Source organism: Salinicoccus albus DSM 19776 (assembly GCF_000385175.1).
GTDB classification, from domain to species: domain Bacteria; phylum Bacillota; class Bacilli; order Staphylococcales; family Salinicoccaceae; genus Salinicoccus; species Salinicoccus albus.
The window spans coordinates 57,672-115,342 of the sequence record NZ_ARQJ01000029.1 but is presented as its reverse complement, the minus strand read 5'-3'; the positions used below and the strand labels follow the sequence as shown (position 1 = coordinate 115,342).

At 47.5% G+C, this 57,671-nt stretch carries 58 protein-coding genes and 1 other annotated feature (2 of these 59 cut by a window edge); of the genes, 39 read left to right on the top strand and 19 right to left on the bottom strand.

What is annotated here, in order from left to right; all coding sequences use genetic code 11:
• From G343_RS0109120 to G343_RS0109110, 3 genes are all read left to right on the top strand, one after another.
• Positions 1-34 carry the final stretch of a TIGR01457 family HAD-type hydrolase gene (locus tag G343_RS0109120; protein WP_020007833.1) on the top strand. The gene continues 731 nt to the left of window position 1, outside the view, so only the last 34 of its 765 coding nucleotides appear in the window; its start codon lies beyond the left edge, outside the window; its stop codon occupies positions 32-34.
• A complete protein-coding gene (locus tag G343_RS0109115; RefSeq protein ID WP_020007832.1) occupies positions 35-991 on the top strand; it encodes a 2-hydroxyacid dehydrogenase in 957 nt (318 codons plus the stop codon).
• A 168-nt stretch (positions 992-1,159) separates the two neighbouring features.
• The gene (locus tag G343_RS0109110) at positions 1,160-1,738 is read left to right on the top strand and encodes a biotin transporter BioY (protein ID WP_083931378.1); all 579 of its coding nucleotides are present in this window, start codon (positions 1,160-1,162) and stop codon (positions 1,736-1,738) included.
• A 50-nt stretch (positions 1,739-1,788) separates the two neighbouring features.
• Here G343_RS0109110 and G343_RS0109105 read toward each other — a convergent pair whose 3' ends face one another.
• A complete protein-coding gene (locus G343_RS0109105; RefSeq protein WP_020007830.1) occupies positions 1,789-2,100 on the bottom strand; it encodes a YuzD family protein in 312 nt (103 codons plus the stop codon).
• 96 nt (positions 2,101-2,196) lie between these two features.
• Between G343_RS0109105 and G343_RS0109100 the strand changes: the two genes are divergently transcribed.
• The gene (locus G343_RS0109100) at positions 2,197-2,439 is read left to right on the top strand and encodes a NifU family protein (RefSeq protein ID WP_020007829.1); all 243 of its coding nucleotides are present in this window, start codon (positions 2,197-2,199) and stop codon (positions 2,437-2,439) included.
• Between the two features lie 68 nt (positions 2,440-2,507).
• On the opposite strand, the gene G343_RS0109095 is transcribed toward G343_RS0109100, so the two are convergent.
• The gene (locus G343_RS0109095; protein ID WP_020007828.1) at positions 2,508-3,569 is read right to left on the bottom strand and encodes an NAD(P)/FAD-dependent oxidoreductase; all 1,062 of its coding nucleotides are present in this window, start codon (positions 3,567-3,569) and stop codon (positions 2,508-2,510) included.
• A gap of 102 nt (positions 3,570-3,671) precedes the next feature.
• Here G343_RS0109095 and G343_RS0109090 point away from each other — a divergent pair, with 102 nt between their 5' ends.
• The 13 genes from G343_RS0109090 to mnhG (G343_RS0109030) all read left to right on the top strand — a co-directional run bounded on the left by G343_RS0109090 (position 3,672) and on the right by mnhG (G343_RS0109030) (position 13,997).
• The gene (locus tag G343_RS0109090; RefSeq protein WP_020007827.1) at positions 3,672-3,935 is read left to right on the top strand and encodes a YuzB family protein; all 264 of its coding nucleotides are present in this window, start codon (positions 3,672-3,674) and stop codon (positions 3,933-3,935) included.
• A gap of 43 nt (positions 3,936-3,978) precedes the next feature.
• Positions 3,979-4,338, top strand: coding sequence for a HesB/IscA family protein (locus G343_RS0109085; RefSeq protein ID WP_026366341.1), 360 nt, complete (start codon positions 3,979-3,981; stop codon positions 4,336-4,338).
• A 128-nt stretch (positions 4,339-4,466) separates the two neighbouring features.
• Entirely contained in the window at positions 4,467-5,678 is a 1,212-nt protein-coding gene (locus G343_RS0109080) for an NAD(P)/FAD-dependent oxidoreductase (RefSeq protein ID WP_020007825.1), read from the top strand.
• 72 nt (positions 5,679-5,750) lie between these two features.
• On the top strand, positions 5,751-6,068 hold the full coding sequence (locus G343_RS0109075) for a YuiB family protein (RefSeq protein ID WP_020007824.1): 318 nt from the start codon (positions 5,751-5,753) through the stop codon (positions 6,066-6,068).
• Between the two features lie 12 nt (positions 6,069-6,080).
• Positions 6,081-7,568: a leucyl aminopeptidase family protein gene (locus G343_RS0109070; RefSeq protein WP_020007823.1), complete on the top strand. Its 1,488-nt coding sequence runs from the start codon at positions 6,081-6,083 to the stop codon at positions 7,566-7,568.
• The gene (locus G343_RS0109065; protein WP_020007822.1) at positions 7,561-7,947 is read left to right on the top strand and encodes a PaaI family thioesterase; all 387 of its coding nucleotides are present in this window, start codon (positions 7,561-7,563) and stop codon (positions 7,945-7,947) included. Before G343_RS0109070 ends, G343_RS0109065 begins: the two co-directional genes overlap by 8 nt.
• 298 nt (positions 7,948-8,245) lie before the next feature.
• The gene (locus G343_RS0109060; protein WP_020007821.1) at positions 8,246-10,663 is read left to right on the top strand and encodes a Na+/H+ antiporter subunit A; all 2,418 of its coding nucleotides are present in this window, start codon (positions 8,246-8,248) and stop codon (positions 10,661-10,663) included.
• A complete protein-coding gene (locus G343_RS0109055; RefSeq protein ID WP_020007820.1) occupies positions 10,660-11,094 on the top strand; it encodes a Na(+)/H(+) antiporter subunit B in 435 nt (144 codons plus the stop codon). The genes G343_RS0109060 and G343_RS0109055 overlap by 4 nt, the downstream gene beginning before the upstream one ends.
• Complete coding sequence (locus tag G343_RS0109050; protein WP_020007819.1) at positions 11,094-11,432, top strand: Na(+)/H(+) antiporter subunit C; 339 nt, start codon at positions 11,094-11,096, stop codon at positions 11,430-11,432. The genes G343_RS0109055 and G343_RS0109050 overlap by 1 nt, the downstream gene beginning before the upstream one ends.
• The gene (locus G343_RS0109045) at positions 11,425-12,909 is read left to right on the top strand and encodes a Na+/H+ antiporter subunit D (RefSeq protein WP_020007818.1); all 1,485 of its coding nucleotides are present in this window, start codon (positions 11,425-11,427) and stop codon (positions 12,907-12,909) included. Before G343_RS0109050 ends, G343_RS0109045 begins: the two co-directional genes overlap by 8 nt.
• A 5-nt stretch (positions 12,910-12,914) precedes the next feature.
• Positions 12,915-13,391 (top strand): Na+/H+ antiporter subunit E, encoded by a 477-nt coding sequence (locus G343_RS0109040; protein ID WP_020007817.1) that lies wholly within the window; start codon positions 12,915-12,917, stop codon positions 13,389-13,391.
• Positions 13,391-13,666 carry a Na(+)/H(+) antiporter subunit F1 gene (locus tag G343_RS0109035; RefSeq protein WP_020007816.1) on the top strand — a complete coding sequence of 92 codons (276 nt, stop codon included), beginning with the start codon at positions 13,391-13,393 and terminating at the stop codon, positions 13,664-13,666. The genes G343_RS0109040 and G343_RS0109035 overlap by 1 nt, the downstream gene beginning before the upstream one ends.
• Positions 13,653-13,997: a monovalent cation/H(+) antiporter subunit G gene (gene mnhG / locus G343_RS0109030; RefSeq protein WP_020007815.1), complete on the top strand. Its 345-nt coding sequence runs from the start codon at positions 13,653-13,655 to the stop codon at positions 13,995-13,997. The genes G343_RS0109035 and mnhG (G343_RS0109030) overlap by 14 nt, the downstream gene beginning before the upstream one ends.
• Before the next feature lie 70 nt (positions 13,998-14,067).
• Here mnhG (G343_RS0109030) and mnhG (G343_RS14505) read toward each other — a convergent pair whose 3' ends face one another.
• From mnhG (G343_RS14505) to G343_RS0108995, 7 genes are read right to left on the bottom strand one after another with little or no spacing between them, the layout of a single operon-like run.
• Positions 14,068-14,484, bottom strand: a complete 417-nt coding sequence (gene mnhG, locus G343_RS14505) for a monovalent cation/H(+) antiporter subunit G (protein WP_020007814.1) — start codon at positions 14,482-14,484, stop codon at positions 14,068-14,070.
• Positions 14,462-14,761 (bottom strand): Na(+)/H(+) antiporter subunit F1, encoded by a 300-nt coding sequence (locus G343_RS0109020; protein WP_020007813.1) that lies wholly within the window; start codon positions 14,759-14,761, stop codon positions 14,462-14,464. The genes mnhG (G343_RS14505) and G343_RS0109020 overlap by 23 nt, the downstream gene beginning before the upstream one ends.
• A complete protein-coding gene (locus tag G343_RS0109015; protein WP_020007812.1) occupies positions 14,758-15,237 on the bottom strand; it encodes a Na+/H+ antiporter subunit E in 480 nt (159 codons plus the stop codon). Before G343_RS0109015 ends, G343_RS0109020 begins: the two co-directional genes overlap by 4 nt.
• Positions 15,238-16,731, bottom strand: coding sequence for a Na+/H+ antiporter subunit D (locus G343_RS0109010; RefSeq protein WP_020007811.1), 1,494 nt, complete (start codon positions 16,729-16,731; stop codon positions 15,238-15,240).
• Entirely contained in the window at positions 16,721-17,062 is a 342-nt protein-coding gene (locus G343_RS0109005; RefSeq protein ID WP_020007810.1) for a Na(+)/H(+) antiporter subunit C, read from the bottom strand. The genes G343_RS0109010 and G343_RS0109005 overlap by 11 nt, the downstream gene beginning before the upstream one ends.
• Positions 17,062-17,529: a Na(+)/H(+) antiporter subunit B gene (locus tag G343_RS0109000; RefSeq protein ID WP_020007809.1), complete on the bottom strand. Its 468-nt coding sequence runs from the start codon at positions 17,527-17,529 to the stop codon at positions 17,062-17,064. Before G343_RS0109000 ends, G343_RS0109005 begins: the two co-directional genes overlap by 1 nt.
• On the bottom strand, positions 17,498-19,912 hold the full coding sequence (locus G343_RS0108995; RefSeq protein ID WP_020007808.1) for a Na+/H+ antiporter subunit A: 2,415 nt from the start codon (positions 19,910-19,912) through the stop codon (positions 17,498-17,500). Before G343_RS0108995 ends, G343_RS0109000 begins: the two co-directional genes overlap by 32 nt.
• A 199-nt stretch (positions 19,913-20,111) precedes the next feature.
• Between G343_RS0108995 and G343_RS0108990 the strand changes: the two genes are divergently transcribed.
• From G343_RS0108990 to G343_RS0108890, 20 genes are all read left to right on the top strand, one after another.
• Positions 20,112-20,699: a peptidylprolyl isomerase gene (locus G343_RS0108990; protein ID WP_020007807.1), complete on the top strand. Its 588-nt coding sequence runs from the start codon at positions 20,112-20,114 to the stop codon at positions 20,697-20,699.
• A gap of 136 nt (positions 20,700-20,835) precedes the next feature.
• Complete coding sequence (locus G343_RS0108985; protein ID WP_020007806.1) at positions 20,836-21,039, top strand: hypothetical protein; 204 nt, start codon at positions 20,836-20,838, stop codon at positions 21,037-21,039.
• Positions 21,040-21,244: 205 nt separating this feature from the next.
• The gene (gene ygs / locus G343_RS0108980) at positions 21,245-21,619 is read left to right on the top strand and encodes a S1 domain-containing post-transcriptional regulator Ygs (protein ID WP_020007805.1); all 375 of its coding nucleotides are present in this window, start codon (positions 21,245-21,247) and stop codon (positions 21,617-21,619) included.
• A 314-nt stretch (positions 21,620-21,933) separates the two neighbouring features.
• Positions 21,934-23,127, top strand: a complete 1,194-nt coding sequence (locus G343_RS0108970) for an ornithine--oxo-acid transaminase (protein ID WP_026366338.1) — start codon at positions 21,934-21,936, stop codon at positions 23,125-23,127.
• Between the two features lie 70 nt (positions 23,128-23,197).
• Positions 23,198-24,442 carry a Glu/Leu/Phe/Val family dehydrogenase gene (locus G343_RS0108965; protein ID WP_020007803.1) on the top strand — a complete coding sequence of 415 codons (1,245 nt, stop codon included), beginning with the start codon at positions 23,198-23,200 and terminating at the stop codon, positions 24,440-24,442.
• Positions 24,443-24,654: 212 nt separating this feature from the next.
• The gene (locus G343_RS0108960) at positions 24,655-25,899 is read left to right on the top strand and encodes a Glu/Leu/Phe/Val family dehydrogenase (protein WP_020007802.1); all 1,245 of its coding nucleotides are present in this window, start codon (positions 24,655-24,657) and stop codon (positions 25,897-25,899) included.
• A gap of 92 nt (positions 25,900-25,991) precedes the next feature.
• Positions 25,992-26,235 (top strand) — a binding site (T-box leader).
• 267 nt (positions 26,236-26,502) lie between these two features.
• Complete coding sequence (gene trpD, locus G343_RS14500) at positions 26,503-27,591, top strand: anthranilate phosphoribosyltransferase (RefSeq protein ID WP_020007801.1); 1,089 nt, start codon at positions 26,503-26,505, stop codon at positions 27,589-27,591.
• Positions 27,588-28,364 carry an indole-3-glycerol phosphate synthase TrpC gene (gene trpC, locus G343_RS0108950; protein ID WP_020007800.1) on the top strand — a complete coding sequence of 259 codons (777 nt, stop codon included), beginning with the start codon at positions 27,588-27,590 and terminating at the stop codon, positions 28,362-28,364. The genes trpD and trpC overlap by 4 nt, the downstream gene beginning before the upstream one ends.
• Positions 28,354-28,992, top strand: a complete 639-nt coding sequence (locus tag G343_RS0108945) for a phosphoribosylanthranilate isomerase (protein WP_020007799.1) — start codon at positions 28,354-28,356, stop codon at positions 28,990-28,992. Before trpC ends, G343_RS0108945 begins: the two co-directional genes overlap by 11 nt.
• Entirely contained in the window at positions 28,964-30,175 is a 1,212-nt protein-coding gene (gene trpB, locus G343_RS0108940; RefSeq protein ID WP_020007798.1) for a tryptophan synthase subunit beta, read from the top strand. The genes G343_RS0108945 and trpB overlap by 29 nt, the downstream gene beginning before the upstream one ends.
• Positions 30,168-30,953, top strand: a complete 786-nt coding sequence (trpA, locus tag G343_RS0108935) for a tryptophan synthase subunit alpha (protein WP_020007797.1) — start codon at positions 30,168-30,170, stop codon at positions 30,951-30,953. The genes trpB and trpA overlap by 8 nt, the downstream gene beginning before the upstream one ends.
• A gap of 74 nt (positions 30,954-31,027) precedes the next feature.
• Positions 31,028-32,344 (top strand): glucose-6-phosphate isomerase, encoded by a 1,317-nt coding sequence (locus G343_RS0108930; RefSeq protein WP_020007796.1) that lies wholly within the window; start codon positions 31,028-31,030, stop codon positions 32,342-32,344.
• Between the two features lie 79 nt (positions 32,345-32,423).
• The gene (locus tag G343_RS0108925) at positions 32,424-33,032 is read left to right on the top strand and encodes a TVP38/TMEM64 family protein (RefSeq protein WP_026366337.1); all 609 of its coding nucleotides are present in this window, start codon (positions 32,424-32,426) and stop codon (positions 33,030-33,032) included.
• Positions 33,033-33,044: 12 nt separating this feature from the next.
• Entirely contained in the window at positions 33,045-33,578 is a 534-nt protein-coding gene (gene lepB, locus G343_RS0108920) for a signal peptidase I (protein WP_020007794.1), read from the top strand.
• Between the two features lie 58 nt (positions 33,579-33,636).
• Entirely contained in the window at positions 33,637-37,152 is a 3,516-nt protein-coding gene (locus G343_RS0108915) for a PD-(D/E)XK nuclease family protein (RefSeq protein ID WP_020007793.1), read from the top strand.
• The gene (addA, locus tag G343_RS0108910) at positions 37,133-40,579 is read left to right on the top strand and encodes a helicase-exonuclease AddAB subunit AddA (RefSeq protein ID WP_020007792.1); all 3,447 of its coding nucleotides are present in this window, start codon (positions 37,133-37,135) and stop codon (positions 40,577-40,579) included. Before G343_RS0108915 ends, addA begins: the two co-directional genes overlap by 20 nt.
• Positions 40,569-41,672 (top strand): DUF418 domain-containing protein, encoded by a 1,104-nt coding sequence (locus G343_RS0108905; protein ID WP_020007791.1) that lies wholly within the window; start codon positions 40,569-40,571, stop codon positions 41,670-41,672. Before addA ends, G343_RS0108905 begins: the two co-directional genes overlap by 11 nt.
• Before the next feature lie 51 nt (positions 41,673-41,723).
• Entirely contained in the window at positions 41,724-42,626 is a 903-nt protein-coding gene (locus G343_RS0108900; RefSeq protein ID WP_020007790.1) for a fumarylacetoacetate hydrolase family protein, read from the top strand.
• A 58-nt stretch (positions 42,627-42,684) separates the two neighbouring features.
• On the top strand, positions 42,685-43,068 hold the full coding sequence (locus G343_RS0108895) for a YisL family protein (protein ID WP_020007789.1): 384 nt from the start codon (positions 42,685-42,687) through the stop codon (positions 43,066-43,068).
• 139 nt (positions 43,069-43,207) lie between these two features.
• Entirely contained in the window at positions 43,208-44,647 is a 1,440-nt protein-coding gene (locus tag G343_RS0108890) for an alpha-amylase family glycosyl hydrolase (RefSeq protein WP_020007788.1), read from the top strand.
• Positions 44,648-44,800: 153 nt separating this feature from the next.
• On the opposite strand, the gene G343_RS0108885 is transcribed toward G343_RS0108890, so the two are convergent.
• Genes G343_RS0108885 through G343_RS0108875 form a run of 3 tightly spaced genes read right to left on the bottom strand, consistent with a single transcriptional unit; the run spans position 44,801 to position 47,826 of the window.
• Positions 44,801-46,144 (bottom strand): CoA-disulfide reductase, encoded by a 1,344-nt coding sequence (locus G343_RS0108885; RefSeq protein ID WP_020007787.1) that lies wholly within the window; start codon positions 46,142-46,144, stop codon positions 44,801-44,803.
• A gap of 2 nt (positions 46,145-46,146) precedes the next feature.
• Positions 46,147-46,989 carry a DegV family protein gene (locus G343_RS0108880; protein WP_020007786.1) on the bottom strand — a complete coding sequence of 281 codons (843 nt, stop codon included), beginning with the start codon at positions 46,987-46,989 and terminating at the stop codon, positions 46,147-46,149.
• Positions 46,990-47,013: 24 nt separating this feature from the next.
• Positions 47,014-47,826 carry a Cof-type HAD-IIB family hydrolase gene (locus G343_RS0108875; RefSeq protein WP_020007785.1) on the bottom strand — a complete coding sequence of 271 codons (813 nt, stop codon included), beginning with the start codon at positions 47,824-47,826 and terminating at the stop codon, positions 47,014-47,016.
• A 110-nt stretch (positions 47,827-47,936) separates the two neighbouring features.
• On the opposite strand from G343_RS0108875, the gene G343_RS0108870 reads away from it, so the two are divergent.
• Positions 47,937-48,245 (top strand): metal-sulfur cluster assembly factor, encoded by a 309-nt coding sequence (locus G343_RS0108870; protein ID WP_020007784.1) that lies wholly within the window; start codon positions 47,937-47,939, stop codon positions 48,243-48,245.
• Positions 48,246-48,365: 120 nt separating this feature from the next.
• On the opposite strand, the gene G343_RS0108865 is transcribed toward G343_RS0108870, so the two are convergent.
• On the bottom strand, positions 48,366-49,187 hold the full coding sequence (locus G343_RS0108865; protein ID WP_020007783.1) for an undecaprenyl-diphosphate phosphatase: 822 nt from the start codon (positions 49,185-49,187) through the stop codon (positions 48,366-48,368).
• A 189-nt stretch (positions 49,188-49,376) separates the two neighbouring features.
• Here G343_RS0108865 and clpB point away from each other — a divergent pair, with 189 nt between their 5' ends.
• Positions 49,377-51,980 carry an ATP-dependent chaperone ClpB gene (gene clpB, locus G343_RS0108860; protein ID WP_020007782.1) on the top strand — a complete coding sequence of 868 codons (2,604 nt, stop codon included), beginning with the start codon at positions 49,377-49,379 and terminating at the stop codon, positions 51,978-51,980.
• Between the two features lie 83 nt (positions 51,981-52,063).
• Here clpB and G343_RS0108855 read toward each other — a convergent pair whose 3' ends face one another.
• The 6 genes from G343_RS0108855 to G343_RS0108825 form a co-directional block, all read right to left on the bottom strand.
• On the bottom strand, positions 52,064-52,846 hold the full coding sequence (locus G343_RS0108855; protein WP_026366336.1) for an amino acid ABC transporter ATP-binding protein: 783 nt from the start codon (positions 52,844-52,846) through the stop codon (positions 52,064-52,066).
• On the bottom strand, positions 52,843-53,538 hold the full coding sequence (gene ehuD, locus G343_RS0108850) for an ectoine/hydroxyectoine ABC transporter permease subunit EhuD (RefSeq protein ID WP_020007780.1): 696 nt from the start codon (positions 53,536-53,538) through the stop codon (positions 52,843-52,845). Before ehuD ends, G343_RS0108855 begins: the two co-directional genes overlap by 4 nt.
• Positions 53,538-54,197: an ectoine/hydroxyectoine ABC transporter permease subunit EhuC gene (gene ehuC / locus G343_RS0108845; protein WP_020007779.1), complete on the bottom strand. Its 660-nt coding sequence runs from the start codon at positions 54,195-54,197 to the stop codon at positions 53,538-53,540. Before ehuC ends, ehuD begins: the two co-directional genes overlap by 1 nt.
• Positions 54,198-54,271: 74 nt before the next feature.
• Entirely contained in the window at positions 54,272-55,189 is a 918-nt protein-coding gene (ehuB, locus tag G343_RS0108840) for an ectoine/hydroxyectoine ABC transporter substrate-binding protein EhuB (protein WP_020007778.1), read from the bottom strand.
• Positions 55,190-55,691: 502 nt separating this feature from the next.
• Positions 55,692-56,672, bottom strand: a complete 981-nt coding sequence (locus G343_RS0108835; RefSeq protein WP_020007777.1) for a nuclease-related domain-containing protein — start codon at positions 56,670-56,672, stop codon at positions 55,692-55,694.
• 217 nt (positions 56,673-56,889) lie between these two features.
• Positions 56,890-57,671: the end of a glycerol-3-phosphate dehydrogenase/oxidase gene (locus tag G343_RS0108825; protein ID WP_026366335.1), read on the bottom strand. Its footprint extends 886 nt past the window's final position; the window shows 782 of its 1,668 coding nt (coding positions 887-1,668); its start codon lies off the right edge, out of view; its stop codon occupies positions 56,890-56,892.

Below are 57,671 nucleotides of genomic sequence, written 5' to 3'. Positions count from 1 at the left end.
GATAAACAACCTAACAGAATGGAGTGTCGATTAATTGAAAAAGGTCGTTATAACCCGCAATATTAATCCGGATATGCTGCAGAAACTGCGAAAGGATTTTGAAGTCATTGTCTGGGAAGCGGATGAACAGCCGATGCCGCGCGAGAAATTTCTGGCAGAGACCCGGGATGCTCATGCAGTATTAACGATGCTGAGTGATAAAGTGGATGAGGAAATGCTTCAGAATGCACCGGAGTTGAAAGTGGTTGCAAATCTGGCTGTCGGCTTTGACAATATTGATCTGGCAGCAGCGGAACGTCGTGAGGTTGTAATCGCAAACACACCTGATGTGTTGACGGAAACAACAGCAGAACTCGCCTTCACTTTAATGCTGACATCCGCACGCAGAGTCCTTGAAGCCAATCAGGAACTCATGGACGGCGAGTGGTCCGGCTGGAGTCCGTATCATATGGCGGGTACAGATGTGTTCGGCAAAACCATCGGCATCTTCGGCATGGGATCCATCGGTGTCTCATTTGCAAGACGGTTGAAAGGGTTCAACTGCAATGTGCTTTATCACAACAGAAGTGAATCAGAAGAGGCCAGAGCACTCGGCGCTAAACTCACAAGTTTCGAATCCATGCTGGAAAGATCCGATTTTGTCTTATGTTCAGCCCCCCTGACGAATCAGACCAAGCATACATTTGATAAAAAAGCGTTCTCCCTCATGAAAAACTCCGCACATTTTATCAATATTGGACGCGGTGCCCATGTTGTAGAAGCGGACCTGGCCGAAGCGGTAAAATCAGGAGAAATCGGCGGTGCAGCACTGGACGTCTATGAGAACGAACCCATCGGGGCCGATCACCCATTCGTCGGACTGAATAACATGACACTGCTGCCGCATATCGGCAGCGCCTCCGTTGCTACCCGCAATAACATGATGAATCTGTGTGTGAACAATATCATGGAAGTGTTGAATGGCGGCCAGGCCATCACTCCGGTCCAATAATTTTTAATACGATTGATTTAGAGGCAGCCCCGGCACTGAGTCCGGGGTTTTCTTTTGCTGAAACTAAAGTGGTGCGCATGGCGATGACCGTAATATTATGGGGCGAAGGACATTTCTCATACAAATTGTTAACCGGAATAAATTAATGGTTAACAATGACCCGTGACAATGCTACTATGTATATATCAATACATAAGGAGACCTGATATGAAAACAAAGCATCTTATATATGCTGCATTGTTTGCTGCATTAATAGCGATAGGTGCGCAGATCAGAATACCGGTCGGGCCGGTGCCGGTGACCTTCCAGCTGCCGATGGCATTGCTGACCGGTTTTCTTCTGGGACCCAGACTCGGGGTGCTGAGCACTTTTGTGTATATGTGTATCGGATTGGCCGGTGTGCCTGTTTTTGCAGGAAGCGGGGGGATTGGCGCTCTGGTTTCGCCGACGTTCGGATTTATACTCGGGCTGATGCCCGCAGCGTTCTTTGCAGGGCTCGTCACCGGGGAGGATAAGAATTTCATCGCTGCCGCGGCAGCGGGAATCATTGGATTACTGGTGTCTTTTACCCTCGGGTGTTTGTACTTCATGCTGATTTTCAACGTTGTTCTCGGTACTCCGACGGGGATTGCAGAGGCGCTTCGGATTGCGGTGCTGCCGTTCATCATTAAAGATGCGATTATTGCTGTGCTGACCGCCGCATTTGCCCGCAAACTCCAGGCCCGCGGATTCAGGCCGGCGGTATAACGGCCTATAAAAATCCCCCTGTGACTGACACGGGGGATTGAATCAATGATTTAAGCGCCTTTTTCTTCGAACCATCTTTTGATCGGTTTCAGCTGTACGTGTCCATCCTGCACAATCTCATCATTGATGGCGACCAATGGGTAGAAGAGTTCATCATCATCAATGCGTTCTATGATATCCTGATCATAATCAGTAAGATTTTCTTCACGGTCCATATCTATATAATTGTAGTTGATATCACGTTCCGGGTATTTCCGGTCAAGGATAGCCTGCAGCCATTCATATGTCTCTTTTGACCCGGGCGCGTTCACACAGCTGGCGCATAATACATCACGTCCATAGACGTTGACGACATATTTCATACAAACATACTCCTTTCAGACGATGGATTTTTTCTTCTATATCTATTATAATATAAATAGACAAAAAAGAGTACGAATTAATAGGGAGTGAATTTTATGACGACAAGCCAGGAAACAATGTACGAACAAGTTGATGAGGTACTTGATAAATTGCGCCCATTCCTATTGAGAGATGGCGGGGACTGTGAGCTCGTAGATGTAGAGGATGGTGTTGTCAACCTCCGTCTGCTTGGCGCCTGCGGCACCTGCCCAAGTTCAACGATCACACTGAAGGCGGGCATAGAGCGTGCGTTACTTGAAGAGGTTCCAGGGTTCGTAGAAATTGAACAGGTGTTTTAAGCGATATAGGACAAAACATACAAGCAGCCCCTGACAGTGATGACTGGACAGGGGCTGTCTTACTTACATCAATTATTGCCAAGTTTGTACATCCAGAGGACGCCGCTTTTCAGCATGCGGGCGATGCGCCCTGTGACGGTGCGTTCTTTTAAGTAGGCAAAGCCTTCTTTTGAACCGAGGGAACCCAGGATGCCCTGCATTTTAATATCAGGCATTTCACCGGGCAGTTCCCTGCCTGCAACGATGTCCGACATCACTTCAGCAATCTGTTCCGCCTGACCTTCTGCAACCTGTGCGGAGGGTGCATGCTGCAGTGCTGCGCAGTCGCCGACAACATAGACGTTTTGATACCCCGGCACCTGATGGTACTGATTGAGTACCACGCGGCCGCCCGGGCCAAATTCCACAGGCATGCGGCGCACAACTTCGGCCGGCTGTACTCCGGCTGTCCAAATGCATATATCGAGTGCATGGGACTCGTTGTTGTTATAGACATGGTCGGATTCCACTTTGACGATATTTGAATTTGGAATGACATCGACGTTATTTTCGTCAAACCATCTTTTCACGTAATCGCTCAGACGGACAGGATACATCGGGAGGATCCGTTCCCCGCGGTCAAAGAGTTTGATATATAAATCATTTCTGGCTTCGCGGAGTTCACTGGCAATTTCAATGCCGCTCAGTCCGGCACCGACAATGCCGACAGTATCATTTGGTGTCAAATCACCGATGGCTTCGAATGTTGCCCGTGACTCTCTCAGCGTCTGGATACTGCAGGTGTGCGCTTTGGCACCGGGCACGCCGTGGTGCTTGTCCTCGCATCCCAGTCCGACGACGAGTTTGTCATATTCGAGGGCGTTATTTTCAGTAATGACTCTGCCGTTGTCGATATCAATTTCTGTGACCGTGTCATAAATGATATCCACCTGTGTATCTTCCGGAAAACCCATGCGCACTTTCTTTTCGCTTTTGGTGCCGGCAGCAAGTGCATAATACTCAGTTTTCAGCCCGTGATATGGATTTTTATCGACGAGCGTAATCTTATAGTCGGAGGGCAGCTTCGGAAGCATTCTCTGTATAAAACGCATGTTCCCATAGCCGCCGCCAAGACAAACAATATTCTTCATGTTAGTACCGCCTTGTTTTATAATACTCTAATGTACATTATAATAGTTAACACGATAAACTACAATGGAAGCCCGTAAGAATGATGACCGGAGGTGACTGTAATGTTCACTTTAATAGAATTTTGTTCCTCTAATATGCTGAAAGGCACAGAGGATTTATATAATACGCTGGATGCAGATCCGGAAATCGATGTCCTGGACTATGGTTGTCTTTACAACTGTGGGCTCTGCAGCAAAGCATACTACGTTCTGGTAGATGGTAAAATCGTCAGCGCGACGACACCGGATAAACTGCTTGAGAAAATCTATCAGAGAATAGACAAAAATAAGCAGGAAGAAGAAGCATTGTTCGAAGATTTGAAGTAAGGGATGAAAATGATATAATAGGTATAAATGGAGGAGTGATATGATGTCCAGTGTTACATTAACAGAAGGCGCTGCATACGAAGTGAAAGATATGTTGCAAAAGAACGATCTGCCGGACGGATTCCTCAGATTCAAAGTACAGGGCGGCGGGTGCTCAGGTTTGACATACGGCATGGCTGCTGAAGTAGAAAAACAGGATCGTGACGAGGAATACGAATTTCACGGTGTTAAGGTTCTTGTAGATAAAAATGACCTTCCGGTGGTTGACGGCACAGTGATTGATTTCAAAGAATCATTGATGGGCGGCGGCTTTACCATTGATAATCCAAATGCCTCACTGGCGTGCGGCTGCGGATCGTCCTTCCGTACAAAAGAAGTCTCCGGAAAGCCTGAAGATTGTTAAAAAAGCTTGAATAGCTTGAAATTTGTGAAGAAAATCGCTAATATTAAAAGTGTTATATTAGCGATTTTTTATTTTATCTGTTTACATTAAAAAAACTATAAATTTTTGGAGAGAAAAGGTGACAGTAAATGAGTTTTGAGAGACAGAAAATTCTCGTGCTGGGTGGCGGATATGCCGGTCTTCAGACAATCTCAAATTTGCAGAAGAAATTGTCATTCCAGGATGCGGATATCACACTCATCAACAGGGATGAATATCATTATGAATCAACCTGGCTTCACGAAACAGCTGCAGGGACAATCGATTGGGAACGCGGCACTTATCCGATCAACAAAGTCGTGGATACACAGAAGGTCAAGTTTGTTCCGGCAGCTGTGACCGCGATCCACAAGGATGAGCAGCGGGTGGAGACCAATCAGGGAGACTTCGAATATGATATTCTTGTCGTAGCCTTAGGGTTTGAAAGTGAATCGTTCGGTATTGACGGCATGGATGAGCATGCACATACAATTGTTGATCCGGAGACAGCGATTGCGGCGCGTCAGGAAATTGAAAAGAACTTTGCGAACTACAGAAGTTCAGGTGATGAAAAAGACCTTTCAATTCTTGTCGGCGGGGGCGGATTTACGGGTGTCGAGTTCCTTGGGGAACTGACTGTGAGTATTCCTGAGCTGTGTGAGAGATATGCAATCGATAAGAATAAAGTGAAGATTACATGCGTAGAAGCTATGCCGAATATGCTGCCGATGTTCCCTGAAAATCTTGTCGACTATGCAGTGAACTATCTGGAAGACCGCGGGGTTGAATTCAAAGTCGGCACACCGATTATCTCAGCGAATGAAGATGGATTTGTGGTTAAAGCTGATGATGAAGAACAGCAGATTGAAGCGAACAATGTGATCTGGACTGCGGGTGTGCGCGGCAACAGCCTGATGGAAGCATCGTTCGACGGTGTTAAACGCGGACGCATTGTGGTCACCCCTGATCTGACAATTGAAGGCTATGACAATATTTATGCGATCGGCGACGTGGCCGCTGTGATGAACGGCGAAGGTGAGGACGCCCGTCCGTATCCGACAACGGCACAAATTGCAATGCAGCTGGGTCAGCATACAGCGAAAAATATTGCCCTGACCTTAAATAAGGAGAGACGGGTCCCATTTGAATATGATGACAAAGGAACCGTATGCTCCCTGGGGCCAAATGATGGCATCGGACTTGTATTTGGACGTGAAATTAAAGGCAGGAAAGCAGCCTTTATGAAGCGCGTCATCGATTCCAGGGCTATCCTTCAAGTCGGCGGGCCGATGCTTGCATACTCCAAAGGCAAACTATTATAATTTAATTGATCAGTCTGGCATGGGCATTCTTTCAATGCCCGTGCCATTTTTTAATGTGGAGGTTATTTATCAATGTCGATCATCCAATTGCTGCTGTCCATGCTGCTCTTCTTTGTTCTGTTTTACGGCATCAGTTTTATACTTAATATGATATTGAAAACGACATGGCTGATGGTTCTGGTCTATCCGGTGATCGTGGTGCTGATCGTGGACGGAATCTCAAGCGCAGAATACTTTACAAATACATCCGAGGCATTTTCGACACTCGGAAATAATCTGACTAACCTGTATCTGGCTGACATCATTATGCTTGGCGGCGGACTCGTCGGTATTATTCTTGCAGGTATGACGATCCGCTACTTAAGGAATGCAGGCTACCAGATGTTCTAGGAGGTAGGAATTTTGAATATTAGCTATCGTGATAAATACGCAGCGACAGATGAAGCGATCGTTATCGGTCTGCCTTCCAATTTAAACGAAATGAAGAACCGCGATGAAGTGGATTCTCTGTTAAATGGCATGCTTGCAGACAGTATAAAAGAGGAAGTGCTCTCTTCAGAAATGGGTGATATCACCACAACCGGCGTGACGATACAAAGAGATTACCGCAAAGTGATTGCGGTGGGTCTGGGAGATACAAATATACTTGAGCAGACAGATTTACAGCACATATTCGGTAAATTATTCCAATTTTTAAAAGAAACGGATACACAGCGTGTGCAGGTTTTATTCGAGACATTCAAGTATGCCCCGATAAGACCTGCAGAAGCATTCGGGCTGATGTCTGTCATCAGTGTCCATGAGTTCGAATCGTATAAAACGGACAGAAAATCGCTGTTCACCAACGAAGCGGCCGTCACAGTGACCGGTGCCAAAGACGCAGAAGCGGAAATTGAACGCTATCAGAAGCTGGGCAGAAGTATTGCCATGGCGCGCGATTTCAGTGAAACCCCGCCGAATATAATGACACCGCAACATATGGCCGATAAAATTGCAGCGATATTCACAGACAACGAATATGTTTCCGGTGAAGTGAAAGATGACGAGACATTGGAAGCGGAAGGCTATGGCCTGATTACTGCAGCAGGGAAAGCATCACAAGCAAAGCCGCGGCTTGTCACCATAAAATATGCCCACCCGGATGCTGCACACTGCAAACCGATTGCACTGGTCGGTAAGGGCATCACTTACGATACCGGCGGATATTCCATTAAAACGAAAACAGGAATGCCCGGGATGAAATATGATATGAGCGGTGCGGCAAACGTTATTGGCATGCTCAATGCAATATGTGAAATGGAACTGCCGGTGCACGTCGTTGCGGTGGTTGCACTGGCGGAGAATATGGTGGACGGTAACGGTATGCGCCCGGATGATGTCTATACATCCTACAGCAGACAGACGGTTGAAGTGAAGAACACGGACGCGGAAGGCCGGCTGGTACTCGGGGATGCTGTATTCCATGCCTCCCAGTATTCGCCAAGTCTGATCATGGATTTTGCGACATTGACCGGGGCTGTAGTCGCAGCCCTCGGCACAGAACGCACAGGCGTATTTACGAATAAATCGCCGGATTTCCTGGATGATATCCTCAGACTGAGCAGAGAGACAGGGGAAACGATGTGGCCTCTGCCGATTACAGAGATCGAGGAAGCGAATGTCAGGTCTTCAGAAGTCGCTGACATTGTCAATCATGTGGAAAAGCCCGGCCGGGCCTCGTTTGCGGCAGGATTCATCAAACAGTTCACTAATGGCACGCCGTGGATCCATTTTGATATTGCAGGTACTGGAACAAAAACAAAACAGACGCCGTACGGCCCCCAAGGGGCGACGGGTGTTATGATTCATACCATCGTCAAATATATGGAAGGAGACCGTGTTCATGAGTAATTTCAAAGGATTGATCGATCTTCTCGACATCGAGATTGTCAGGGAAGAAAAAGGAATTATGGTCATGCAGATGCCTGTGTCGGAAAAAGTGCTGCAGACTCACGGGTACCTTCATGGCGGTGCGAATGTCGTCCTGGCAGAAACTGCAGCGAGCATTGGGGCATCCAGACTGATCGAAGATGATGAGATCACATTCGGCATGGAGATCAACGCCAACCATGTGAAAACAAAGCGTGACGGCATGCTTACTGCCAAAGCTGAATGCCGGCATCCCGGCGGCAGTACCCAGATCTGGGAGATTGAAATCACAGATGAGAAAGAAGCATTGGTATGTCTTTCAAGATGCACCATGGCGGTAAAGAAAAACAGACAGGAATGAATGTAATCCTTTTCGCTTTCAGTTGACACCGATGGGTAATTCCTTTAAAATATCTCTTGTCCAGACTTTTCAGAAGTTTTGAACGATATGATATTTATGAAAGTTTGAGTTTTTCATCTGATAAAAAAAATAAATCATTACCTGGAGGAGCCTGTCACAAAAGGGGCATACGTATGCCTGTTTGGACAGGTTTATTTTTATTTGATAGAAAAGTCTATGTTATAGTTAAATGTGTTAAATTATTTGAAAAATAAGTTGAAAATTTTGTCATTTGTCATTTATCGGAGGAGGAAATCACTTGTCTGCGTTGCACTTTGCTACACTTACGCCTTTTTTGCTTGCCATCTTGATACCGTTTCTATTCAAATATATAAAACGTATACATACCGGATGGTTTGTGCTTTTTATACCATTGATTTTGTTTATATATTTCCTGACTTTCATACCGGTGACTGCTGCAGGCGAAACGCTGATGAGTTCGATGGCCTGGGTGCCGTCACTCGGCATAAATTTTGATTTGTATATCGATGGACTGAGTCTGTTATTCGCGCTCCTCATTACCGGCATCGGCACGTTGATCATACTGTACTCAGTCTATTATCTGGATAAACGCACCGAAAAACTCAATAATTTCTATGTCTATATGCTGCTCTTCATGGGGGCGATGCTCGGTGTCGTCCTATCAGACAACCTCATTGTACTCTATGTATTCTGGGAGATGACCAGCATTTCCTCGTCGCTTTTGATCAGCTACTGGTACTATCGGGATAAGTCCATTTACGGTGCCCAGAAGTCCATGTATATCACAGTGTTCGGCGGACTCTCCATGCTTGCGGGTTTCTCCCTGATCTACATAATGGCAGGGACTTTCAGCATCCAGGGCATCGTAGCAAATTTGGAGCCGGTGGTTAACAGCCCATTATTGCTGCCAGCCATGATTCTGGTACTGCTCGGCGCATTTACTAAATCTGCGCAGTTCCCGTTCCATATCTGGCTGCCGGATGCGATGGAAGCACCGACGCCGGTCAGTGCGTATCTGCATTCTGCAACGATGGTTAAAGCAGGTATCTATCTGGTCGCACGGATGACCCCGGTGTTCGGCGGCAATGCAGAGTGGTTCTGGATTGTGACGGCTGCCGGACTGACCACCATGATATGGGGGGCAGTGTCAGCGGTCAGACAGAAAGATCTTAAGGCTATTCTGGCATTTTCCACGGTTTCCCAGCTGGGTATGATCATGAGTCTGCTCGGTGCCGGTTCTGCCGCCTATTATTTCGGAGATGGTGATAATGCGCTTTACGTTACTGCAATCATCGCGGCAGTTTTCCATCTGATTAACCATGCGACCTTTAAAGGGGCGCTGTTTATGGCAGCAGGTATCATCGATCATGAAACAGGGACGCGGGATATCCGTAATCTCGGCGGTCTGTTGACAATTATGCCGATTACCGCAACGCTTTCGTTTATCGGTCTGGCTTCCATGGCGGGCCTGCCGCCGCTCAACGGCTTTTTAAGTAAGGAAATGTTTTTCAATGCGATGACATATATTACGGAATACGGCATATTCGGCATTGAGACATGGACGGTGATATTGCCGGTTGTTGCGTGGATTGCAAGTATCTTTACTTTTCTTTATTGTGCGATTATTTTCTTCCGGACATTCACCGGCAAATTCCGGCCTGAAAAACTGGAAACCCGACATGTGCATGAAGCGCCGATTGGGATGCTGGTGAGTCCTGCCATCCTGATTCTGCTCGTTGTGGTTATCGGCCTGTTCCCGAATATTCTTGCATACTCATTGATTGAACCCGCAATGCGCGGAATACTGCCCGGTATGATCGGTGCGGGTGAATTCTTCGAAGTGGATATCTATCACTGGCACGGCTTCAATATCGAGTTGATGATGACCATCGGTGTTGTATTATTTGGGTCACTCCTCTATATGACAATGCAAAAATGGTCTAAGCTGCCTTTCTATCACAGGGAAAATGATGTTTTCAACACGGTCTACGACACCGGTTATGAAGGGCTGATCAAAGGTTCACAGTTCCTGACACGCATTCAGATGACCGGCAGGTTAAGAGATTATCTGATGTATATCTGTGCCTTTGCCATCCTGTTGTTCATATACACGATGCTCCGTTTCGATGCATTTGTCATTAGCACAGAAAACCTTTCTGGTATCGATCCTTACATGTGGGGGCTCATGTTATTATTAGTTGCTTCAGTGATTGCGGTGCCATTTATCAATAACAGGATTACAGCAATCATCGTTACCGGTTTTGCGGGATTCCTTGTGGCACTCATGTTTACTGTTTTCCGTGCACCTGACCTGGCTTTGACCCAGCTGTTGATCGAGACGGTCTCAGTTATAATGCTCGTCCTTGCATTTAAACATCTGCCGAAGCTATGGAAAGAAAAGACTCGTCCGATGATAAAAGCACCGCGGCTGATCATTTCAATCGGTGTCGGGGTGATGGTTACACTGGGATCGATCAGTGCATTTACTCTGGGCGGACAGGCAGGCTATACGGGCATCTCGGAATTTTTCACAGAAAATGCAAAATCACTGGCCGGCGGATATAATATCGTCAATGTCATTCTGGTTGATTTCCGTGGTCTGGATACATTAATGGAAGTTCTGGTGCTCGGTCTCGCTGCCATCGGTGTCGTGTCGATGATCAAACTGAGATTCAAAGGGAGTGAGGATGTATGAAGCCCATCAGGCCAAATGATATGATGCTTCAGGTAACGATCCGTATCGTGGCGATCATTATATTCGCCTTTTCATTCTATCTGCTGCTCGCCGGGCATAACAGCCCCGGCGGCGGGTTTATCGGAGGGCTGATGACGGCAAGTGCGATTCTGGTACTGTACCTTGCTTTCGATGTGAAAAGTATTTCAAAAGCACTGCCCATCAATTTTGAAATGGTGATCGGTCTCGGACTGCTCCTGGCTCTGGGGACAGGCATTGTATCGATGATTCTCGGTTTTCCTTTTCTGACACAGTTTTTTGATTATTTTCAGTTCCCGGTCTACGGTGAGGTTGAGCTCACGACGGCATTACCATTTGATATAGGTATATATATGGTTGTTGTGGGCGCTGTAATGGCGATAATATTAAGGATTGAGGAGGACGACATATAATGGAAATAGCAATGTCGATTGTCATAGGCATCGTATTCAGCGTGGCTGTATATATGCTTTTGTCAAGGAATATTATCCGTGTCGTTCTGGGCACATTGATACTGTCCCATGGCAACCATCTGCTGCTGATCACGATGTCGGGACTGCAGCGCGGCGCACCGCCGCTTTTAAACTTTAATGAAGAAAGCTATACAGATCCGCTGCCGCAGGCGCTGGTTTTGACAGCGATTGTGATTGCTTTTGGAGTAACGGCATTCTTGATCGTGTTGGTCTATAGAATGTATAAAGAACATGAGTTAGATGACTTAGAAGATTTGAGGGGCAGTATAGATGAGTAACTTGATTTTCATGCCAATAATCGTTCCATTTTTTATCGGCGCGCTATTGATGCTGTTTGCTAAAAGACACAGACTTCAGCGGATTATAAGCGGCGCTGCGTCTATTGTGGTATTGGCCATTTCAATATATCTGGCAGCGGCAGCTTTTCAGAATGGCGTGATTACTGCAGAAGCCGGTGATTGGGCTGCACCTTTCGGCATTGTGCTGGTGGCGGATAGTTTTGCCACGTTAATGGTATTGCTGAGCAGTATCCTCAGTGTGGCCTGTCTGTTCTTTGCATTTACAACCATTTCACCCGAAAGGGAAAAATCTTATTTCTATCCGTTCTACCTTTTCCTTATGGTGGGCGTGAACGGCGCTTTCTTAACTGGCGACATCTTCAACCTGTTTGTATTTTTCGAAGTGCTGCTGCTTGCTTCATATGGATTGATTGTCCATGGCGGTACGAAATACCAGCTTAGAGAATCATTCAAATATATCGTTATAAATGTGTTTTCATCTGCTTTATTCATAGTGGCGATTGCCTGGATATATTCTGTGACTGGAACGCTGAATATGGCACAGATATCAGAGCGTGTGGCAGCGATGGACCAGACGGGTGCCATTAATATTATCGCTGTCATGTTCTTTATCGTTTTTGCATTGAAAGGCGGACTGTTCCCTCTATACTTCTGGCTGCCAAACTCCTATTGGGGACCGCCGGCAGCAATCGCAGCACTTTTTGGCGGTCTGCTGACCAAGGTGGGAATCTATGCAATCATCCGTATGTTCACACTGATCTTTTATCATGAGCCTTTATTCACCCACAAAGGTCTGATTACGGTCATCGCCGGACTTACAATGCTTTTCGGGGTACTTGGTGCTGTATCCCAATTTGATTTTAAACGCATATTGTCGTATCACATCATTTCCCAGGTCGGCTACATGGTCATGGGTCTCGGTATATTCACGCCGCTGGCTGTTGCCGGTGCAATATTCTACATCGCCCATCACATGGTTGTAAAAACCGGGTTATTCCTGTTTGCGGGGGCTGCCGAAAAAATCACAGGTACGAGCGACATCAAGCAAATGGGCGGATTGTTTAAGACGCATCCGGCACTTGCATGGATGTTTTTCATCACTGCAATATCGCTTGCCGGTATTCCGCCGCTCAGTGGTTTTTTCAGTAAATTCCCGATCATCCTTTCAGGTTTCCAGGAAGGTCAGCATATAATATCAGCCGTTGCGCTGCTGGTCGGACTCTTAACACTCATATCTATGATGAAGATATTCGGCTACGCATTCTGGGGCGAGCAGAAACATGGTGAAGCGGCGGCGAAATTGTCCATCGGTAAAATGCTGCTGCCAGCTGCACCGCTTGTAGTTTTAACGATTGTAATGGGTATTGTCGCTGAACCTGTATTCAATTATTCATTACAGATCGCTGAACAAATAATGGATCCATCAATTTACATTGAATCTGTGCTTAAGGAGTAGTTGTTATGGCTTTCCAACTTTTAGTAAATATACTCATTGCCATCATCTGGCAATTTTTACAGAACAGCTTCACACTCAGCAGTTTCATCACCGGTTTTCTAATGGGTATCATTATCCTGGTCATATTAAGACGGGCATTGACTTTTAATCTGTATCTTGTCAAAGTGTGGGCCGCAATTAAATTGCTTCTGATATTCCTGACAGAATTGATAAAGGCGAATATTGACGTGATTAAAATTGTGCTCAGCCCGAAGATGACGCATCAGCCGGGGATCATTGCGCTTGAGACAGAGCTCAAAACGGACGTGGAAGTCACTTTGCTGGCTTCACTCATATCACTGACTCCCGGCACAGTATCGATGGATTTCTCCAAAGATAACAGGACAATATATATCCATACTCTGGATTGTGAAAATAAAGAAAAAGTACTTGCCGGAATTCACAATAACTTTGAGCGCGCAATCATGGAGGTGACCGAATAATGTTTCATCTGATAATACAGGGGGCACTGATTCTATTAACCATTTCTTTAGTCATCTTTCTGATAAGGGCATTTATAGGGCCTTCATTGAGCGACAGAGTGCTGGGGCTGGATACACTGGGGATGAATCTGATCGCTTTTGTAGGCTTGCTCATGCTTTTACAGGACACCGTTGCGTATTCAGATATCGCACTGGTATTGAGTATTCTGGCATTTGTCGGCACTGTTGTCCTGTCGAAATTTATCGAGAGAGGTGATCTGTTTGAGCGTCATTGAGGTCATTACCAGCATATTCGTCATAACGGGTGCATTGCTGATTTTCGTCAGTTCGATTGGTGTTTTACGTTTAAGGGATGTCTACAGCCGGATGCACTCTGCAGGAAAAACATCGACACTGGGAGTCATGTTTCTGATGCTGGGTGTACTGATCTATTTCATTCCTGAAGGTTTCAATGCAAAGATATTGCTGGCAATACTCTTCGTGTTTATGACAGCACCGCTATCGGCATTGATGGTCAATCGTTCAGCATACAGAAGCGATGTGCCTCTCGAGAAAAATTCGATTCGGGATGAATTGAAGGAAGATATTGAAAATGAAAAAGTCTGATGATATAGATAAAACCTCTGCAGGGCGCAGCTATTAGCCGCGCCCTGCAGAGGTTTTTTAGTGATATATATCAGCTTTCGTCTTCATCTTTCTTTCGCTGGACCTGAACGCGCTGAGTGTCACCGATTATCTGGTCTTCAGGATTGGTCTCATCCCGTTTCAATTCGTTTAATATGGTTAGTTTATAAGGCTCAACATCAGCGTGGAATGCACTTCTGGCAATCATATGTGCACCGAGGGGCGCGGTGGTGAAAATGAAGAGTACTGCCAGAAATAATTGAGTATCAATCAGCCCCTCCGTATACCAGAAGTAGAAAAAGGCGCCCAGCATTGTCATCATGACACCGAGCGTGGCACTCTTTGTAGTGGCTTGCAGCCGTGTATAAATATCCGGCAGGCGGATGACACCGACAGCGCCGACAAACGAGAAAAAAGCACCGCCCAATATGAAAAAGGCAATCAGACTAGTCATCAGAATCTCTGTCATTTTCAATAATCACACCTTTCTCCAGATATTTTGCCAAAGCGATTGTTGCGATAAAGGCGAGGATGCCGACCAGCAGCACCACGACCAGCAGATAGGCTGAATTGAGGGATATGGCGACCAGGGCGATCATCGCCATCAGCATAATACCTAAAGTATCCAAAGCAACGATCTTATCGTGAAGTGTCGGGCCGCTGATCATCCGGTAGACCATCCCGAGCATTGAAAAAGAAAGAACGATCAGTGAGAAAATAATGACGACGTCGAGAAAGGTATTCATGCTCTGCTCACCTCTTTTATCAGGTATTCAAAACGGGTCTTAACACGGTTGATTTCTGCTTCAGCACTTTGCAGATGCAGCCCGTGTATATAGATCGTCGAGTGGTCATCGGAAATAGCCACGACTACTGTGCCGGGGGTCAGTGTGACCAGTGCAGTAAGCAGGGAAACTTCCCATTCTTCCTCCAGATCGCAGGGGTAAGCATAGAAACCGGGGTGAATATCAATTTTAGGTTTCAATACAATTCTCGCCACATCGATGTTGGATTTGCTCAGCTCCCATAGGAACGTGAATGAAAGTTTAATAATCGCCCACACTCTTCTGATGTAGAATGACCCCGGCAGGAACCGGCGCATTATAAACACCGTTGCAAGCCCCAGCAGATATCCATTTAAGAAGGAGATGAAAGAGAACTCAGAGCTCATGAACATCCAAAGGAATGCCAGAGATAAATTGATCAGTATTTGTAAGGGCATCTACTCCACCTCCGTTAAATAACTGGCATAGGACGCGGGATCATGGAAGGCTTCGGCAGCCATCTCAAAAAGCGGATAAAGCAGATCCGCGCCAAGACCGAAAGCAACTGAGACAATGACCAGGCCAATGGAAGAAACCAGAAGTTTATCATACTTGACAGGCTTTAGTTTACTGAAGTCCATATCTTCGCCCCAGAAGACATTAATAAATATTTTGATCAGAGAATACAGGACAACAAGACTGGAAAGCAGAAGGATAATCGCAGCAATGTAATGGTTATTTTCAAAAGCGGACTGAACGATGAACAGCTTGCCGTAAAAACCGGATAAAGGCGGGACGCCGGCCAGTGAGAGCGCGGCGATGAAAAACGCCCACCCGGCTAACGGATGCTGTCCGATCAGACCGCCGAGACGTTCGGAATCGACTTTCCCGGTTCTGTAAATAATGAAACCGACGAGCAGGAACAATGCCGCTTTAATGATTATATCGTGGATCAGATAATACATTGCGCCGACTGTGGCGGTCTGATCCATGATCGAGAAGCCGGTCAGTATGATTCCCACAGCAATCAGGATATTGTATATGATCACTTTCTTCATATCCGTATAAGCGAGTGCACCGATCGCTCCGACAATTATTGTGAGAATGGCGAGAAACAGGAGCATCTGATGTGTAAATGCACTGTTACCGATGAAGAACAGGCTGTAAGTACGGGCGATGGCATACACCCCAACTTTTGTCAGCAATGCACCGAAGAGTGCGATGACAGGCATCGGCGGCGCATAATAGGAACCCGGCAGCCAGAAATAGAATGGCACCACTCCCGCTTTTGTGGCGAACACGAATAGAAACACGACAGCGACGATCGTCATGATGATGATATTGCCGTCATAATTATCAAGCTTCAGATAGATGTCCGCAAAATTGAGCGTGCCGGTGACAGAATACAGGTAGGCGATGCCAAGGACAAAAAAGTTTGAGGCAACAATATTCACGACGATATATTTAAAACCTTCCTGCAGCTGAATCTTTGTACCGCCCAACGTGATCAATACGTAACTTGCAATTAGAAAGACTTCAAAGAAGACGAACATATTGAATATGTCCCCCGTTGAGAATGCACCGTTAATGCCTGTAAGCATGAACAGGATCAATGGGTAATAGTAGAATTTCTCCCTTTCCATACCGATTGACTGGAATGAATAGACGACAATGGCAAAAGTAACAATTGTTGTACTCAGCAACAGCAGGGCGGCTGCCATGTCTATGACAACACTGATGCCAAAAGGCGCCGCCCAATCGCCGATGAATGTCACCATCGTCCCTGAATTGTAAACCCGTATAATAACCCAGAGTGTGATGATCAGCATTAGGAGTCCCGTCAGGGCCGCACCCACTCTGTGTGCCATCGGGCGCCGGCCGATGAACAGCATGATGAGGCCGGCAAACATCGGGATGATGATCGGTAATAAAACCAGTATGTCAGTCGTCATGAGGCACCCCTTTCATCTCTTCTACATTATCAGTGCCCAGTTCTCTGTAAGTTTTTATAGCAACAGCAAGGAGGAATGCTGTGAGTGCGAATGAAATCACGATTGCAGTAAGCATCAGCGCCTGCGGCAGCGGATCTGCATAGGAAGAGACTTCGGCATCGAGAACAGGGACATTGCCGCGCTTTAATTCCCCCATGGTAAGGAGCATCAGATGTACCCCGTGGGCAAGTGTCGAAGTACCGATAATAATACGGAGGACACTCTTCGAAAGTATGAGATACACAGAAGCGCCGATCAGGATTCCACTAAGAATGATTATAATCAGTTCCATCAGCTCTCTTCCCCCTCAATCAGCGCAATCATAAGAAGCGTTGTTCCTGCAACCGTCAAAAAGACACCAAGATCGAACAGTAATGCGGAATGTAACGGGATTTCACCCAGGACCGGCAGCTGCAGATACGTGTGCTGATGGGTGAGGAACGGTGTGCCAAACAGGAATGACAGTGTCGGAACGGCCAGGGACAGGAACAGGCCGGTGGTAATGATCAGCCGGTAATCTATCGGGATCATCTTAAACAGTGTTTTTCTGTCATATGCGATGAGCAGCAGGATCAGTGCGGAAGCAGCCAGCAGTCCGCCGACAAAGCCGCCGCCCGGCGTATAGTGACCGGCAAAAAACAGGTTGAAAGCGAACATGATGATGATAAAGAATACAACTTTTGAAGTGAACTGCAGGAAAACATCATGCATTTGCTTCTGAACCCTGCTATACCCTGCTTTCTTCAGTGTGCTCTTCATCCTTATTCCCCCTTCTGTTCAAGTTCAGTTTCATCAGTGTAAATATACCGATCCCGGCGATGCCGAATACCAGCGTTTCAAACAATGTATCAAAACCGCGGAAGTCCACAAGGATGACATTGACCATGTTTCCGCCGGCAGTGAGGTCATACACGTTTTCGATATGGAATTGACTGATCGATTCGAAGAGCCGTTCAGAATATGCTGCGAGTCCAATGAATATAGTCAATACCCCGACGCCGAGGGAGACCAGGAAGTTAGTCAGTTTAAATCTTATGCGTTCTTCATGTCTGCTGTGCCTGGGCAGATAAAAGAAACATACCAGGAACAAAGCAGTGATGATCGTCTCTATCGCGAGCTGGGCAAGTGCCAGGTCAGGCGCCCTGAAGAATACAAAGAGCATGGAAACAGCGAACCCGACAGCGCCGAGCATGATGATGGAAACCATCCGGGACTTTGTGATCAGGATGACCGCTAAAGTCACGATAGTAATGAGCACCATGATGATCTCGCCGATACTGACGGGGGAAAGATTATTGAAATCAATACTCATTCCGGCGCTTATGACGCTGAGACAGCCGAATATTACGAAAGTGCCGAATATATATAAGAGATACGAACGGATGGAACCGTTCATCAGATTATCAGTCAGTTTCTGGGAGCCAAACCGGCTGTACAGAAGCAGCTGGTCGTAGGCGAAGTCAAGTGTGAATCTTTCTTTATGGTAGTTGTATATGAACATCCATCTGTCTCTTGAAATGAACAATAATGTACCGATGATGACAATGGACACTGTCGCCCACAGCGCCGGACTGTCAAATCCATGCCAATGTGAAATGGATGTTTCAGGTGAGGTCGAGCTGTCCATGATACCCATGACAGCCGGATCTATGATTGTCCCGGACAGAAGGTTCGGAAAGAAGCCGAACACCAGGACCAGAAACGTCAGGATTGCCGGTGAGACCAGCATGATTGCAGATCCTTCGCGGGGCGCTTTCGGCAAGTGATATGTCCGTTTTCCGAAAAACACATCATAGATGAGTCTGATGGAATATATGAACGTAAAGATACTGCCGATAATCGCCAATGCCGGAACGATGAAGCTCATGCTGGAAAGCCCGCCGAACTCAGCATTTCCGATCGAAATCATTGCTTCGAGAAAAAGTTCTTTGGACAAAAACCCGTTGAACGGCGGTATACCGGCCATGGACAGCGCAGTGATGAGGGTCATTGTTACAGAAATCGGCATAATCGTCAGCAGACCGCCGAGTTTCTTCATGTTTCTGGTTCCGGTCTCATGGTCGACAATGCCGGTGACCATAAACAAGGCGCCTTTAAATGTTGCGTGGTTGAAAACATGGAAGACAGCGGCAACAATCGCTGCTGTGAAAAGCTGTTCGTCAGCACCGGTCGACACGCTCAATGCGCCCAGACCAAGCAGTGACATGATGAGTCCGAGCTGTGACACGGTTGATAGTGCCAGCATTGCTTTTAAGTCGTTCTGCTTGATGGAATTGAATGCTGCCCATGTCATGGTGAACAGCCCGACAATCAGTATGAGCCATATCCAGAGACTGTTGAAGGCAAATATAGGTGTAAAGCGTGCGACCAGGTAGATGCCCGCTTTTACCATTGTTGCAGAGTGCAGGTAAGCACTGACCGGCGTCGGGGCTTCCATTGCATCCGGCAGCCAGATATGGAAGGGGAATTGTGCTGATTTTGTGAATGCACCAAATAGTATAAGAACGATTGCCAGCGGTGCCAGCTGATTCTCCTGGATCAGCGGCAGTGCCTCAATCATACCTCTGATGCTGAATGTACCGGTGATCAGGTAGAGTATGATGAATCCGCCCAGCATTAAAAATCCGCCGAACATGGTGATGAGCATCGATTTCTGGGCACCGTACAATGAACGGTCATTCTTGTGCCAGAAAGCGATGAGCAGGAAACTGGAAATTGAAGTCAATTCCCAAAACAGATAGAGCATCAGCACATTATCGATCAGGACAACCCCGAGCATCGCTGTCATAAAAATTAGCAGATAGATATAAAAACTGCCTAATTTTTCCTTTTGTGAAAGATAGCCGATAGAATATAGGGTGACAAGTGCGCCAATCCCCGATATTAGTATTGCGAATAAAAGACTGAGACCATCTATGTAGATATCGAAGTTCATTCCGATTCTCGGCATAAAAGGCATCGTTTCATGTATTACTTCCCCGCCGCTTACAGCGGGGATCAATGTCGCCAGATAAATGGCAATCAGGAGCGGCACCGGCAGCGCAAGCCAGCCGATATTGATCTTTCTGTAATACCTGTAAAGAACGCCGATGGCAATGGCGGCCGCCACAGGCAGCAGAATCGCTAAATGTATCAGCGTCATGGGTTACCTCCTCGTATGCTGTGCCCTCTGAGCACATTATATGTAAATTATACATGAAACACAGGCTCAAATAAATGCAAAGGCTTTGAACAAAAAGAAATTTTCTGTATAGTATAAATAGCAGTAAAGGCTTTGAGAGTCACAAAATTTTCATATTTACTTCTATAAATTTGAAATAATGAAATTCAGGAGGCAGTTTATGACATACCCGCAACTAAGCAGAGAAGTTCGTGACAATGAAGCGGCAGCACTGATTCATACTAATTACGGTGATATTACCGTGAAACTGTTTAAGGATATTGCGCCTAAGACAGTCGAGAATTTTACAACCCATGCAAGGAACGGTTACTATGACGGTCAGATTTTCCACAGGGTCATCAGGGATTTCATGATCCAGGGCGGCGATCCGACAGGTACAGGCATGGGCGGTGAGAGCATCTACGGGGGCACGTTTGAAGATGAATTTTCCCTGGAGGCCTTCAATCTGTACGGCGCTCTGTCCATGGCCAATGCAGGCCCGGATACAAACGGCAGTCAATTTTTCATCGTACAGCTCAAACAGGTGCCATCTGAAATGCTGTCCCAGCTGGAAGGTGCCGGCTACCCCGCTGAAATTATAGAAGCATATACTGAACTGGGCGGTACACCGTGGCTGGACCAGCGCCATACGGTATTCGGGCACGTCATCGAAGGCATCGATACTGTGGAGGAGATTGCCAAAGTGGAGACGGGCGCGCAGGATCGTCCGGCACAGGATATAGTGATTGAAAATATCGAAGTCTTATAACCCGCCCGATCAAACAGGCAAATCCCCGTCCGAGTTATCCGGAATTCTCACAAAATAGTCATTAATCCCCCATGATAATACAGACATACAATGCGTAAATTTGTTACAATTGCCGGGAAAAGGTGAGTGATTGACTATGATGGAATTTCTGTATTTCCCTGAAGATAAATCCGAGTATATACCTGCACTGATTGTTTTAGCCATCTGTATACTTATCGCCTACATAACCTTCAGACTGATAAAGAGATACTCCAGGAAGCAGGAAGAGAAGATGAAGGATTTTGAAGCGGAAGTGCTGAGACGGCTGGAACAGGAGAAATACGATGGATCCAGGCATTAACACAGCGCTTTGCCCTGCCTTTAATGAATGGCCTCCGTCCTCTGGAAATGATATAAACACCCCGCCCGTACTTAAAGTTTGACTTCAGGCTTAAAGTACGGGTTTTTATTTTCACAATCGTTCTGTAATAATTAGATAAACACTTTTTGATATGATAGAATAATCACTGCATATGTATTACCGAAAAAGTTAGCGGGGTCATTTTGTGGCAAAAAAATATCGGAAAGGCCAGTTCATCAAAGTGAAAGTGACTGGCATCCAGCCGTATGGCGCTTTTGTCAAAACCCCTGATAATCAAGAAGGACTTATTCATATTTCGGAAGTGATGAACGATTATGTCCATGATATAAACCAGTTTCTGTCAAAGGGCCAGATTGTCAAAGTAAAGATATTAAGTGTTGGCAAAGAAGGTAAATTGGACCTGACTTTAAAAGAAAATGAGTATTTTAAACGTGAGGAGCGGAAACGGGACAGGCGCTCTGTTCTGGATCAGATCCGAGAGACGGAGAAGTATGGATTCGAGTCCATCAGACAAAAGATGCCGGAATGGATCAGCCAAGCGAAGAAGTATTTAAAGTGATTCGATATCGTTTAGCGTGAAACTGATGGCTGGGAAACCAAAACTCCGCAGAAAAACCTGCGGAGTTTCTTGTGTGAGACCCTGCAGAATATTCTATGAAATGACCGTATGGATGAATACTTATCCAGAAAGACGGTTATGTTTACACAGCGCTCTGCAGAGCAAAATGATACATTCGTCAAAAAGGTTGAAAATGTCAGATAAAACGTTCATCATAAAGGATAGATAACGGTTTTAAAGCGTTTATAAAATTCTCCAAGCGGGGACGGCGGGTCTTATACATGCCCGCTGTTTTTAAGAAAGGGCGGATCATTATGACAAAATCGCAAGAGATTATTGAACTGACGAATGAATACGGGGCACCGAACTACACCCCGCTGCCAGTCGTCATATCAGAGGCGGACGGGGTCTGGGTCAAGGATCCTGAAGGCAATGAATATCTGGATATGCTGGCTGCCTATTCAGCAGTGAACCAGGGGCACAGACATCCGAAAATCATCCAGGCCTTAAAGGATCAGGCGGACAAGCTTACGCTGACGTCACGTGCGTTCCATTCAGACAGGCTGGGACCATGGTATGAAAAAGTCTGCAAACTTGCCGGCAAAGATATGGCGCTGCCGATGAACACCGGTGCAGAAGCAGTGGAAACAGCAGTTAAAGCGGCGCGCCGCTGGGCTTACGATGTCAAAGGAGTGGAAGATGATAAGGCAGAAATCATCGCGATGAATCAAAATTTCCACGGACGTACGCTGGCAGCTGTGTCACTTTCTTCCGAAGCGGAATACCGCCGCGGCTATGGACCGCTGCTTGACGGCATTAAACTGGTCGACTTCGGAGATATCAACCAGATCAAAGCGTCGATAAACGAGAATACCGCTGCGGTGCTGCTCGAGCCCATCCAGGGTGAAGCGGGTGTCAATATTCCGCCGGAAGGTTTCTTGAAGGAAGTCCGCCAGTTATGTGATGAGAATAATGTATTGTTCATCGCGGACGAAATCCAGGCGGGACTCGGCCGCTCCGGTAAGATGTTTGCAACGGATTGGGAAGATGTAAAACCCGATATGTATATTCTCGGTAAAGCGCTGGGCGGTGGTGTGTTCCCGATTTCCTGTGTGGTGGCAGACGAAGAGATCCTGAACGTGTTTACCGCGGGCTCCCACGGTTCAACATTCGGCGGCAACCCGCTGGCATGCGCCGTATCGGAAGCGGCGCTTGATGTACTGGTTGATGAAAACCTTGCGGAACGTGCCAACAGACTCGGCGATTACTTCAAGGAAGAACTTTCAAAAATAGATAATCCTGTCATTAAAGAAGTCAGAGGGCGCGGCCTGTTCATTGGTGTGGAATTGACTGAGTCGGCCCGTCCATACTGTGAATCACTCAAAAAACTCGGCATCCTGTCCAAGGAGACCCATGACACTGTCCTGCGTCTGGCGCCGCCGCTCGTCATTTCCGAGAAAGATCTTGACTGGGCAATTGAGAAAGTGAAATCAGTACTGTCCAAATAACGCTTTTAAAAATGATTTAGTATGATACAATACAATTGAAAACAGTTTCATAAAAAGAGGCGGATAAAAAATGTCAGAGAAATCAAATCTTATAACATCTACACAGTCCATTATTCACGAAGCCCTGGACAAGCTGGGCTTTGATGAGGGTATGTATGAACTCGTCAAAGAACCGATGCGGCTGCTTACTGTCCGCATTCCGGTACGGATGGATGACGGCTCTGTAAAAGTGTTCACAGGCTATCGTGCACAGCACAGTGATGCTGTCGGACCAACGAAGGGCGGTGTGCGTTTCCATCCGGATGTAAACGAAGATGAGGTCATCGCACTCTCCATGTGGATGACACTGAAGGCAGGTATCGTGGATCTGCCGTATGGCGGCGGTAAAGGCGGAATTGTCTGTGACCCCCGCGAAATGAGCATTGAGGAAGTTGAACGGCTGAGCCGCGGTTATGTCCGGGCAATCTCCCAGATTGTCGGCCCGACCAAAGATATCCCGGCACCGGACGTATTTACAAATTCCCAGATCATGGCCTGGATGATGGATGAATACAGCATCATTGACGAATTCAACTCTCCGGGATTCATTACCGGCAAGCCGCTTGTGCTTGGCGGTTCACAGGGCCGTGACCGGGCGACAGCGATTGGTGTGGTACTATGTCTTGAACAGGCGATGGAAAAACGCGGCATGAAGATGGAAGATGTCAGGATCGTCATCCAGGGGTTCGGCAATGCAGGGAGTTTCCTCTCCAAGATACTGTTCGACAGAGGTGCGAAAATCGTTGGCATCTCAGATGCCAACGGGGCCCTTCATGATCCGGATGGTCTGGATATCGATTATCTGCTGGATCGCCGTGACAGTTTCGGCATGGTTACAAATCTTTTTGATGACGTCATTCCAAACCCTGAACTTTTCGAAATAGACTGTGACATCCTGATCCCTGCAGCCATCGCCAACCAGATTACAGAAGAGAACGCTCATGATATTAAAGCGGATATCATCTGTGAGGCTGCAAACGGTCCAACGACAAAAGAAGCGACCACAATCCTGACGGAGAATGAAAAACTCATCGTGCCTGATGTGCTTGCGTCTGCCGGCGGTGTCACTGTATCCTACTTTGAATGGGTGCAGAACAACCAGGGATACTACTGGGATGAAGATGAAGTGAATGAAAAACTTGAACATAAACTTAAAAAGTCCTTTAACGAAATTTATGACCTGCATGAAAACCGCGGTATAGACATGCGTCTGGCAGCCTATATCGTTGGTATTAAACGCACAGCTGAAGCAGCAAGGTACAGAGGCTGGGCGTAATATCGATATGTTTCAATGACCGGGCTCCATCTATTGGCCCGGTCTTTTTTAATGACCCATTCCGGGATGCCGGGAGAATGACAGACCAATTTGACACTTGATAAACCGGCTGAAATATAATAACATGAATATTTAAATTGTATGAATAATGGGACTTATTTTATCCTGTCCGATAAAAGTTACTACAAAACCAAAGAAAAAGGTGAACAGCTATGGCGAGATCTTCCAACCTTATTACATCAACCCAGTCGGTAATCCAGGAAGCGCTGGATATGCTCGGGTATGATGAGGACATGTATGACTTGATAAAAGAGCCGGAGCGTCTGTTGAAAGTCCGGATACCAATTAATATGGATGATGGTTCGGTGAAGGTTTTTACCGGATTCCGTGCGCAGCACAGTGATGCTGCCGGCCCGACTAAAGGCGGCATCCGCTTCCATCCGGATGTGACAGAGGATGAGGTCATTGCTTTATCCATGTGGATGACGCTGAAGGCAGGTATCGTCGGCCTGCCCTACGGCGGCGGTAAGGGCGGTGTTGTCTGTAATCCCAAAGAGCTCAGCGAGAGGGAACTTGAAGCCATCGCGAGAGGTTATGTCCGTGCAGTGAGTCAGATTGTCGGTCCGACGAAGGATATCCCGGCGCCTGATGTGTACACGAACGCCCAGGTGATGGCCTGGATGATGGATGAATATAGTGTGAAACATGCGAAAAACCCGCTGGAATTTGTCACCGGTAAACCGCTGCAGCTCGGCGGTTCCAAAGGCCGCGATACAGCAACGGCGATGGGGGCGGTCATCTGTGTGGAACGGGCGCTTGAAAAACGCGGCATCAACATGGCAGATGCCCGGGTCGTCGTGCAAGGGTTCGGCAATGCCGGCAGTTTCATCTCTAAATTACTCTCTGACAGAGGTGCAAAAATCGTAGGCGTATCGCGTTCTACACGTGCGCTGTACAGTGCTGAGGGGATCGATATTGACTACGTCATTGAAAATAAGGATAAAGAGGATGTTGCTGAAACCCTCGATCTTGAAGTGCTGTCAAATGAAGCACTGCTTGAGGTAGATTGCGAGGTTCTTATCCCCGCTGCACTCGCCAATCAGATTACAGAAGAAAACGCCCTCAATATCAAAGCAGATATCATCTGTGAGGCAGCGAACGGCCCGACGACGCAGGCGGCCACGAAAATCCTCACAGACGGCGGCAGTCTGATCATCCCGGATGTGCTTGCATCCTCCGGCGGCGTAACTGTATCCTACTTCGAATGGGTCCAGAATAAACAGGGGGACTACTGGGACGATGATGAAATTCAGGTACTCCTTGAGAGAAAACTGCAGCAATCTTTCGACGCGGTATATGATCTGCATGAAACGCGGCGGGTGGATATGCGTCTGGCCGGATATGTCGTCGGTATCAAGCGTACCGCAGAAGCGATCAGATACCGGCACTGGGCGTAACATGACAGAGTAATTTAAATTTACTGAACAAATTTAAATTACTACTTGCATTATCTCTTTTTGTGTTTTAATATGAAAAGCAATCATTCAAATAGACTTGATTGGGGAAGAAGAGTAGCTGATTGCTCTGTTGCAGAGAGCCGGTGGATGGTGCAAACCGGTACAGTGTATGAGTGAATGGGCTTCCTGATAACCAGCAGCTGAAAAATTTTTGAAATTAAGCTCTGGCGTATATCCCGCGTTATTGGGAATGCATGATTCAGAGAAGATCATGACCAGAGCGGACCGGTGATTGACCGGTCAATAAAGGTGGTACCACGGCTCCCCGTCCTTTTTTATAAGAGACAGGGGAGCTTTTTTATTTAAAAATATATTGATACGCATTTCAGAACAAGTAAGGCAGTGCAGGCATGGAACAGAGAGTCGGGATGGTGGAAACCGATACATGCACACCGCCTGAATGGGACTGAAAAATCATGCGTCAGGCAGCCGCACTTTACGTGGCGGAGCGAATGCTGGGCACTTGCTGTCAGCATTAATACGAGGTGGCACCGCGGTGAAATCGTCCTCCACAGACAAATCGTCTGTGGAGGTTTTTTATATTTGAAAGGAGAATGTGAAGTGACTACAGAGCAGGCAGTTAAAACTGAGACAAAAGCAGGCAGTTTAAAAACGCATCTTAACAAATTATCCGAAAGGAAAGACCTGACGTTTGATGAAATGGCGGAGGCCATGCAGATCATACTCAATGAAACACTCAGTGACAGCGAAGTCGCCGCCTTCTTGATGGCATTAAAGGCAAAGGGAGAGACGGTGGATGAAATTGCATCACTGGTCGAAGTGCTGCGGGACAACGCCATGCCATTGAAGCGGTCGATGGATAATGTCATGGATAACTGCGGTACAGGCGGAGACGGTTCACACAGCTTCAATATCTCCACAGTGTCAGCATTTGTGCTGGCAGGCGCCGGCGTGACAGTCGCAAAGCATGGTAACAGAAGTGTGACGAGCCGGACAGGCAGCTCGGATGTGCTGGCGGAACTTGGCGTGTCACTGGATTTTGATGCGGACGACAACGCACGGCTGCTCAAGGACAACAACATCACGTTCCTGTTTGCACCGCATGTGCATCCCAAACTAAAACAGATCATGAAAGTCAGGCAGGACCTGAAAGTGCCGACGATCTTCAATCTCATCGGCCCGCTGATCAATCCCGTCAAGCTGGAGCAGCAGTTTTTGGGTACTTATAACAGGGAGCAACTGGTGATGATGGCGACAGTGCTCAAACGGCTGGGCAGGAAAAGAGCCGTTGTCATCAACGGGGCGGGATACATGGATGAAGCATCTCTCGCCGGTGAAAATTACTTTGCGTTATTGGAAGGAGGGGCGATCTACGAGGAAAAGTTCACACCGGAGTCCGTCGGTTTGAAATCATACCCGCTTGAGGCAATCGCCGGCGGCGACAGCAGCACCAACGCGGAAATATTAAGGAATGTGCTTGAGGGGGACGCCGCGCCGGCCCAAAGGGATACCGTCCTCCTGAATGCGGGCATCGGTTTGTACGCAGCCGGCAGATCGGATTCCATCGAAGCAGGCATCTTCATGGCAAAAGAATCCATCTCTTCGGGCCGGGCACTTCAAAAACTGGAGCATCTGATCAAGTATTCCAACAAGAGAGGGGGGCAGGCATGAGTACTATTTTAGATGACATCATCGCACAGAAAGAAATTGAACTGGAAACATTATCTCAAACCCCCGTCGTATTCGGCCGGCAGCCAGTATCGTTTATCGAACGGCTGCATGATTCAGATACGCCGGCAGTCATTGCCGAAGTCAAACGGAAATCGCCGTCAAAGGGTGATATTGACCCGGGCATCGTGCCCTCAGAACAGGCCGCTTTATATGCTTCAAGCGGCGCCGATGCTGTCTCTGTATTGACCGATCAGAAATTTTTCAGCGGCACCATGGAAGATTTGGCAAAAGTAAAACGAACGGTGGATATACCAGTGCTCAATAAGGATTTCATCATCGATGAAAGGCAGATCAGCCAAGCCTACATCAATGGCGCGGATGTGATTTTGCTGATTGTTGCGGCCCTCAGTGATGAGGCGCTCGCACGATTGCACAGATACGCCCGTTCACTGAATCTTGAAGTGCTGGTGGAAGTCCATGACGAAGCAGAAATGGCTCGGGCGCTTGAAATAAAGCCGGCGCTTGTCGGTATTAATAATCGTGATTTGAAGACGTTTACAGTGGATATTTCAAACACTGAGAAATTGCTTGGGAAGTATGCGCATGCCGGTCCGGTTTTTATCGCAGAGAGCGGCATCAGAACAAGGCAGGATTCAGCACGGATGGCGCAGGCAGGGGCGCAGGCGCTGCTGGTCGGAGAAACGTTGATGATGTCAGAAGATCCGGGCGATAAGATTCGGGAACTCAAGGGGGGAGGATTAGATGAAAGTTAAGATTTGCGGTATCCAGTCCATCCAGGCGGCACAAGCCGCAGAGGAGAATGGTGCGGACATGGTCGGTTTCATGTTTGCTGACAGCAGCAGAAAAATCACACCTGAAACAGCTGAAGCGATCACAGATGCGCTGGGCTCAGGAATACAAAAGACAGGCGTATTTGTCAATACCGGGCTCTCGGAGATAAACCGCACGATCGATCAGGCGGGTCTGGACTATGTTCAACTCCACGGTGATGAAAGCCCTGCCTTTGCCCGGGCTGTAAATTCAAAGGTGATCAAGGCGTTTTCAATCGATGAGGGGCCCACTTTCAAAGAAATGTTTGAATATCCGGCAGATTTTATACTGCTGGACTCGCGTACGGAAACCAAGCGGGGCGGCACCGGCAGAAAGTTCGATTGGTCGAAGGCTGTCAATACCGATATAGACAGACGCAGGCTGATTTTAGCCGGCGGGCTCAACGCCGGTAATATCAATCAGGCAGAAATGGAAGTGGCGCCGTTTATGATCGACTTATCCAGTGGTGCAGAAACGAACGGTGTCAAAGACAGGAATAAGATTGCAGAAATCATGCAGATTGCCAAAGGAGTGGTGATGAATGGAAAAGACATACCAGCAGCCAGATAACAATGGACATTATGGGGAGTATGGCGGCAGATACGTGCCGGAAACACTGATGGGTGCGGTGAAGGAGCTGGAAGCAGCGTATGACAGCGCAAAAGCGGATCAGGAATTTCAGAATGAGCTGGATTATTATCTGAAGGAATATATCGGACGGGAGACGCCGCTCTATTATGCGGAGCATCTCTCCAGGCAGGCCGGCGGTGCAAAGATATATCTGAAGCGGGAGGATTTGAACCATACGGGCGCACATAAGATCAATAATACAATCGGGCAGGCGCTGCTCGCTAAACGTATGGGCAAGAAGAAAATCGTTGCCGAAACCGGCGCGGGGCAGCACGGTGTGGCCAGTGCCACTGTATGTGCCCTGCTCGGGCTTGAATGCATCGTGTTTATGGGCAAAGAAGATGTCAGGCGTCAGGCGCTGAATGTATTCCGTATGGAGCTTCTCGGGACCAAAGTAGAAAGCGTCGACCAGGGGCGCGGTACATTGAAGGATGCAGTAAATGAAGCACTGCGCTACTGGGTAGCGAATGTGGAGGATACCCATTATATTATTGGTTCTGCGCTTGGGCCGCATCCGTTCCCCCGGCTGGTCAGGGATTTTCAGTCTGTCATCGGCAGGGAAACGAAACAGCAGATGCTGGATATTGAAGGGCGCCTGCCGGATGCAGTCGTCGCCTGTATCGGCGGGGGCAGCAATGCCATTGGCATGTTCCATCCATTCGTAAATGAAACATCAGTACGGATGTATGGTGTTGAAGCTTCCGGACTGGGTATCGATACAAATGACAATGCCGCTTCACTGACCAATGGGCATACCGGCATTCTGCACGGTGCCAAAATGCATCTGCTGCAGGATGAAGCGGGCCAGATTCAGGACGCCCATTCCATTTCAGCCGGGCTGGATTATCCTGGCATCGGGCCGGAACACAGCCACCTTAAAGACATAAGAAGGGCTGAGTATGTCCACATCAGTGATGATGAAGCGGTTGAAGCCTTTCAGGTACTGTCCCGGACAGAAGGGATCATACCTGCACTCGAGAGTGCGCATGCTGTATCCTATGCACTCGGGATCGCATCTCAAATGAATCATGATGAAATCATCGTCGTCAATCTTTCCGGCCGGGGAGATAAGGATGTTGCAGAAATTAAGGAACGATTGAAAGGGGAGGATCCGGATGAGTAAATTTCTTATAGACCAGACGTTTGAATCACTCAGAGAGAATGATGATAAAGCGTTCATTGCCTATATCATGGCCGGGGATGGCGGGCTTGACCAATTGAAGGACCAGATCCTGACACTTGAAGATTCAGGGGTGTCCATTGTTGAACTCGGCATTCCGTTTTCAGATCCTGTGGCGGACGGACCGGCCATTCAAAATGCCGGCCGGCGCGCACTGGATCGATATGTAACGCTTGAGGCCGTGTTGAAGACGCTGAAGGAAATCAAAGCTGAAATCAGCATTCCTGTCGTCATCATGTCGTACGCGAATCCAATTTTGAGGCTCGGCCGGGAAAAATTTGCTGCCATGGCGCATGACGGCGGTGCTGCAGGTGTCATTGTCCCTGATGTGCCGTTTGAGGAAGAACCTGAGTTCGGCGCTCCGCTGGCCAAATATGACATTGCCATGATCCGTTTCATTACACTGACAAGCAGTGAAGAAAGAATCAGGGAAATCGCGGACGGCGCAGAAGGTTTCATATATGCCGTGACAGTCAATGGTACCACAGGCGTGCGGGATGATTTCGGCAAAAGTCTGTATGACCACCTGGACAGGGTGAGGCAGATCAGTGATACGCCGGTATGTGCCGGCTTCGGCATCAGTACAGGCGCACAGGCGGAAGCACTCGGCACTCATTCGGACGGTGTGATCGTCGGTTCTAAAATCGTCAGCTTGCTCCATGAAGGCAGGACAGAGGAAATCAAAGAGATCATACCAGATAAAAAGCATCAAAAAATATAAATATGAAAACAGTTGATTCTCCGTATCCGTTCAGCCTACAATAAAGGAAACGGATAAACGATTTGGAGGATACCATGACACATATTAAATTTGATTACAGCAGCGCTTCACCTTTCTTGAGCGAAGGGGAAATGGACCGTTTCAAACCATTCATCGGAACGGTGCATGACATGATTCACGACAAAACGGGCAGCGGCAGCCTGGGCTGGGTAGATCTGCCTGAGAATTATGATCAAGAGGAATTCACCCGCATCCAAACATCTGCAGCGCAGATCAAACGGGATTCGGATGTGCTTGTTGTCATCGGTATCGGCGGTTCATACCTGGGTGCGAAAGCAGCAATTGAGATGCTGTCACCGACGTTCGAATCTGATGGTCCGCAGATTATTTTTGCCGGCCATCATCTGTCTGCCCATTATATGAATGAGTTAAAGTGGTATTTGGCGGATAAGGACTTTTCTATCAACGTCATCAGCAAATCCGGTACAACGATGGAACCGGCCATTGCCTTCAGGGTGTTTAAAAAGCTCCTCGAGGAAAAGTATGATGCCCCGGCCGGACGCATCTATGTGACCACGGACCGCGAAAAAGGGGCTTTGAACGCCCTGGCTAAAGAACAGGGCTATGATATGTTTGTTGTACCGGACGATGTCGGCGGCCGCTATTCGGTGCTTACAGCAGTTGGTCTTTTGCCGATTGCTGCAGCCGGGATCGATATTTCCGCCATGATGGACGGGGCGGCCGCAAGCATGTACGAACTGTCCGCCCCGTCCATGGAAGCGAATCCCGCATACCGGTACGCGGTTGTCCGCAACGCCCTGCACAGAAAAGGCTATGACGTCGAAATGCTGGTGAACTACGACGAGCGGCTCAGTTATTTCGGTGAATGGTGGAAGCAGCTTTACGGTGAAAGTGAAGGCAAGGACCACAAAGGCATCCTGCCGCACAGTGCAAACTTTACTACGGACCTGCATTCCCTCGGACAGTATATTCAGGACGGCAGAAGAAATCTGATGGAAACAGTCATTGATATAGAAACTCCGTTGAGCGACATTACCATTGACGCTGATGATGCTGATCCCGATGGCTTGAACTACCTGGCCGGTACGACTGTGGACGAGGTCAACCGCCAGGCGATGACGGGCACGATGCTCGCCCATGCTGACGGCGGGGTGCCCAACATGGTTGTACGGATTCCCCGTCTGGACAGTTATACTTTCGGCTGCCTGGTATACTTCTTTGAAATGGCCTGTGCCATGAGCGGCTATCTGCTCGGTGTCAACCCGTTCAACCAGCCGGGAGTTGAAGCTTATAAGAAAAACATGTTTGCCCTTTTAGGTAAACCCGGATATGAAGATCTGCGGAAGCAATTGAATGACAGAATGGATTAAAAATTATATAATTGTATTGAAGTTAGCGGCTATATTACAGAGGTAATATAGCCTTTGTTAGATGGGTGAGGTTTTTGATGTGGAATGGTTAAGGCAGTTATATGAAATGCTGACGACCCAGGAAGGGCTTGAGCAGCTGTTTTCACAAGTGGAGCAGATCGGTGTGATTGTCGGTTTCCTGCTTGTGGTCCTGGAGTCGTTATTGCCGTTTTTGCCGCTGTTTCTGTTTGTGATCGTCAATATTAACTCGTATGGGCTGATACTGGGGTTTCTGGCAAGTTATTCGGGCACTGTACTCGGAAGTTATATCGTCTTTCTGGCGGTCAGGTATTTCCTGCGGGCACCGTCACAACGGTATATCGCCAGGCATGAACGGTTGCAGAAGATGCTTTCATTTATAGACAGGAGGGGGTTCTCCTTCCTCTTTATACTGTTATGCCTTCCTTTTACACCCTCTGCAGTGATAAATGTGATTGCTGCTTTATCTAATATGAAAAAAATCGTATACTTGTATATATTGATTGCGGCAAAAGCGATTATGATTATGTCGATGTCACTGGTTGGCAATGATGTCACATCGTTTTTCACTTCACCGCTGCAGCTGACACTATCGATTATAGTATTGGTGCTACTTTATTTATTCTCCAAATGGTACCAGAACTATATCAAAAGAAAAATGGATGATTAAGGGTGTGACATTTTGAAAAAAGAGATCAGAGAATGGATCATAGCGATCGCTGTTGCTGTAGTACTGATATTGGTTATCCGAACCTTCCTGTTCGTTTCCTACACAGTCGACGGTCTCAGCATGGATCCGACATTCGAAGACGGAGACAGGGTCGTTGTAAATAAATTCATATATAATTTTACGGATTATGATACCGGAGACGTCATCGTCTTCAATTCAGAAGAAGGGCCGGCATATGTTAAACGTGTCATCGGCACGCCGGGGGATACGGTAAGGATGGATGATAAGCAGGTCTATGTAAACGATGAGGCGATTGATGAGGACTACCTCGTTCACACACAAGATTCCTATATGGACAATTTCACACTGCAAGAACTGGGTGTAGAAGGCGGTACGATTCCTGAGGACCATATTCTTGTGCTCGGGGATAACCGGCCGGTCAGCCGGGATTCCAGAGACTTCGGGCTGGTGGATAATTCTCAGGTGGTCGGTGAAGTGCAGCTGAGATTCTGGCCGCTCAACGAAATATCAATCGGTTTTAACTGATGAAAACAACAGACACCCGCCGTTAAGGGTGTCTGTTCTAATCTGAAGGAGTGGGAACATGTCGATTAAAATCTGGACAGGTATCAGCGGTGCGGGCAAGACGAAGCAAATGTTCGATGAAATTGATGAAGAGACTGCACATTCGCCGCTTGGCCCGGGGATATATATCATAACACCGACGCAGAATACGCTCCGCTATGAAAATATCATTACCAACCGCGGCGGGACAGAAGGCAGGACAGGCAGTCTGCGTGCCGGCGTCTTCAGCTTCGCGAGGTTCATCTGGCATGTGTTCAATGAAACCGGACATCAGACACGCGATGCATTATCTGAAAGCGGCCATATCATGATGCTCCACAAAATGATGACTGAGATGAAAACGGAGTTGAAGTTTTATAAGGACAGTGCCCAGTACATAAGGTTTTCAAATAAGGTGCTCGATATGCTGAAGGAATTCAATGCCTACCGGGTCGCCCCGGAGGACTTGAACAGGATAGAGAGTGATTCCGGCAGGATGCAGGATAAATTCAGCGATCTGCACAGCATCTACGGGCAGTGGCTGAAGCGCACAGACGCGCTTCAGATTGAAGCGCTGGATCTGACTGATCAGTTCATCAGCCTGCTGTACTCCGATGCTGTGATTCACGGGCTGGAAGATGCCGTCATCTATATCGACGGCTTCCATAATTTTACTGAAAGTGAGTACGCGATGATACAGGCCTTAGCCACCCGGGTAAAAACAATTAACATACTGCTCACCCATCAGGGGGAGAATAAACAGCTCTTCAGAAAAACGGATACAGTCATTGAGCGGCTCAGGTTTTACATGGGGGATGCGTCTCTTGATTTCCTCCATTTTGGCAGGGCGTTTAAGCGTTCTGAAAAACGCGGCCTGATTCAGCTGGAGCAGCATTTTGCCATGTATGAAAAGATGTTCGATTATGATGGGGTAACCATCACAGAAGCGCCAAATGTACTTGAAGAGGTCACTGAAGTGGCCCGGGAAATTGAACGCATTGTGTTCGACGGGGAAGGTTATTACAAGGATATCGGCATACTGTACCGGGATGAATCCTATGAACCGGTGCTCGATTCTGTGTTCAGACGGTTTAACATCTCCTGGCATGTCGACAGAAAGGTGCCGATGTATGCCCATCCGTTCATCCAGTTCATCATGGCGCTCCTTGAGTGCTATATAAAAAATTATGAATTCAGCGCCTTTATGAACGTCCTGAAGACCGGCTATCTCAGTGAATCTGCCGACCGTATCTACATCGACCAGCTTGAAAATTTCGCGCTGGAACGCGGTCTGTCCGGGCCTTCGCTTTTTGACGACGACAAATTCAAGTATATCAGTGTGCCGGATAATGACGGCGGTCTGAGCGTCGAGGACAAGAGTGAATATTATCAGGAGATGATCGATTTCAAGAATGAAGTGCTTGGCAAGCTGAAACGCCTCTATGATGAACTCGGGCAGGATCTGAGTGTCAGGGATTATATCGGGCGTATCTACAATTTCATCATTGACGAAGGGATTGCGGAGAAAATTGAAGATGAAATGAATGATCTTGACGCCCGCAAGGAGATCCAGAAACGGGATGAAACCGAACAGGCATTTAACATGTTCATCAGGCTGCTTGATGACGCGTACATGGTGTTTGATGACGCGGCAGTATCTTTTGAAGTCTTCTACGAAACGTTTCTCGACGGTTTGAAAAATGCAGAGTTCAGCCTCCTGCCATCGACGATTGACCAGGTCATGGCAGGGTCCTTGGACCTCTCCAAAGTGGAAAACAAAAAATACATCTTCATGATCGGTGTCAATCGGGACGTGCTGCCGAAGGACTCAGGCAACGGCGAATTGGTTTCAGATGAAGAAAAGGCACTGTTTGACGAAGCGGGTATAGAGCTGTCGCCCAGCTCAAAAACACTCGGCCAGGATGAACGATTCGTCTTCTACCTGGGGATTACGCGGGCAACCGATCGTTTATATCTGAGTTTCTCCAGCACGAAATCCAACGGGGAGACGACTAAAATGAGCCCATTTTTAGCAGAAATCCTGCCTGAAGATGAGACGCGGGTGCTAAATTATGAATACCGGCGTACGAGCGAATACAGCCGCTTTAATCCGGGGCTTCTGATATCCTCTGCCAAAAGCATGGAACCGCTGATGCATCTGAAAATGAGGGAAATGCTGGCTTCCCCGGCCGACGATGCAGAAACATTCCTGGCCCTCCCGGAATACCGGCCCTGGGTGGAAGCCTATCATCTGCTGATGAAATACAGCTGGTATGACATCTATCCGAGATTAAAACGCAACCTGACCTATGATAACCGGGCGGCCGATATCACGCAGGAAACGGCGGAATTGCTTTATGGCGATGAGATGACAGCCAGCGTTTCCCGCTTTGAAACATTCCACAGGTGCCAGTTTCAGCATTTTGCTGCCTACGGATTGAAGTTGAAAATCAGGAAACCCTACCAGGTTGCCCCGCTTGAGCTGGGCAACCTGTATCACGAAGTATTGTATGATACCGTCAAATCGCTCAGGTTTACGCTGGCACATAACGAAGCGGTTATCCGCAGACAGGTTTCCAAATCGATCGATACGTTCGCAGCCGCCATCCAGTTCGGCATATTCGATTACACCGGATACTATCAGTCGTTGAAAAAGCGTGCCGAAGATGCCATTGTGCGTCTGATACTGTTCATGAAAGAGATTGAAACGCTCGGGCAATATAAGATCGCCGATGCGGAACTGTCATTCGGTTTTACGCATAGCCCGATCGATGAAGTGACACTGGAAAGTGACGCCGGCCGTAAAATTCATTTGAGAGGGAAAATTGACCGGATCGATATGTATGAAACAGATGCAGGGGCCTATGTCAATCTGATCGATTATAAATCGAGTACACGATCCATTTCCAAAGAAGGCATACTCAACGGGCTCGAATTACAGATGATGACCTACATGTATGTGCTCGTGCAAAAAGGGCCAAGCTATTTCGGTAAGGGGAAAATCATGCCGAACAGCATGCTGTTTTTCCCGGTCAGAGACCCGCTGGTGTCATTTAAGACAGAGGCCTCCCCGGAAGCGCTTGAAAAAGAACAGAAAAAGAAGATGAAGCCGGATGGTGTGTTCATCAATGAAGCCCCGGATTATGATACGGTGCTGAATGAGGCTTCAATAGGTATCAGCGGCATGCTGTCAAGTTTGGAAACGTTTCAGGAATACGGCACATATTATCCCATCACAGTTTCCAGGAAAGATAGGATCAACGCGTCGACAAAGGGCAGATATTTCAGCCCGATGCTGTTTGAACATTACGCCGAATACATCATGTCCCTGTACAGGGAGACGACAGATCGTATATATGCCGGGGAAGTGCTGGCATCACCAATGACCATGGACAGGAATAACAAACATCTGGCATGCGAGTTGTGTGATTTTAAATCTGTCTGTCATATCGACCCGCTCATGAACAGACAGGATATCAGGACAAATGAAGTGGACGATGAAGTGATCCGCGAATTTGAAAGTGAGGTGGAAACGGATGGCAGAGTGGACAGATAAACAGCTTGAAGCCATAGAGTACGGGGGCTCCGACGTGCTGGTTGCAGCAGCGGCAGGCAGCGGTAAAACGACCGTGCTTGTGGAGCGGATCATCCGCAGGATACTTGACGGCCGGTATTCAATCGATGAAATTCTCGTTGCGACATTTACCAATATGAGTGCGAGGGATATGAAGGACAAGGTTGAAAAGGCGTTGCGGACCGCTTATCTCAAAGAGCGGGATCCAAAAATATATGAGGAATCACTAAAACTCAAAGACGCACATATTTCAACGCTGCACAGCTTTTGTCTGCATCTGATCCAGATGCATTATAACGTCATTGGATTATCACCGGATATGCGGACGCTGGGGGACATTGAAACGAAAATCAGGCTGGAGCATGTCATTTCAAACACCCTTGAGAAATATTATAAAGCCGGAGAACCGGACTTCAATAACCTTGCGATGATGCTGTCTTCTGATAAGAGCAACGACGGGCTGCACAATACGCTGCGGGACGTTTACTACACAGCGACGGCAAGCCCGTCACCTTTTGAATATCTGGAGCAGCATCGCGATCAGTATATCGATGACAATCGGCTGGAAAATATTCTGGATGCGCACAATCACAATCTGCAGCTGAAATTTGAAGCGCTGCGCCAGGATCTGTCGCTGCTCAAGAAGCACTATCATACAGTGACCCATGAATCGATTAAGGAAGCCCAGGTGAGGGATGCATTCGACGCACTGGAGGGGGTGATCCAGGATGTGGAACGGGCCGCCTCAAAAATTAAGCAAGGCACACCGGCTGAACTGCCGGCGCTTGCCTTAAAGGATGGGCGCACCGCCTTTTTCCGGAAAATTACGGATGAAGATGAGAAGCACGCGTTAAAGACGGTGCATGACCGGGTGAAAAAGCGCTACAACGAGATAAAGGATCAGCCCGTCTATGACTCAGAACGGGTGAAATCGGAACTCGGACCGATGAACGGCCTGGTCAACACACTGATTGATATCTCAGAGGAAATCCTCATGACTTTCAGAAAGCAGAAGGTGAGCCGCAATGAAATGGATTTCTCGGATTACGAACATTTTGCCCTGCAGATTTTAAATGCCGATGACGGCGCCATCAGAGCGCTTTACCGCAATCAGTTCAAGGAGATCATGGTCGATGAGTATCAGGACATCAACCGGGTGCAGGAAGCGATCATCCAGGCATTGAAATCAGGCGATGAAGCAGATGGCAATCTGTTCATGGTAGGGGATGTGAAGCAGTCCATCTATAAATTCCGGCAGGCGGACCCCTCATTATTCATTGACAAATCAGAGCGGTTTAAAGGGGAATACGCCGGCCGTCTCATCAGCCTGAACCATAACTTCCGCTCCCGCGGTGAAGTGCTGGACCTGACGAACGGTGTGTTCGGTAAAATCATGGACAAAGAGGTCGGGGAAATCTCCTATGATGAGACGCATACGCTGGTGCAGGGGAATTATCTGGATGCGCAGGCCCTGCCTTCTGAGGCACATATCATCGAGCATAAGGATGATTTGGGTGATGATGCAGAGATTCACCATATCATTGATGTCGTCAAAAACCTCATTGCAGAGGGCGCCGAGTATCGGGATATCGTCATTTTGACAAGGAATACGCGGGACAATGATTCCTACCGGAAGATACTCGGTGAAGCCGAAATACCGGTATTTGTGAATAACCGTTCCGGATATCTGGATACGCTTGAAATCAGAACGATGATCAGCATCCTTTCTGTCATTGACAATCCGTTGCAGGATGATCATCTGGCGGGCATGATGCGTCTGCCGATGTTTGGTTTTACCGAAGACGAGATTGCCCGGGTGCGGGCATCCTCAGATGCGGACTATATGTATGAAGCACTGACAGCCTACGCCGGTCCGGCGGTGGTGATGAAGAAAATCGAAGAATTCGAAGATGCGCTCCGGACGCTGCAGGAATACGCCAGATACATGAGTGTCCCGGAGCTGATCGATGAAATTTATCTGGAGTTCAGCATTCTCGAGTATTTTGCCGGTTTGAAGGGCGGGATCGCCAGACGGGCAAATTTGAATGGTTTTATCGAAAAGGCGCGGGAATTTGAGCGGATGTCGCACTTGTCCCTCTACGAATTTATCAGCTACATTCACAGGATGATTGATGACGGTCAGGATTTTGGTGAGGAAAACACTGTCTCGCCGGATGATGATACGCTGCGCGTCTTGACGATCCATTCTTCTAAAGGTCTGGAATTCAAATATGTCATCTATGCCGGCCTGTACCGTCAGCTTAACATGAAGGATGTATCGAAGAAAGTCATGGTGCATCCTGAGGTGGGCATTGCATTCAAACGCTTCATGCCGGAGGAACTGGCAATACTGCCGAGCATCCATTCGGAGGTGGTCAGCAAAGATGTGCTGCGCGAGCAGATCAGCGAAGAGATGCGGCTGATGTATGTGGCGATGACGCGCGCCATCGACCAGCTCATCATCCCGCTCGTCTACAAAGGGGAATATAGTGAGAAATACACCTATACGCCCGGCGTCATCAATGCGGATGACAGGCTTGGCATCAGTACGATACAGGACCTGATCGCTCCGATTTTTGTCAATGAGCCGATGGACGCTCTCCGGGTGGAATATCCGCAGAAGGCAGAGGAAAGTGCCGGGGAAATGAACCATTATGTGGATCTCAGTGATATAGAATCGGTGAAGGTGCCGCACAGCGAGCGTCTGAGAGAGCGTTTATTCTATAAATATCCCCATCAGGATGAGACGGAGACCGTCTTTAAGGAGTCGGTAACTGAAATCAAGCGGAAAAATGAAACACCGCCCGAAGACAGCCGCATTATCAGGCATGACCGTACGCCAAATTTAAGAGTGCCGAATTTCAGAAACAGCGGGGTGGACGCGCCTGTTTTCGGTACGGTCATGCACCAGATGATGATGCATGTGCTGAACCGCTGGGACGAGCTCGAGGGACTGGATGATGCGGGGACGACGGATTATATAGAGCGTCTGGTGACCTCCCGCACGGCAGAAGATCCATTGATTACAGAGGCACACCAGGAAAAGATGATGTCAAACATTCACCGTTTCCTCTCGGACCGGATAATGCTTCAACTGCTGCACAATCAGCGGTCCATCCATACGGAAATTCCGTTTATCATGAATCAGAAAGCGATCGGTTACTCATCCTATGACGACCAGATGGTACAGGGCATTATGGATGCACTGCTGGAATTCAATGACGGATACGTCATTCTGGACTACAAGACAGACCGGGTCACAGACACCGGCTTGACAAAAGCGGATCTGCTCGGGCGCTACAGGACACAGATGGAAATATACAAACGTTCGGCAATGCAGGCGCTGGGCAAAGATGTTACTGTATATCTGTATTTCTTTGATTATGGAGCGATAAAAATTGAAAACTGATGCTCAAAACATTCGATTCATGCTGGGGATCTCTTTGCTGGCTGTACTTTTCATGAACGGCCTCTATTATATGATGCCCTATTCAGTCATCAACCCGTATGAATATTTCAGCGGCAATGAACTGGGTTCATTTCAGGTTCTGAACATATTCATCGGGGGCACTGTTATGCCGCTTGTGGCATTGACCGCTGGTTATATGCTGGATCATCACAGGCATCTGGGCATCGTGCGTCTGGGGAAAGTTCATGTACTCCTGCTGATACTGGGGACGATGCAGACGGTTTTTATCTTTGCATTCGACCTTTTGCCCGGTCTCGTATTGATGGGACTCGTGGCACTGCCGTTTTTATGGACCAAATCTTTCGTCGCATTGATATCGGCAGTCATTCTGTTCGGTTTCCATCTGACTGTCACCGTAGCTTCAGGCTATTTTTCCAACGCTGGCGGCCCCACTGATGTCATTTATTCTGCCGTCCAGGAAATGAATGAATATTCAAGTATATTCAAAGGGATGGATTACTTTGCGATCATCGGCCTGAATATCGAAATCTTCACCCAGGATTTGATCAGCCGTATCTATGAACTCATATTTACGGTACTGCCGTTCATACTGGCGGGTATCGCTGTGTCCAAATTCAACATCGCCGAGGTCATGCGTGAAAGTCAGATTCTCACCCTTATCCTTTTCATGGCACTCACAGGCAGCGGTATTACTTTGAAACTCGTGCAGGTTTTGACGCTCGGTTCATTTCTCGGCACACTGATTGCAGATAACTTCGGCGGTATGATGCTTACTTTCGGCTATTTCGTCCTGCTTCTGTTTTTGACGATGATTTTGCCGCAGCGTGTCCGCCGTGTATTCGAAGTACCGGGTGAAAAAATAATTACAATATACATCATTGCCAACATCATTCTGTTCCTGGTGTTTTATGGTATCGGCTTTGGGCTATATGGTGAAGTAAGTGTAGGCATCATGGTGATGATTACACTGTCCGTCTATATTTTCCTGCTCTTGCTGTCACATTTGATGAGGCGGTTAAACATAACGGGTATTGAGCATTTGTTTACAAAAGATTCAGATAATGATGCATAAAAAGATAGACAGTCTGTTATAATAAATAAAAAGATAAAAGGAGCGTAACCCATGAAATTTTTGACATTTGATTATGGAGATCAGACTTATTACGGGGTTAAAGTAAAGCGTGAAGAAAGTGCATGGATTCTGACAAAACTTTTCGAGGATTTTGATGAAGATGCGAATTATCCGAAATCACTGCTCGAGGGTATCCAAGAATATAACACACTGGATTTCCAGGAGATCGTGAGAAAACTGGTGGAGAAAGCTGATGCCTCCGGGGAGGCGGATAAGTATAAGGCGCCATTTACAGAAATAAGGTTCAGAGCACCTGTGACGCCGCCGAATAACCTCATTGCATTTGGACGCAACTATAAGGCGCATGCCGAAGAGCTCAATAATAAGGTGCAGAGTCTCTACGTGTTTACTAAAGCGGCCACCAGCCTCGTCGGTGATGAAGAAACGATTCCGAACCATCAGGATATTACGGAACAACTGGATTATGAAGGTGAGCTGGGTGTGGTGATCGGCAAGCGTGCAGAAAAGATTGACAGCTCAATGGCACTCGATTATATATATGGATACACAATCATCAATGATATTACAGCGCGCGACATCCAGAAGAGACATATGCAGGCGTTCCTGTCCAAAAGTCTGAAAGGCGGCAGCCCGATGGGTCCGTTCATTGTGACCAAGGATGAGCTGCCGAATCCTAAAGAAACATCAATTGTCACAAAAGTAAACGGGGAAATCCGCCAGGACGGTACAACTGCGGATATGGTGCTGCAGCTGGATGAACTGATTGCGGAAGTTTCCCAGTACGTTACGCTTGAACCGGGTGATGTTATTGCAACGGGCACTCCGAGCGGTGTCGGTGCAGGGATGGAGCCGCCCGCGTTTCTTCAGCCGGGCGATGAAGTGCGCATTTCGATTAACGGCATCGGCACATTAACGACATATATTGCCCGTTAAAAATTCACTGTAATATGTTAAAATGAAAAGTGATTCACATAATGAAAGGAAGATACGTTTGATACACTTGCATCTGACATCACTAGTCATTGCGGCTGTGCTGTTCTTCATCACTTATTATTCCATTAAAAAACCCGGTGAGCCTGACATGAAATACAATATCGCCGTTCATATGATTGCCAGATTGCTGTATGTCGTTGTCATCGTTACCGGTGCAATCATGTTCTACCAGTTCTCCATTGCCGGCGGCGGCGATGCCATGATGTATGGTTTTAAAATGCTGGCAGGGCTGATTACCATCGGCTTGATGGAAATGGCAGTCGTCAGACAGAAGAAAAAGGCAGGGGGCCAGCCGCTGATGAATACTTTTATCGCGTTCCTGGTCATCACTGTGGTACTTGGTGTTATTCTCCCCGCCGGACCGCTTTCAGCAATGTTTTAATTTAATTAAAGGAAAAACAGCAGCACTCTCAGTGTGGGAGTGCTGTTTTTGTGAGATTTTGTGAACTTTTATTGAAATGATAATATTTTTATTTGTCATCTAGTATACTTGAATGATCAGGATAGAAGGTTGGTTAACGATGCAGAAGATTTTAAGATACATAATTGTTTTCCTCATGATCGCAGGGCTCGTCCAGCACCAGGAAGCCGGCACACAGGAAACAGAACAGGACCGCATTTATACGGTGGTGGTCGACCGGTTCTTAAACTTTAATGAAAGTAACGATACTGCAGTGACAGAAGACGAGACGGCGCCGCTGCCTTTCGGCGGGGATTTTGCCGGCATAGAAAATAATCTGGAATACATAAATGACATGGGATTTAACACTTTGATGCTGTCGCCGGTATTCGAAAAAGGCGATGAAGATTACTTAGGCTATGACACAGAAGCATATGGTACGATTGCAGAGGCATTCGGCGGTGCTGAAGGTCTGCAGTCCCTGGTAGACGCGGCGCATGAGCGTGACATGAAAGTGGTTGTGGATATGCCTGCCACCGCGACAGACGAATATGAGACATTTGATGATCCGGTGCTGAATGATATTCAGCAAACCTACTATGAAGATATTGGCAATCCAGAGTTTATCGACTTCACGCGCAATACGAACCAGGAAACCTACAGGGAAATGGCTGCTGATTTCGTCAGTGAATTCGGTATCGACGGGCTCAGCATGACAGTCGTACAGGATGGAATCGATGCAGACGAGTTCCTGCCTGAAGATGTAACGACATACGCAGTCGTGCCGGATGACGGCATTACAGTCGATGGATTCGATCACACAAGTTCACAAGCGCACAGGCAGCAGCTTGCGAATGCATTCAGTACGACAGATCAGCCGATCCCGGAATATCCGGATGATGGCACGCTGCTTTTGGCCGATCACTGGTTTACAGAACGCTTCACGCTGCATGCAGTCAATGAAGACATGTTCCCGGGGACAAGGCTCATGCAGCTGTCGGCGTACCTCTTCGGGTATCCCGGCCCGGCTGCCATGCAGTACGGTACAGAGATCGCATTTAATGGCGAAGACTATCCGATGATACACAAACAGATGAACCTGTGGACAGACGAAGAAGTCGTGGACTATATTACAGAAATGAGCAGTGTCTTCAAAGAGTATGACCAGCTGTACAACAGTGAACTGGAAGTGCTCAACGACGGTTCAGACGGTCAGTTTGTTCTCAGATATAACACAATGGATCAGGAAGACAATGCAGATTTTGTGCTCAATGTGAACGATACAGCCCGGACAACCAGCTTTGAAGTCCCTATGAAAGAAAGAGATCAGGACAAAATAATGAGCGGCATGCTCATCGGAGATTCCATCAGTGCTTCATCAGAAAACCCGGAGCACTTCAACACCGTCCTCGACCGGGAAGAAACAGAACTGTATGCAGTCACTGATGAAGTCGGCCTCAATAACGGCTACATCATTGCCGCTGTAATAATATTCGGCGGGTTTGGCATATTCATCTGGCTGGTCGCCAGAAGACGCCGGCCGAAAGAAGATCAAGGATAAATCAAACATGTGGAACAGAAGATTTCCCCCGGCATGGGATTGTGCCGGGGATTTTTTGAGGGATGAGGGCGATGGATGGTCTGCAAGTGCACACACCCTGCTATCCAAAAATAAAGCCCCGGTCAAAATGAAACCGGGGGCTTTTCTGATTTTCTATTCATTCAGTTTTTTCATCTTTTCTATCGTTTTATAACCAGCCATATTCAGGACGCTTTTAGGGCTGGAATACGGCGGGGAATAGGCGATTTCAATATTCGCCAAATCCATTGCGGTTCCCCCGAGTCTGATGTGCGCGGCGAGTATATCGATGCGTTTATCAACGCCTTCTTTGCCGACGACTGAAGCCCGCAAGATCCTGCCGTCGTTCCGGCCGACATAAAGCCGCACCTGAATGGGAATGGATCCCTCCATATAGCCGGCCTTATTCCGCTGCTTATGATCGACGATGAAATGGTCGTAGTCCGAGACTTCTTTTTCACTTAAGCCAAGCGTGGCGATATCATAGTCAAAAAAACGCATGATGTTTGTGCCGAGCAATCCTTCGAATGCGGCTGATTTATCGCCGCTGATCTGATGACTGATAACGAATGCCATACGGTGTGCCCCCCAGGCGAGGGCAACGTTTGTCTTTTGGTCCACATGCTGATAAGTGGTTTCGATAGCGTCTCCGAGTGCAAATACATTATCAATATTTGTGCAGCCGGTGCTATCCACAGGGATAAGCCCCGTTTCTGTAAGTTTTATACCGGAAGTTTCCAGGAATTTGGTCTGCGGTAAGATGCCGATGCCGGCAATGATCATCGGGGCCTCGATTTCTTCACCATTTGTGAGTGTGGCAATACCACCATTGACTTCGACAATTTCGGTGTTCAGTTTTACTGTAATGCCGCGGGATTCCATTTCTGCGGCGAAGAACTCGCTCAAGTCATCTTCAAGCGGTGCATAGATCGATTCCCGTCTGTGAATAAAGGTCACATCCAGGCCGCGTTCGACGAGATTTTCAATCATTTCGAGACCGATATAACCAGCGCCGATGACGACCGCTTTATTCACACCGGTCATTTTGATATGCGCCTGGATTAAATCCAGATCCTCCAATGTGTGAAGGACGAATGCCTCAGGCACATCGAGCAGTGCCGGCACTGTCCTTGGGGCAGCACCCGGGGACAGTATCAGGTAATCATAACTGTCTTCAAGTTCAACGTTTTCTTCAGTATCTTTCACCATGACGGTATTTTTATCAGTATCGACAGACATGACTTCATGACGGGTATAGACATCAACGTTTTTCTCGGCAAAACTTTCCGGCGTTGCAGCAATCAGTTTTTCACGCCGGGAGACTTCGCCGCCGATATTATAGGGCAGACCACAGTTGCCGAAGCTGATGTCCCGGCCTTTATCATAAATGGTAATATCAATGGTTTCGTCAATCCTGCGGAGTTGCGAAGCGGCAGTCGCGCCGCCGGCCACTCCGCCGATGATTATCGCTTTTGGCATAATTACACTCCTTCATTGAAATAGAATAAAGCCACAGTACCGTTTCCTGTGTGGCTGCTGATTGTTGGTCCGATCATGCTGATATTTACCTCAGTCGCTTTGGTTTCTGCCAGAATCTTTTTCTTTAAGGTCTCTGCCTGATCGAGGGCATTGGACTGGGTAATATGGACTTCTTTATTCGCGTTGTCCTTTTGCATATGTTTGATCATGCTTGAAAAGACTTTCTTGATGCCGCGATGCTTTTCAAGCGGCACGAGTTTGCCGTCTTCGACATGAAGCAGCGGTTTTATGTTCAGCAATCCGCCCAGAAATGCCTGTCCTTTTGACAGGCGCCCCCCGTCCGCCAGATAGTCCAGGTCATTGACGGTAAAGAAGTGGCGGATGCTTTTTACATCATTCTCGACTTTATTTAGCACTTCGTCCCTGGACAGCCCTTTGTCTATATAACCGTGGGCGCGTTCAAGTATCAGTCCAAGTCCGTAACTCGCGGCTTTTGTATCAATTACAGTGATATCTGCGTCGGGGGTTTCTTCCAGTATCGTATCCTTCGCGATAACTGCGCTCTGATATGTGCCGGACAATTCGCTGGAAAAAGCAATGTAGAGGACCGGCTCATTTTTCCCGACGTATTTGTTGAAGACCTCGATGAACTGTTCGGCGTTTGCCTGACTTGTTAACGGGCGTTTGCCATCAGAGATGGCCTGCAGCACTTCCTCGCTGGAAATTTCTATCTGATCCAGATAATCGTTGCCGTCTATCGTAATTTTAAGCGGGATCATTTCGATGTTCCGCTCCTTCAGATCTTTGATTGAAAGATCGGCACAGCTGTCTGCAATGAGTTGCATACTATATACTCCTTTCATTTCATATTATAGGTTCAGGTCAAAAAAGTCATTCAGGAACTTACCGATGCCGTCGTTATTATTGGTGAGTGTGACGTGTCCGGCGGCATCTTTAACCTCTTCGATGGCATTGCCCATGGCTACGCCATGGGCGGCATATTTAATCATTTCAGTATCATTATCCTCATCGCCGAAAGCGATTATATGATTCTGGTCTATACCCAGATATCCTCTGACATAGTCTACACCGACTGCTTTATTAATACCCTTTTTGACGATTTCAATAACCGGATAGGGCGCACCCCAGCGGCGGTGTTCGACAGTTTCAGCAAAAAGGTCATCCAGCGCCTTGCGTATGCCCGGCACTTCAGGTTCATCAGCCTGGATCAGTATTGAAGTCGGTCCGGCTTCAATATTCTGCACAAGGTTGCCGACCTTAACCTGGGGGTTGCCCATGCTGAATGCATCAAACAATACCGGGTCGTGGTAATGTATGTAGACATTGTCTTTCACTTCAGCAATAATATTTTTGATATTCAGATCAGGGACACGTTCTACAATGGCATTGGCCACTTCAAGGTCCAGCTCCTCATGGACCGTCTTAAAATAAAGATCCCCAGGGTGATGGATGAAAGCGCCGTTGAAATTGACCACCGGTGTGGTCATCTCAAGCTCCGTATAGTAAGCCTGGCTGGACCTGTAGGGCCGTCCGGTCGATATGATATATTCATGACCGAGTGCCTTCAATTCAAGCAAAACTTTCTTTGTGTATGGACTGATCTTCTTCTCATCAGTGAGCAGGGTGCCGTCCAGGTCTAAGCATATTAAATGTTTCTGCATCTGTTTATTACTCCTTATGAATGATTCATAAAACTATCATACCATTTATATTTCAATACTGTAATTTTTTTGGTATATTATTAGTATATACTCTATAAGGGAGTGATAAAATGGATAAAGAGATGGAAGAAAGCATGCTGGGTGCGCTCGAGAACGTGATCGACCCGGAGCTTGGAATTGATATTGTCAATCTCGGTCTTGTTTATGGTGTAAATCTTGATGATGAAGGCAATGCCGGTGTTGAAATGACACTGACTTCCATGGGCTGCCCGCTTGGACCTCAAATTGTCGAGCAGGTGGAAACAGCACTTGGTGAACTGCCGGAAGTAGAAGAAACACAAGTAAACATCGTCTGGGATCCGCCATGGGGCAAAGACAAGATGAGCCGTTACGCAAAAATTGCACTTGGCGTCAGCTAAGGCGAACATATAGTGAAACCCCGCCTGGTACCAGGCGGGGTTTCTTGTGGAGATTGATGGCGCTGGTGAGACATTGTGCGGTCCCCCGCAATGTCCGGCAGCACCCCGGCCGGAGGACAATCATATAAAGAAATGATAAATGATCGAAAATGTACCCACAGCGAAACAATAATAACTGAAAATGATCAGATTGCCTTTTTCCATGACCCCCTGCAGCCATTTAAGGGCGAAGTAGGTGGCGGCGATACAGACGAGGAAACTCAGTGCATATGGCACGGCGAGTGTCCCGATGTATGGATCGTTGACGATGTCTTCGGCACTGATAAGTGCTGTGCCCAGTGATACAGGGATGTATAACAGGAAAACGAATCTCAGTGCACTTTTATGGTTCAGACCCACTGCCATTGCACCGACAAGTGTCGCCCCGCTCCGGCTGACCCCGGGTGTCAGGGCAACACACTGGGCAGCTCCGACGATGGCAGCATCTTTGATCGTCAGCTCGCCCCCCTGTTTCCGGCCGCGTTTATTCTTGATGAATAAGAGGGCGATCCCGGTCAGGAGCAGCATGAAACCTACAAATCCTATTGTGATATTGTCCCCGATGAAATCTTCAAGCAGAATGCCGAGCACCCCGACAGGAATCGTCGCGATAATCAGGTAGCCGGTATACTTGAAATCTTCCACAGCTTCTTCATCTCTGGCCCCTTTAAACAGGTACCTGCATAAATTAAAAATAATTGCATAGATATCCCTGCGGTATATCAATAAGACAGCTAATAATGAAGCGGTATTCAGGAATATTTCAAACGACAGGCCGCGGGCTTCAATACCGAATAATTCCCTGGCAATGACGAGGTGGCCGCTTGAAGATACGGGGATCGGTTCGGTAATCCCCTGGAGTATGCCTAAAAATACATATTTGATAATCTCTAATAAATCCAACTGCACTGCCTCCTAAAAACATCTAGATTATAATATAAAATAAAATGCCGGTAAAAGCTATCAATTACTTGAAAATAACGGAGGGGAGTGTATAATTGAACTAAGGTCAAATTTGGTCAAATAGGACACCGGAAATCAACCGGCGTCCGGCCATGCAAAAAATCACTTAATATGTAAAGGTGTGATCATTTGGATATTAACAGGATGACGTATACCGTACAATCGATAGTGGAGCGTGCACAGTCCATATCGGTGGATCTGAAACTGCAATCGATTGAAATCGAAGCGGTAATGAAAGCGATGCTGACTGTGGATGACAGCATGGCAAGTGATGTGCTTGAGAGAGCCAATATTGATGTTAACGAACTCATCGACAAATATGATGAAAAGCTCAGTACCTACAATGTTGTAAAAGGGGAGAATGTGCAGTACGGACAGTACATGTCCAACCTGTTTACCCAGCTCGTGAACCGGGCGGAAAAAATCATGTCAGAGATGCAGGATGACTATATATCTGCAGAGCACCTCGTACTATCCGGCATTGAGATGGATCCCATATTAAAAGAGACTGTTGGTAATAAAAACGAAGTGATTCAAGAGATTATTAATAAAGTAAGAGGTGGAAATCACGTGACAACCCAAAATCCGGAAGTACAGTATGAGGTTCTTGAAAAATACGGCCGGGACCTTGTTGAGGAAGTGAGGAGCGGCAATGTGGATCCGGTCATCGGCAGAGATGAGGAGATCCGTAACTCGATCCGCATACTCAGCCGTAAAAGAAAAAACAATCCTGTGCTGATCGGGGACCCCGGCGTTGGGAAAACAGCTGTCGTTGAAGGGCTGGCCCAGCGGATTGTCCGCAAAGATGTACCGGACAGCCTGCTTGATAAAACAATTTTCGAGCTTGACCTGTCTTCGCTCGTTGCGGGAGCGAAGTACCGCGGGGAATTCGAAGAGCGCCTGAAAGCTGTGCTCAAGGAGATAAAAGAATCTGAGGGCCGGGTAATCCTGTTCATCGATGAGATTCATATGCTTGTTGGTGCGGGTAAAGCCGAAGGAGCTATGGATGCCGGCAACATGCTAAAACCGATGCTCGCCAGAGGGGAATTGCACTGTATCGGTGCAACGACACTCAATGAATACCGGGAGAATATCGAAAAGGATTCCGCTTTGGAACGCAGATTTCAAAAAGTGCAGATTCCTGAACCGGACATTGAGGATTCCATCTCCATTCTGCGCGGTTTGAAGGAACGCTATGAAGTGCATCATGGGGTCAGGATTACCGATCGAGCCCTGGTAGCGGCGGCGGAACTGTCAGACCGTTATATTACTGACCGGTTTCTGCCGGATAAGGCGATTGACCTGATGGATCAGGCGAGTGCGACGATCCGTACCGAAATGGGATCGAACCCGACGGAACTGGATCAGATCAACAGACGTGTCATGCAGCTGGAGATTGAAGAACAGGCATTGAAATCCGAAGAAGATTCAGTGTCAAGGACGCGCCTTGGGGAATTACAGAAAGAATTGTCCGAAGCACGGGAAGCGCAGCAGTCATTAACCCAGCGGGTTGAGAAAGAGAAGGCGCAGATCCAGAAAGTGAACGACAAGCGTGAAGAACTGGATCGCGCCCGTCAGGAACTCGACGAAGCGGAAAACAACTATGAGCTGGAAAGGGCTGCCGAACTCAGACACGGCAGACTGCCGCAGCTTCAAAAGGACCTTGAAGCATTCGAAGCGAACCTCCAGGAGGAAAGTGCCGGGGAGAACCGTATCATCCGTGAAGTGGTGACAGCGGATGAAATCGGCTATATCGTCAGTCAGTGGACTGGCATCCCGGTGACCAAGCTGGTGGAAACAGAGAAGGACAAACTGCTTAAGCTCGCCGACATTATGCATGAGCGTGTCGTCGGGCAGGATGAGCCGGTAGAGCTTGTCTCAGATGCAGTCATTCGTGCCAGAGCCGGAATTAAAGATCCGGACCGCCCTATCGGGAGCTTTTTATTCCTTGGGCCAACTGGTGTCGGTAAGACAGAGCTTGCCAAAACATTGGCCGCGACGATGTTTGATTCCGAGAGACACATGGTCAGAATCGATATGAGTGAGTATATGGAAAAACATGCGGTGTCACGCCTCATTGGCGCCCCTCCTGGATACGTGGGCCATGAAGAGGGCGGACAGCTGACAGAAACGATTCGCCGACAGCCTTATTCTGTCATCCTGCTGGATGAAGTGGAAAAAGCACATTCAGATGTCTTCAATATCCTGCTGCAGCTGCTTGACGAAGGCAGACTGACCGACTCAAAAGGACGGGCGGTTGATTTCAGAAATACGATCATTATCATGACATCGAACATCGGCTCCCATCATCTGCTGGATTCAGTGGCAGAAGATGGTGTCATTACAGACAGTGTCAAAGACTTGGTCATGAGTGAAGTGCATCAGTACTTCAAACCGGAAATCCTCAACCGGATGGACGACATTGTCATGTTCAGTCCGCTGTCAAAAGAAAATATGAAGCGGATTACGGATAAGCTGATCGAAGATTTAAACCGCCGGCTGATGGACCAGCATATGACAGTCGAAGTGACGCCTGCGGTCAAGGACTGGATTTCAGACGAAGCATATGAACCTCAATTCGGTGCAAGGCCACTGAAACGGTTTATCCAGCGTCATATCGAAACGCCGCTTGCCAAAGAACTGATTGCAAGTGACATGGAAGACGGTATCAACATCAAAATAGACTATCAGGACGGAGCATTGAAGTTTGATACCGACAGTCTGGTCAGATAAATCTCTTTCAATACCAAAAGCCTTCCCCGGGTCCGGGGAAGGCTTTTGGTATTACGTATGAGCTGTTCAAACGAATGGCGGCTCTACGACTGTCCGTTACTGCGGAACCTTTTCAGGAATTCCTGCAGCCGCGGATTTTCAGATTTGTTGATGACATCATCTGCCGGGCCGGACTCTGCGATGACCCCTTCGTCGAGGAACAGTACACGGTCGGCAATTTCCAGGGCAAACTCCATCTCATGAGTGACGAGCACCATGGCCATGTCTTCATGGGCTGCCAGATCCCGGATGACTTCCAGCACTTCCCCGACAAGTTCCGGATCAAGTGCGGAAGTCACTTCATCAAAAAGCATGATCTTCGGCTTCATGACAAGTGCCCGCGCCATGGCAACCCGCTGTTTCTGACCGCCGGATAAATTGGCGGGATAAGCTTCAAACTTATCGCCGAGCCCAACGCGGTCCAGCATTTGTTTGGCAAGCGCTTCAGCTTCTGTTTTATCCATTTTTTGAACAGACGTCAACGGCAGCGTACAGTTTTCCAGTATCGTTTTGTGAGGGAAAAGGTTGAAGTGCTGAAAAACCATGCCAATATCATCCCTTACTGCTCCCAGGTGTTTTTCATTGGCAGTCTTGGTCTTGCCGTTCACTTCCATTTTCCAGAGGTTTTTACCATCGACGAGAATATCTCCGCCTGTCGGTTCAGCAAGTGTCATCAGCAATCTGATGATTGTCGTTTTACCGGATCCGCTGGGTCCGATGATGGCAATCTTTTCAGAAGGCATGATATCAAGATTGATTCCTTTTAATACGTGCGTGTCACCGAAAGATTTTTGAACCTCTTTGTATTGAACAACGGGTTCCACTATTTACTCACCTTCACTTTCGTTTCTTTTTTCTCGAATCTGTTATTCATTTTCTTTTCCAGCCATCTGATCAGAAGTGCAGACGGGTAGCTCAACAGCAGGAACAGTATGGCGACGATCGTAATGGGCTCCAGATAGGCCCATGTGTTTGAGCCGTACGTACGCGCCAGACTAAGTATGCCGACGACGCCGATGGTGGCTGCAAGCGGCACCTCTTTAAATAAAATAATCAGATAGTTGCCGAGCATCGGTATGGTCGGCGGCAGTGCCTGAGGCAGTACAATTCGCATCCAGGTATCTTTAGTGGAAAGATTTAATGCTTTGGAAGCTTCCCATTGCCCTTGATCGACACTTTCTATGCCTGAGCGGTATACTTCAGAAATATATGTTGAGAAATGTATACCGAGCGCAAGCATTGCCGCAATGAATGGTGTGAATGTCATACCGACGTAAGGCACCTCCGGCCATGCGAAGTACAGGAAGAAAATCTGTACCAGCGGCGGTGTCGAACGTATGAACTCCCTGATCCAATGGAAGAAGAAATTAATGATTCTGGATGGTGTCGATTCAAGCACAAGCCATATAAAACCGGCGGCCAGAGCTAGCAGGTAACTGGTCACCGTCAGACCAAGCGTGATATTAATACCTTCAATGACAAAAGGGAAAGCGTCAATAAATGTTTCCCAGCTCCACATTAGCCAGCCACCCCTTTCTTAGAGATTTTCTCACCTTTTTTGGACAGCCAGATCAATGGCAGTGCAATGATGAAGTACATAATGAGCACCATCAAATAGGCGAGAGGCCCTTCATCCAGGTTGGTTGACCGGTAGATATCACCGTAGTAGAGAATATCTGTCAGGCCGATCAGTGAAACGAGTGCCGTTCCTTTAAGTATCTGTATCATATAGTTTCCGAATTCCGGCAGCATCAGACGGAGCGCCTGAGGGAGGATGACATGTCTCATCCTTTGGACCCGGGAGAGGTTCAGTGCGATTGCTGCTTCTGTCTGACCCTCGTCAACGGAAAGAACGGAACTCCTGACTACTTCTGACATGTATGCCCCGTAGTTCAATGCGATGGCAATAACGCCGACCCACCAGTTACTGCCGAGATTGATGCCAAACAGCATCGGTACAGCATAATACAGCCAGAAGAGCTGGACAATCAAAGATGTACCTCTGAAAATTTCCACATATGCTGTGGTTACTCCGCGGACTAATGGATTCTTGACAACCCTGCACAGTCCGGCGAAGAATGCCATGACAAAAGAGAAGAACGTGGCAGCCAGGAATATGCTGACAGTCGTCCATAAGCCCTGGGAGAGATAAGACAGTATGTTTAAGGCACTATCCATCGTTCACTCACTCCTTAATTTCAAAATAAAAAGGTCCAGTCTTTCCTGAGGAATTACTGGACCATCAATAAATATTAACCTTCACAAAGCTCCGCAGTAGTTACTGAACCGGTTTCTACACGGTTGGCATCTGCAGTGAACCCTTCAGAGTTATCCAGGATTTCATCAATTGTGCCGTCTTCTTTCAATGTTTCAAGCGCTTCATTGTATGCATCGCGGAGCGCTTCATCGTCTGGGTTGAATGCCGCAGCACCGTAACTAGGGATTCCTTCGATATCAGGCTGTTCAAAGTCCTCAACCATTTGTACTTCTTCACTGTCCAGTGATTCAACTGCTGCCCTCAATGTTGCATCGGTAGCCGCAGTGACGTCGGCATTGCCGGATTGCACAGCGGACAGCTGAGCAGGAATGTCTGCCACTGAACTGAATTGTTCAGGGTCTACACCCTCGTTTTCAAGAAACTCAAACTGCGTTGTACCTTCCATCAGCGCGACTGTCAAATCCGAATTATCGGCGATATCTGCATAGCTGTGCACATCCGCAGGGTTGCCAGCCGGAACAACAAGTCCCTCCCCGTATTGCATCTCAGGTTCAGAGAATATCGCGTTTTCACATCTGTCCGGCTGAATCGCCATACCAGCAGTGATTACATCATACTGACCTGCTTGTACACCAGGGATCAGTTCTCCCCAGTCAGTCAGAGAACCTTCCACATTCTCAACGCCCATTTCCTCAAATACAGCTCTCGCAATCTCGATGTTTGCACCCTCAAGTTCACCTGTCTCGGAGTTTTCGTAAGCATACGGCGGCTCGTTGGCAAAACCGACGTTAACAGTACCGTTATCTTGAAGCTCTGCTACACGGTCACTGGTTTCACCAGAATCTCCTGAGCCTTCGGATTCCCCGGAGCCTCCGGAATCTCCGCCGTTACCGCCGCAGGCACCCAGAACGAGTACCACAGTAAAAGTAAGTAAAAGCCATAGCTTCTTCAAACAATCTCCTCCTAGTAAGTATTTTTATTCCCCTCAAACTGTAACTTGTTACAATAATTAGTATACAAAAGCATGTCTAAATGTCAAATAGGTGAAAATTTGGGTGAAAATGGTTTTTGAAGCTTTTTCAAAAATGGCTGAGGCCAATGCTGTTGTGCGTTCGGAAGGTTTGATACCAATGTAACTATAAATGGCAGATAATTCAATCTAATATAAGAAATACTTAAGCTGATTGTAAAATTTATGAGTAAAATTACACTTAATGTTAGAAGTCCCAGTAGTGATACCAGTTGCGCGGCGTTGTCCGCATTACAACTGCACGCATCCGTTCTTGCGCGGCGTTGTCCGCACCACAACTGCACGCATCCGTTTTTGCGCGGCGTTGTCCGCATTACAACTGCACGCATCCGTTCTTACGCGGCGTTGTCCGCATTACAACTGCACGCATCCGTTCTTGCGCGGCGTTGTCCGTACCACAACACCGCGAAAGAACCAATTTTTCTCAGCCCATTACTATTTCTTTCTCATATCTAGATTTGTAGCCCCCATCCTTCAAAATAGTTTCAAAATCCAGGCTGCTCAATCTATAATATGTTGATTTGCCATTTCCTAATTGGATACAATATTTATTCAATAATTTAGTAATTGATCGTTCATGCTGGATCTTGCCCACAAAATGATGAATGTTGTTTTTGTTTAACCTGCTGTTCGGAAACAATGCCGTAAAGTCGATGATGGACCTCAACACAATTCTTTCATTCGTTTCATGGTACCCGCACTGCTTGCAGACTGCGATAAATTTTCCATGTTCCAGTTTAAAACTGCCGCACTGGTAACAACAGTTACCGGATTTTATGTGCTCAGGCTTATGTTCAGGCAATTCCATCGGATCTTCAATGATGAATGCTTCAATTAAATTAGATAATTCAGATGCCTGCGGACCGGCGTTCATTGATTTCAAATCTTTAAAATAGGGCCTAAGCAGAGACCGTTCTACAATATTCAGCGCATTGTCCTTGGAATTTATCGTCAAATGCAGATTGGGGTTCACAAAAACGGCTTTCTTCTCCACCTTAAACGGCACCGATTGCAGGTACTGCATTCTCATCAGTTTGCCAGCCGTCCGGCTTACCTGGGCCAGCGGATTTTCAGAAATCTGCCTGCCATTTATGTACCATCCCTCGTTATCGCAGGAATAAATGCCGCTGTAGTTTTTGATTTCATTGACTGTCAATAGATCATCCGTAATCACAAGTGCGTCAATCTGCAATGTGGCATTTTCAATTTTCAGCCAAAGGTCTCTGTAGATTAACAGATTACCGTGACCTGCCTCATCAAATAATCTGTCGTACGCCGCTTCCCCCTGATAACCGGACTGTAAAAACTTGAGCCTTCTGCCCTGTTCACGGGTTAGTGTACTTCTGCGGGCCAGTGCTTCGTATTGAATCAGCTGTTTTGATTTTGTTCTGGTATTCAAGAACATAAAAATTCACCTCCTACTCTATATATGGTGAAAAAACGCTGATTTGCTCTTTTTTTGTTAAAATTTGTAGGATAATTTTACACCATCTTGTAAGAAATACTGAGATGATAATGTTTCGGACGGTGAATGCAATTGAAGGAAGTCCACCCAAAAATGCAAAATCCCGCCCATCATCATTGATGGGGCGGGATTTCAAATCATCAGACAAAGAAGTTCATTATTCTCTCTCAGACTCCTGAGCCTCCTGATAATCTTTTTCCAGCTCAGCTTCATATGTTTCACGCTGTGCCGGACTCCATTCGAGCAGATTGCTCATCAGATCCAGTACGGGCTTTTTATACTTGGCGACCTGATCGATGGAGAAGAACATGGCACTGCTTCTGCGTGTAAAGTAGTCATCGGGTTTCGCAACCATTTCATTTTGGATGCTGTACACGACTTCAGCGTGTATTTCAAGCGGCAGGCCGTAATCTGAAGCGCCGTCTTTCAGGCTGCCGGCGATGGTATAGATGGCTCCCACGTTGCTGCCGTAGCGGCGGGCGAGTCTGCGACCGGCTTCGGCACTCAGTCCATAGGATTCTGCACGTCCGGCCATTTGTTCGACATAGATTTCGTAGCCTTCACTGCCGCCGACCTCGCCGCCGGATATTGGCTGGTCTACGGTATCGTTATCCTTGAATTTCAAACCGTATTCGGAAGCCAGACGCTTGGCCACGCGATCCACTATTTCCTCTGCCATGTGCCTGTACCCTGTCAGCTTGCCCCCGGCAATGGTAATCAGATCACTGTTTGCTTCCCATATCTCATCTTTCCTGGAAATATCCGACGGGTCTTTGCCTTCTTCCTGAATCAGGGAGCGGACCCCTGCCCAGGCAGATTCAATATTCGCGAGTCCCAGGTCAAGTTCCGGGAACATGTAATTGGCTGCGTCGAGAAGGTATTGCCGATCCCCCTCTGTCACATCCGGGTTTGTCTTATCTGCATCATAGAAAGTGTCGG

Bases quoted from the DNA above. Each gene is read 5' to 3' on its own strand.
- G343_RS0109110 (WP_083931378.1), top strand. From the start codon at position 1,160: ATGCTACTATGTATATATCAATACATAAGGAGACCTGATATGAAAACA.
- G343_RS0109105 (WP_020007830.1), bottom strand. From the start codon at position 2,100: ATGAAATATGTCGTCAACGTCTATGGACGTGATGTATTATGCGCCAGC.
- G343_RS0109100 (WP_020007829.1), top strand. From the start codon at position 2,197: ATGACGACAAGCCAGGAAACAATGTACGAACAAGTTGATGAGGTACTT.
- G343_RS0109095 (WP_020007828.1), bottom strand. From the start codon at position 3,569: ATGAAGAATATTGTTTGTCTTGGCGGCGGCTATGGGAACATGCGTTTT.
- G343_RS0109090 (WP_020007827.1), top strand. From the start codon at position 3,672: ATGTTCACTTTAATAGAATTTTGTTCCTCTAATATGCTGAAAGGCACA.
- G343_RS0109085 (WP_026366341.1), top strand. From the start codon at position 3,979: ATGTCCAGTGTTACATTAACAGAAGGCGCTGCATACGAAGTGAAAGAT.
- G343_RS0109080 (WP_020007825.1), top strand. From the start codon at position 4,467: ATGAGTTTTGAGAGACAGAAAATTCTCGTGCTGGGTGGCGGATATGCC.
- G343_RS0109075 (WP_020007824.1), top strand. From the start codon at position 5,751: ATGTCGATCATCCAATTGCTGCTGTCCATGCTGCTCTTCTTTGTTCTG.
- G343_RS0109065 (WP_020007822.1), top strand. From the start codon at position 7,561: ATGAGTAATTTCAAAGGATTGATCGATCTTCTCGACATCGAGATTGTC.
- G343_RS0109055 (WP_020007820.1), top strand. From the start codon at position 10,660: ATGAAGCCCATCAGGCCAAATGATATGATGCTTCAGGTAACGATCCGT.
- G343_RS0109050 (WP_020007819.1), top strand. From the start codon at position 11,094: ATGGAAATAGCAATGTCGATTGTCATAGGCATCGTATTCAGCGTGGCT.
- G343_RS0109045 (WP_020007818.1), top strand. From the start codon at position 11,425: ATGAGTAACTTGATTTTCATGCCAATAATCGTTCCATTTTTTATCGGC.
- G343_RS0109040 (WP_020007817.1), top strand. From the start codon at position 12,915: ATGGCTTTCCAACTTTTAGTAAATATACTCATTGCCATCATCTGGCAA.
- G343_RS0109035 (WP_020007816.1), top strand. From the start codon at position 13,391: ATGTTTCATCTGATAATACAGGGGGCACTGATTCTATTAACCATTTCT.
- mnhG (WP_020007814.1), bottom strand. From the start codon at position 14,484: ATGACAGAGATTCTGATGACTAGTCTGATTGCCTTTTTCATATTGGGC.
- G343_RS0109020 (WP_020007813.1), bottom strand. From the start codon at position 14,761: ATGAATACCTTTCTCGACGTCGTCATTATTTTCTCACTGATCGTTCTT.
- G343_RS0109015 (WP_020007812.1), bottom strand. From the start codon at position 15,237: ATGCCCTTACAAATACTGATCAATTTATCTCTGGCATTCCTTTGGATG.
- G343_RS0109010 (WP_020007811.1), bottom strand. From the start codon at position 16,731: ATGACGACTGACATACTGGTTTTATTACCGATCATCATCCCGATGTTT.
- G343_RS0109005 (WP_020007810.1), bottom strand. From the start codon at position 17,062: ATGGAACTGATTATAATCATTCTTAGTGGAATCCTGATCGGCGCTTCT.
- G343_RS0109000 (WP_020007809.1), bottom strand. From the start codon at position 17,529: ATGAAGAGCACACTGAAGAAAGCAGGGTATAGCAGGGTTCAGAAGCAA.
- G343_RS0108995 (WP_020007808.1), bottom strand. From the start codon at position 19,912: ATGACGCTGATACATTTAGCGATTCTGCTGCCTGTGGCGGCCGCCATT.
- G343_RS0108990 (WP_020007807.1), top strand. From the start codon at position 20,112: ATGACATACCCGCAACTAAGCAGAGAAGTTCGTGACAATGAAGCGGCA.
- G343_RS0108985 (WP_020007806.1), top strand. From the start codon at position 20,836: ATGATGGAATTTCTGTATTTCCCTGAAGATAAATCCGAGTATATACCT.
- G343_RS0108970 (WP_026366338.1), top strand. From the start codon at position 21,934: ATGACAAAATCGCAAGAGATTATTGAACTGACGAATGAATACGGGGCA.
- G343_RS0108965 (WP_020007803.1), top strand. From the start codon at position 23,198: ATGTCAGAGAAATCAAATCTTATAACATCTACACAGTCCATTATTCAC.
- G343_RS0108960 (WP_020007802.1), top strand. From the start codon at position 24,655: ATGGCGAGATCTTCCAACCTTATTACATCAACCCAGTCGGTAATCCAG.
- trpC (WP_020007800.1), top strand. From the start codon at position 27,588: ATGAGTACTATTTTAGATGACATCATCGCACAGAAAGAAATTGAACTG.
- G343_RS0108945 (WP_020007799.1), top strand. From the start codon at position 28,354: ATGAAAGTTAAGATTTGCGGTATCCAGTCCATCCAGGCGGCACAAGCC.
- trpB (WP_020007798.1), top strand. From the start codon at position 28,964: ATGGAAAAGACATACCAGCAGCCAGATAACAATGGACATTATGGGGAG.
- trpA (WP_020007797.1), top strand. From the start codon at position 30,168: ATGAGTAAATTTCTTATAGACCAGACGTTTGAATCACTCAGAGAGAAT.
- G343_RS0108930 (WP_020007796.1), top strand. From the start codon at position 31,028: ATGACACATATTAAATTTGATTACAGCAGCGCTTCACCTTTCTTGAGC.
- G343_RS0108915 (WP_020007793.1), top strand. From the start codon at position 33,637: ATGTCGATTAAAATCTGGACAGGTATCAGCGGTGCGGGCAAGACGAAG.
- addA (WP_020007792.1), top strand. From the start codon at position 37,133: ATGGCAGAGTGGACAGATAAACAGCTTGAAGCCATAGAGTACGGGGGC.
- G343_RS0108900 (WP_020007790.1), top strand. From the start codon at position 41,724: ATGAAATTTTTGACATTTGATTATGGAGATCAGACTTATTACGGGGTT.
- G343_RS0108890 (WP_020007788.1), top strand. From the start codon at position 43,208: ATGCAGAAGATTTTAAGATACATAATTGTTTTCCTCATGATCGCAGGG.
- G343_RS0108885 (WP_020007787.1), bottom strand. From the start codon at position 46,144: ATGCCAAAAGCGATAATCATCGGCGGAGTGGCCGGCGGCGCGACTGCC.
- G343_RS0108880 (WP_020007786.1), bottom strand. From the start codon at position 46,989: ATGCAACTCATTGCAGACAGCTGTGCCGATCTTTCAATCAAAGATCTG.
- G343_RS0108875 (WP_020007785.1), bottom strand. From the start codon at position 47,826: ATGCAGAAACATTTAATATGCTTAGACCTGGACGGCACCCTGCTCACT.
- G343_RS0108870 (WP_020007784.1), top strand. From the start codon at position 47,937: ATGGATAAAGAGATGGAAGAAAGCATGCTGGGTGCGCTCGAGAACGTG.
- ehuD (WP_020007780.1), bottom strand. From the start codon at position 53,538: ATGTGGAGCTGGGAAACATTTATTGACGCTTTCCCTTTTGTCATTGAA.
- ehuC (WP_020007779.1), bottom strand. From the start codon at position 54,197: ATGGATAGTGCCTTAAACATACTGTCTTATCTCTCCCAGGGCTTATGG.
- G343_RS0108835 (WP_020007777.1), bottom strand. From the start codon at position 56,672: ATGTTCTTGAATACCAGAACAAAATCAAAACAGCTGATTCAATACGAA.